This window comes from Ornithinibacillus xuwenensis, assembly GCF_039614845.1.
Taxonomy (GTDB): domain Bacteria; phylum Bacillota; class Bacilli; order Bacillales; family Amphibacillaceae; genus Ornithinibacillus; species Ornithinibacillus xuwenensis.
The window spans coordinates 629,732-687,402 of record NZ_JBDIML010000001.1 but is presented as its reverse complement, the minus strand read 5'-3'; the positions used below and the strand labels follow the sequence as shown (position 1 = coordinate 687,402).

Annotated in this window: 67 protein-coding genes and 2 pseudogenes (2 of these 69 running past the window's edge); 54 read left to right on the top strand and 15 right to left on the bottom strand. The window is 34.9% G+C overall.

Going from position 1 to position 57,671, the window contains the following annotated elements; all coding sequences use genetic code 11:
• Both glnA and ABC228_RS04105 read left to right on the top strand, forming a co-directional pair.
• Positions 1–1,171, top strand: partial view of a type I glutamate--ammonia ligase gene (glnA, locus tag ABC228_RS04110; RefSeq protein WP_345823812.1) — the 3' portion only. Its footprint begins 161 nt before the window's first position; only the last 1,171 of its 1,332 coding nucleotides appear in the window; the start codon falls outside the window, past its left edge; the stop codon is at positions 1,169–1,171.
• 642 nt (positions 1,172–1,813) lie between these two features.
• Positions 1,814–2,269 carry a DUF4279 domain-containing protein gene (locus ABC228_RS04105; protein ID WP_345823811.1) on the top strand — a complete coding sequence of 152 codons (456 nt, stop codon included), beginning with the start codon at positions 1,814–1,816 and terminating at the stop codon, positions 2,267–2,269.
• Positions 2,270–2,544: 275 nt separating this feature from the next.
• On the opposite strand, the gene ABC228_RS04100 is transcribed toward ABC228_RS04105, so the two are convergent.
• Together ABC228_RS04100 and ABC228_RS04095 are read right to left on the bottom strand one after the other, a co-directional pair.
• Complete coding sequence (locus ABC228_RS04100; RefSeq protein ID WP_345823810.1) at positions 2,545–3,060, bottom strand: CBO0543 family protein; 516 nt, start codon at positions 3,058–3,060, stop codon at positions 2,545–2,547.
• Between the two features lie 671 nt (positions 3,061–3,731).
• A complete protein-coding gene (locus tag ABC228_RS04095) occupies positions 3,732–4,190 on the bottom strand; it encodes a hypothetical protein (protein ID WP_345823809.1) in 459 nt (152 codons plus the stop codon).
• A 199-nt stretch (positions 4,191–4,389) separates the two neighbouring features.
• Between ABC228_RS04095 and ABC228_RS04090 the strand changes: the two genes are divergently transcribed.
• The gene (locus tag ABC228_RS04090; RefSeq protein WP_345823808.1) at positions 4,390–4,812 is read left to right on the top strand and encodes a hypothetical protein; all 423 of its coding nucleotides are present in this window, start codon (positions 4,390–4,392) and stop codon (positions 4,810–4,812) included.
• A 254-nt stretch (positions 4,813–5,066) separates the two neighbouring features.
• Here ABC228_RS04090 and lexA read toward each other — a convergent pair whose 3' ends face one another.
• Positions 5,067–5,690 carry a transcriptional repressor LexA gene (gene lexA, locus ABC228_RS04085; RefSeq protein ID WP_345823807.1) on the bottom strand — a complete coding sequence of 208 codons (624 nt, stop codon included), beginning with the start codon at positions 5,688–5,690 and terminating at the stop codon, positions 5,067–5,069.
• Positions 5,691–5,960: 270 nt separating this feature from the next.
• Between lexA and ABC228_RS04080 the strand changes: the two genes are divergently transcribed.
• From ABC228_RS04080 to ABC228_RS04040, 9 genes are all read left to right on the top strand, one after another.
• On the top strand, positions 5,961–6,620 hold the full coding sequence (locus ABC228_RS04080; RefSeq protein WP_345823806.1) for a YneB family resolvase-like protein: 660 nt from the start codon (positions 5,961–5,963) through the stop codon (positions 6,618–6,620).
• Between the two features lie 97 nt (positions 6,621–6,717).
• Positions 6,718–6,954: a DUF896 domain-containing protein gene (locus tag ABC228_RS04075; protein ID WP_345823805.1), complete on the top strand. Its 237-nt coding sequence runs from the start codon at positions 6,718–6,720 to the stop codon at positions 6,952–6,954.
• Positions 6,955–7,073: 119 nt separating this feature from the next.
• On the top strand, positions 7,074–9,071 hold the full coding sequence (gene tkt / locus ABC228_RS04070; protein ID WP_345823804.1) for a transketolase: 1,998 nt from the start codon (positions 7,074–7,076) through the stop codon (positions 9,069–9,071).
• A gap of 246 nt (positions 9,072–9,317) precedes the next feature.
• Positions 9,318–9,770: a sporulation inhibitor of replication protein SirA gene (sirA, locus tag ABC228_RS04065; RefSeq protein WP_345823803.1), complete on the top strand. Its 453-nt coding sequence runs from the start codon at positions 9,318–9,320 to the stop codon at positions 9,768–9,770.
• A gap of 51 nt (positions 9,771–9,821) precedes the next feature.
• Positions 9,822–10,043 (top strand): YneF family protein, encoded by a 222-nt coding sequence (locus ABC228_RS04060; RefSeq protein ID WP_345823802.1) that lies wholly within the window; start codon positions 9,822–9,824, stop codon positions 10,041–10,043.
• 206 nt (positions 10,044–10,249) lie between these two features.
• On the top strand, positions 10,250–10,954 hold the full coding sequence (locus ABC228_RS04055) for a cytochrome c biogenesis CcdA family protein (protein ID WP_345823801.1): 705 nt from the start codon (positions 10,250–10,252) through the stop codon (positions 10,952–10,954).
• Between the two features lie 53 nt (positions 10,955–11,007).
• Positions 11,008–11,442, top strand: a complete 435-nt coding sequence (locus ABC228_RS04050; RefSeq protein WP_345823800.1) for a Na(+)/H(+) antiporter subunit B — start codon at positions 11,008–11,010, stop codon at positions 11,440–11,442.
• Positions 11,443–11,468: 26 nt separating this feature from the next.
• Positions 11,469–11,828: a response regulator gene (locus tag ABC228_RS04045; RefSeq protein ID WP_345823799.1), complete on the top strand. Its 360-nt coding sequence runs from the start codon at positions 11,469–11,471 to the stop codon at positions 11,826–11,828.
• Positions 11,829–11,867: 39 nt separating this feature from the next.
• Entirely contained in the window at positions 11,868–12,350 is a 483-nt protein-coding gene (locus tag ABC228_RS04040; RefSeq protein WP_345823798.1) for a CcdC family protein, read from the top strand.
• A gap of 18 nt (positions 12,351–12,368) precedes the next feature.
• Here ABC228_RS04040 and ABC228_RS04035 read toward each other — a convergent pair whose 3' ends face one another.
• The gene (locus ABC228_RS04035) at positions 12,369–12,848 is read right to left on the bottom strand and encodes a DUF2621 family protein (protein WP_345823797.1); all 480 of its coding nucleotides are present in this window, start codon (positions 12,846–12,848) and stop codon (positions 12,369–12,371) included.
• A 265-nt stretch (positions 12,849–13,113) separates the two neighbouring features.
• Here ABC228_RS04035 and ABC228_RS04030 point away from each other — a divergent pair, with 265 nt between their 5' ends.
• From ABC228_RS04030 to ABC228_RS03995, 8 genes are all read left to right on the top strand, one after another.
• Positions 13,114–14,229 carry an ATP-binding protein gene (locus ABC228_RS04030; protein WP_345823796.1) on the top strand — a complete coding sequence of 372 codons (1,116 nt, stop codon included), beginning with the start codon at positions 13,114–13,116 and terminating at the stop codon, positions 14,227–14,229.
• A 247-nt stretch (positions 14,230–14,476) separates the two neighbouring features.
• On the top strand, positions 14,477–17,182 hold the full coding sequence (gene acnA / locus ABC228_RS04025; RefSeq protein WP_345823795.1) for an aconitate hydratase AcnA: 2,706 nt from the start codon (positions 14,477–14,479) through the stop codon (positions 17,180–17,182).
• 159 nt (positions 17,183–17,341) lie between these two features.
• The gene (locus ABC228_RS04020; RefSeq protein ID WP_345823794.1) at positions 17,342–17,938 is read left to right on the top strand and encodes a TlpA family protein disulfide reductase; all 597 of its coding nucleotides are present in this window, start codon (positions 17,342–17,344) and stop codon (positions 17,936–17,938) included.
• Positions 17,939–18,040: 102 nt separating this feature from the next.
• Positions 18,041–18,196: an FbpB family small basic protein gene (locus tag ABC228_RS04015; RefSeq protein WP_427902207.1), complete on the top strand. Its 156-nt coding sequence runs from the start codon at positions 18,041–18,043 to the stop codon at positions 18,194–18,196.
• 169 nt (positions 18,197–18,365) lie between these two features.
• Complete coding sequence (gene tlp, locus ABC228_RS04010; protein WP_345823793.1) at positions 18,366–18,596, top strand: small acid-soluble spore protein Tlp; 231 nt, start codon at positions 18,366–18,368, stop codon at positions 18,594–18,596.
• Positions 18,597–18,698: 102 nt separating this feature from the next.
• Positions 18,699–19,124: an acyl-CoA thioesterase gene (locus ABC228_RS04005; RefSeq protein WP_345823792.1), complete on the top strand. Its 426-nt coding sequence runs from the start codon at positions 18,699–18,701 to the stop codon at positions 19,122–19,124.
• A complete protein-coding gene (locus ABC228_RS04000; protein ID WP_345823791.1) occupies positions 19,124–19,423 on the top strand; it encodes a hypothetical protein in 300 nt (99 codons plus the stop codon). The genes ABC228_RS04005 and ABC228_RS04000 overlap by 1 nt, the downstream gene beginning before the upstream one ends.
• A gap of 22 nt (positions 19,424–19,445) precedes the next feature.
• Positions 19,446–19,895 carry a GNAT family N-acetyltransferase gene (locus ABC228_RS03995; RefSeq protein ID WP_345823790.1) on the top strand — a complete coding sequence of 150 codons (450 nt, stop codon included), beginning with the start codon at positions 19,446–19,448 and terminating at the stop codon, positions 19,893–19,895.
• Positions 19,896–19,961: 66 nt separating this feature from the next.
• On the opposite strand, the gene yidD is transcribed toward ABC228_RS03995, so the two are convergent.
• From yidD to plsY, 3 genes are all read right to left on the bottom strand, one after another.
• Entirely contained in the window at positions 19,962–20,204 is a 243-nt protein-coding gene (yidD, locus tag ABC228_RS03990; protein WP_345823789.1) for a membrane protein insertion efficiency factor YidD, read from the bottom strand.
• Positions 20,205–20,231: 27 nt separating this feature from the next.
• Complete coding sequence (gene folE2 / locus ABC228_RS03985; protein WP_345823788.1) at positions 20,232–21,149, bottom strand: GTP cyclohydrolase FolE2; 918 nt, start codon at positions 21,147–21,149, stop codon at positions 20,232–20,234.
• A 96-nt stretch (positions 21,150–21,245) separates the two neighbouring features.
• Positions 21,246–21,827 (bottom strand): glycerol-3-phosphate 1-O-acyltransferase PlsY, encoded by a 582-nt coding sequence (plsY, locus tag ABC228_RS03980; RefSeq protein ID WP_345823787.1) that lies wholly within the window; start codon positions 21,825–21,827, stop codon positions 21,246–21,248.
• Between the two features lie 195 nt (positions 21,828–22,022).
• On the opposite strand from plsY, the gene ABC228_RS03975 reads away from it, so the two are divergent.
• From ABC228_RS03975 to ABC228_RS03910, 14 genes and pseudogenes are all read left to right on the top strand, one after another.
• Positions 22,023–22,436, top strand: coding sequence for a CoA-binding protein (locus ABC228_RS03975; RefSeq protein WP_345823786.1), 414 nt, complete (start codon positions 22,023–22,025; stop codon positions 22,434–22,436).
• A 277-nt stretch (positions 22,437–22,713) separates the two neighbouring features.
• Complete coding sequence (gene parE, locus ABC228_RS03970) at positions 22,714–24,666, top strand: DNA topoisomerase IV subunit B (protein WP_345823785.1); 1,953 nt, start codon at positions 22,714–22,716, stop codon at positions 24,664–24,666.
• Positions 24,667–24,707: 41 nt separating this feature from the next.
• Positions 24,708–27,158 carry a DNA topoisomerase IV subunit A gene (gene parC / locus ABC228_RS03965; protein ID WP_345823784.1) on the top strand — a complete coding sequence of 817 codons (2,451 nt, stop codon included), beginning with the start codon at positions 24,708–24,710 and terminating at the stop codon, positions 27,156–27,158.
• Positions 27,159–27,331: 173 nt separating this feature from the next.
• Positions 27,332–27,454, top strand: a pseudogene (locus ABC228_RS03960) (TetR/AcrR family transcriptional regulator); the annotation flags it as partial.
• A 42-nt stretch (positions 27,455–27,496) separates the two neighbouring features.
• The gene (locus ABC228_RS03955) at positions 27,497–27,904 is read left to right on the top strand and encodes a TetR-type transcription factor C-terminal domain-containing protein (protein WP_345823783.1); all 408 of its coding nucleotides are present in this window, start codon (positions 27,497–27,499) and stop codon (positions 27,902–27,904) included.
• A gap of 94 nt (positions 27,905–27,998) precedes the next feature.
• Positions 27,999–29,141 (top strand): acyl-CoA dehydrogenase, encoded by a 1,143-nt coding sequence (locus ABC228_RS03950; protein WP_345823782.1) that lies wholly within the window; start codon positions 27,999–28,001, stop codon positions 29,139–29,141.
• A gap of 43 nt (positions 29,142–29,184) precedes the next feature.
• A complete protein-coding gene (locus ABC228_RS03945) occupies positions 29,185–30,534 on the top strand; it encodes an acetyl-CoA carboxylase biotin carboxylase subunit (RefSeq protein WP_345823781.1) in 1,350 nt (449 codons plus the stop codon).
• 18 nt (positions 30,535–30,552) lie between these two features.
• Positions 30,553–30,768, top strand: coding sequence for an acetyl-CoA carboxylase biotin carboxyl carrier protein subunit (locus tag ABC228_RS03940; RefSeq protein WP_345823780.1), 216 nt, complete (start codon positions 30,553–30,555; stop codon positions 30,766–30,768).
• A 50-nt stretch (positions 30,769–30,818) separates the two neighbouring features.
• A complete protein-coding gene (locus ABC228_RS03935) occupies positions 30,819–31,601 on the top strand; it encodes an enoyl-CoA hydratase (RefSeq protein WP_345823779.1) in 783 nt (260 codons plus the stop codon).
• Between the two features lie 16 nt (positions 31,602–31,617).
• Complete coding sequence (locus ABC228_RS03930) at positions 31,618–33,147, top strand: acyl-CoA carboxylase subunit beta (RefSeq protein WP_345823778.1); 1,530 nt, start codon at positions 31,618–31,620, stop codon at positions 33,145–33,147.
• A 286-nt stretch (positions 33,148–33,433) separates the two neighbouring features.
• A complete protein-coding gene (locus ABC228_RS03925; protein WP_345823777.1) occupies positions 33,434–33,895 on the top strand; it encodes a flavin reductase family protein in 462 nt (153 codons plus the stop codon).
• Between the two features lie 34 nt (positions 33,896–33,929).
• Entirely contained in the window at positions 33,930–34,397 is a 468-nt protein-coding gene (locus ABC228_RS03920) for a CBS domain-containing protein (RefSeq protein ID WP_345823776.1), read from the top strand.
• Positions 34,398–34,519: 122 nt separating this feature from the next.
• Positions 34,520–38,146 (top strand): dynamin family protein, encoded by a 3,627-nt coding sequence (locus tag ABC228_RS03915; RefSeq protein WP_345823775.1) that lies wholly within the window; start codon positions 34,520–34,522, stop codon positions 38,144–38,146.
• Positions 38,147–38,159: 13 nt separating this feature from the next.
• Positions 38,160–39,026 carry a 5'-3' exonuclease gene (locus ABC228_RS03910; protein ID WP_345823774.1) on the top strand — a complete coding sequence of 289 codons (867 nt, stop codon included), beginning with the start codon at positions 38,160–38,162 and terminating at the stop codon, positions 39,024–39,026.
• Between the two features lie 50 nt (positions 39,027–39,076).
• Here the strand turns inward: ABC228_RS03910 and ABC228_RS03905 are convergent, their stop codons facing one another.
• Complete coding sequence (locus tag ABC228_RS03905; RefSeq protein WP_345823773.1) at positions 39,077–39,250, bottom strand: hypothetical protein; 174 nt, start codon at positions 39,248–39,250, stop codon at positions 39,077–39,079.
• Positions 39,251–39,501: 251 nt separating this feature from the next.
• Between ABC228_RS03905 and ABC228_RS03900 the strand changes: the two genes are divergently transcribed.
• From ABC228_RS03900 to ABC228_RS19080, 3 genes and pseudogenes are all read left to right on the top strand, one after another.
• On the top strand, positions 39,502–40,164 hold the full coding sequence (locus ABC228_RS03900) for a CPBP family intramembrane glutamic endopeptidase (RefSeq protein WP_345823772.1): 663 nt from the start codon (positions 39,502–39,504) through the stop codon (positions 40,162–40,164).
• Between the two features lie 121 nt (positions 40,165–40,285).
• Positions 40,286–40,906: a CAP domain-containing protein gene (locus ABC228_RS03895; protein WP_345823771.1), complete on the top strand. Its 621-nt coding sequence runs from the start codon at positions 40,286–40,288 to the stop codon at positions 40,904–40,906.
• Between the two features lie 177 nt (positions 40,907–41,083).
• Positions 41,084–41,682, top strand: a pseudogene (locus ABC228_RS19080) (DNA alkylation repair protein).
• 48 nt (positions 41,683–41,730) lie between these two features.
• On the opposite strand, the gene ABC228_RS03880 reads toward ABC228_RS19080, so the two are convergent.
• From ABC228_RS03880 to ABC228_RS03870, 3 genes are all read right to left on the bottom strand, one after another.
• Positions 41,731–41,898, bottom strand: a complete 168-nt coding sequence (locus tag ABC228_RS03880) for a hypothetical protein (protein ID WP_345823768.1) — start codon at positions 41,896–41,898, stop codon at positions 41,731–41,733.
• Between the two features lie 154 nt (positions 41,899–42,052).
• The gene (locus ABC228_RS03875) at positions 42,053–42,589 is read right to left on the bottom strand and encodes a ribonuclease H-like YkuK family protein (protein WP_345823767.1); all 537 of its coding nucleotides are present in this window, start codon (positions 42,587–42,589) and stop codon (positions 42,053–42,055) included.
• A 240-nt stretch (positions 42,590–42,829) separates the two neighbouring features.
• On the bottom strand, positions 42,830–43,324 hold the full coding sequence (locus ABC228_RS03870) for a L,D-transpeptidase family protein (RefSeq protein WP_345823766.1): 495 nt from the start codon (positions 43,322–43,324) through the stop codon (positions 42,830–42,832).
• A 335-nt stretch (positions 43,325–43,659) separates the two neighbouring features.
• Here ABC228_RS03870 and ABC228_RS03865 point away from each other — a divergent pair, with 335 nt between their 5' ends.
• Positions 43,660–45,069, top strand: coding sequence for a vWA domain-containing protein (locus ABC228_RS03865; RefSeq protein ID WP_345823765.1), 1,410 nt, complete (start codon positions 43,660–43,662; stop codon positions 45,067–45,069).
• A gap of 55 nt (positions 45,070–45,124) precedes the next feature.
• On the opposite strand, the gene ABC228_RS03860 is transcribed toward ABC228_RS03865, so the two are convergent.
• Entirely contained in the window at positions 45,125–45,397 is a 273-nt protein-coding gene (locus tag ABC228_RS03860) for a hypothetical protein (RefSeq protein ID WP_345823764.1), read from the bottom strand.
• Between the two features lie 294 nt (positions 45,398–45,691).
• Complete coding sequence (locus tag ABC228_RS03855; protein ID WP_345823763.1) at positions 45,692–46,012, bottom strand: hypothetical protein; 321 nt, start codon at positions 46,010–46,012, stop codon at positions 45,692–45,694.
• A 277-nt stretch (positions 46,013–46,289) separates the two neighbouring features.
• Between ABC228_RS03855 and ABC228_RS03850 the strand changes: the two genes are divergently transcribed.
• From ABC228_RS03850 to ABC228_RS03795, 12 genes are all read left to right on the top strand, one after another.
• Entirely contained in the window at positions 46,290–47,063 is a 774-nt protein-coding gene (locus ABC228_RS03850) for a tyrosine-protein phosphatase (RefSeq protein WP_345823762.1), read from the top strand.
• A 26-nt stretch (positions 47,064–47,089) separates the two neighbouring features.
• On the top strand, positions 47,090–47,545 hold the full coding sequence (locus ABC228_RS03845) for a GNAT family N-acetyltransferase (RefSeq protein WP_345823761.1): 456 nt from the start codon (positions 47,090–47,092) through the stop codon (positions 47,543–47,545).
• 162 nt (positions 47,546–47,707) lie between these two features.
• Positions 47,708–47,830 (top strand): hypothetical protein, encoded by a 123-nt coding sequence (locus ABC228_RS03840; protein ID WP_345823760.1) that lies wholly within the window; start codon positions 47,708–47,710, stop codon positions 47,828–47,830.
• A 111-nt stretch (positions 47,831–47,941) separates the two neighbouring features.
• Entirely contained in the window at positions 47,942–48,721 is a 780-nt protein-coding gene (locus ABC228_RS03835) for a class I SAM-dependent methyltransferase (RefSeq protein WP_345823759.1), read from the top strand.
• Between the two features lie 28 nt (positions 48,722–48,749).
• Positions 48,750–49,307, top strand: a complete 558-nt coding sequence (locus tag ABC228_RS03830; RefSeq protein WP_345823758.1) for a histidine phosphatase family protein — start codon at positions 48,750–48,752, stop codon at positions 49,305–49,307.
• A gap of 408 nt (positions 49,308–49,715) precedes the next feature.
• On the top strand, positions 49,716–50,177 hold the full coding sequence (locus ABC228_RS03825) for a hypothetical protein (RefSeq protein WP_345823757.1): 462 nt from the start codon (positions 49,716–49,718) through the stop codon (positions 50,175–50,177).
• Between the two features lie 292 nt (positions 50,178–50,469).
• Positions 50,470–50,715: a hypothetical protein gene (locus ABC228_RS03820; RefSeq protein WP_345823756.1), complete on the top strand. Its 246-nt coding sequence runs from the start codon at positions 50,470–50,472 to the stop codon at positions 50,713–50,715.
• 36 nt (positions 50,716–50,751) lie between these two features.
• On the top strand, positions 50,752–51,078 hold the full coding sequence (locus tag ABC228_RS03815) for a hypothetical protein (protein ID WP_345823755.1): 327 nt from the start codon (positions 50,752–50,754) through the stop codon (positions 51,076–51,078).
• 173 nt (positions 51,079–51,251) lie between these two features.
• Complete coding sequence (locus ABC228_RS03810) at positions 51,252–51,725, top strand: hypothetical protein (RefSeq protein WP_345823754.1); 474 nt, start codon at positions 51,252–51,254, stop codon at positions 51,723–51,725.
• Between the two features lie 26 nt (positions 51,726–51,751).
• Complete coding sequence (locus tag ABC228_RS03805) at positions 51,752–52,135, top strand: VOC family protein (RefSeq protein WP_345823753.1); 384 nt, start codon at positions 51,752–51,754, stop codon at positions 52,133–52,135.
• A 112-nt stretch (positions 52,136–52,247) separates the two neighbouring features.
• Positions 52,248–52,703 (top strand): DinB family protein, encoded by a 456-nt coding sequence (locus tag ABC228_RS03800; protein ID WP_345823752.1) that lies wholly within the window; start codon positions 52,248–52,250, stop codon positions 52,701–52,703.
• Between the two features lie 255 nt (positions 52,704–52,958).
• A complete protein-coding gene (locus tag ABC228_RS03795; protein WP_345823751.1) occupies positions 52,959–53,186 on the top strand; it encodes a hypothetical protein in 228 nt (75 codons plus the stop codon).
• 185 nt (positions 53,187–53,371) lie between these two features.
• Here the strand turns inward: ABC228_RS03795 and ABC228_RS03790 are convergent, their stop codons facing one another.
• Positions 53,372–53,569, bottom strand: coding sequence for a hypothetical protein (locus ABC228_RS03790; RefSeq protein ID WP_345823750.1), 198 nt, complete (start codon positions 53,567–53,569; stop codon positions 53,372–53,374).
• Positions 53,570–53,730: 161 nt separating this feature from the next.
• On the opposite strand from ABC228_RS03790, the gene ABC228_RS03785 reads away from it, so the two are divergent.
• On the top strand, positions 53,731–54,393 hold the full coding sequence (locus ABC228_RS03785; protein ID WP_345823749.1) for a hypothetical protein: 663 nt from the start codon (positions 53,731–53,733) through the stop codon (positions 54,391–54,393).
• Positions 54,394–54,479: 86 nt separating this feature from the next.
• Here the strand turns inward: ABC228_RS03785 and ABC228_RS03780 are convergent, their stop codons facing one another.
• On the bottom strand, positions 54,480–54,974 hold the full coding sequence (locus ABC228_RS03780) for a CBO0543 family protein (RefSeq protein WP_345823748.1): 495 nt from the start codon (positions 54,972–54,974) through the stop codon (positions 54,480–54,482).
• A gap of 153 nt (positions 54,975–55,127) precedes the next feature.
• On the opposite strand from ABC228_RS03780, the gene ABC228_RS03775 reads away from it, so the two are divergent.
• The 3 genes from ABC228_RS03775 to ABC228_RS03765 form a co-directional block, all read left to right on the top strand.
• On the top strand, positions 55,128–55,544 hold the full coding sequence (locus ABC228_RS03775; RefSeq protein WP_345823747.1) for a hypothetical protein: 417 nt from the start codon (positions 55,128–55,130) through the stop codon (positions 55,542–55,544).
• Between the two features lie 222 nt (positions 55,545–55,766).
• Positions 55,767–56,702, top strand: coding sequence for an L-lactate dehydrogenase (locus tag ABC228_RS03770; RefSeq protein ID WP_345823746.1), 936 nt, complete (start codon positions 55,767–55,769; stop codon positions 56,700–56,702).
• A 375-nt stretch (positions 56,703–57,077) separates the two neighbouring features.
• On the top strand, positions 57,078–57,671 hold the 5' portion of the coding sequence (locus tag ABC228_RS03765; protein ID WP_345823745.1) for a DinB family protein. The gene runs 102 nt beyond the window's last position; only the first 594 of its 696 coding nucleotides appear in the window; the start codon lies at positions 57,078–57,080; the stop codon falls past the right edge of the window.

Sequence of the window (57,671 nt, the reverse complement as noted above, 5' to 3'; positions counted from 1 at the left end):
TTCCATTGAAGGGTTTGTTCGTATTGAAGAGTCGGATATGTACTTATACCCAGATCTTGATACGTTTGTTGTATTCCCATGGACTTCTGAAAAAGGCAAAGTAGCACGATTTATCTGTGATATTTATCGTCCTGATGGTAAACCATTTGAAGGTTGTCCAAGATATAACTTGAAGCGTAACCTTAAGAAAATGGAAGAACTTGGTTTCGATGCATTTAATATTGGAACAGAGCCCGAGTTCTTCTTATTCAAATTGGATGAAAAAGGAGACCCTTCTTTAGAATTAAATGACCATGGTGGTTATTTTGACTTAGCACCAACAGACCTAGGTGAAAATTGTCGTCGTGATATTGTTCTGGAGCTTGAAGAAATGGGCTTCGAAATTGAAGCTTCACACCATGAGGTTGCTCCAGGTCAACATGAAATTGATTTCAAATATTCAGATGCATTAAAGCATGCAGATGATATTCAAACCTTTAAGTTAGTTGTAAAAACAATTGCTAGGAAGCATAACTTACATGCCACGTTTATGCCAAAACCACTATTTGGTGTGAATGGTTCTGGAATGCATGTTAATATGTCGCTATTTAAAAATGGTGAAAACTCATTCTATAATCCAAGTGGTGATCTAGAGTTAAGTGAAACAGCATATCAATTTATTGCTGGTATTGTTAATCATGCAACTGGATTTACAGCAGTTACGAACCCAACAGTTAACTCTTATAAGCGATTAGTTCCTGGATATGAAGCTCCAAGCTATGTGGCATGGTCCGCAGCAAACAGAAGCTGTCTAATGCGTATCCCGAATTCTCGAGGACTAAGCACTCGTGTTGAGGCGAGAAGTGTTGACCCAGCAGCTAACCCATACATGGCACTTGCTGTATTACTTGCGGCTGGATTAGATGGTATTGCTAACAGTGTAACACCACCACCAGCAGTAGATCGCAATATTTATGTTATGAATAAAGAAGAGCGTGACGAAGCAGGAGTAAAAGACCTTCCAGCCTCATTAATTGATGCATTACAAGAGCTTAAGAAAGATGAAGTAATTGTGAATGCATTAGGGGAGCATTTATTTGAACACTATATTGAAGCGAAAGAAATTGAGTGGGATATGTTTAGAACAACTGTCCACCCTTGGGAGAGAGAACAATATTTAACAATGTATTAAAATTGATATCATAAGGTTTTATGTTAGATGAAATCGATTTTTGTCTTGTTCATGTCCAGCACCCAATAAATGCAAATATCATATTAATTAAAAATATCGTCCATTTATGAATAATGGGCGGTATTTTTTTTGCTCCAATTTCTTGGAGAGATGAGAATAGACGCCGAAAGTAATTTGATAAATGCCATGGAATACTCTTTTCTGGACATATTTCAAATATGCACTAGCTACTAGTAGTATAAACCATGTGTAAGTCGTAACGAATGGATAGTTAATTGAACAGAGTAGAAAGAAAGTATGGACCTATTGATTTACAGCATGATTAATATTTCCTGCAGAACTACGGATATTTATGTTAGGAAAGTAGGAAAGTTTATAGGTGGTTAAATGCAATAAATATTCATTACTTTCCCAAGTTGAAAAAAGAGGGAAAATGGAAAAATCTGACGAATAATTGTATTACCTACAAGAGGAGGGAAGAAAAATAAGAAATAAGTACTTGAATTCAAATATTGTTGGAGGATATAAAAAAATGTAAACTTTTGACATAATTCAACTAGAGTATCTTATAAAACTACGCTTGATTGATATACACCAAACCAAATTCGCCCTCTTCAATAGGAAAAATAAGAAGGAGTAATGATGACTAATAGAACATCAGTTGAAGTATTTTTATCTTTTATTGGTAAGGAACCAAATTATGATTTTTCACTTTCAACGGTAACAGATAAGTTAAGGGTAACGCCAACTAGCACTTCCAAAAAGGGAGAACAGATCGGTACATCTTCTCTGCCAGAAAGACAATATAGTAATACAATTTGGATGTATAGTACAGGGAGAATTGAAACATATGATTTTGAAATGGTAACTCAGATGATTGTTCGTACTTTTAAAGATAAAGTACGAACAATCAAGGAGTTAATTAGAGAATTGGAAATTGAACCCTGGTTCTGTGCCATCACTTCTGTGGAGGATGGAATATCACCTGGCTATTCATTATCCTTGGAAGTAATGGATTTTGCGATTAGTATAGGGGCAGAATTTGAAATTGATCAATATGTTTCCGGATTTGTTGAAGATGATTTAGAAGAAGTATAATAAAGCCCACTCCCCAAAATTCCACCAGGCATATCACGTTACTATTGCAATAGAAGGAACTGTCCTTTCCGGGGAGAGATCAATATTTAACGATGTATGAAGGTTGTTCTGATAGAATTGGATTAAAGCTATCTGGACCAAAATAATAGAATGTATTATTAAAAAATATCGCCCTTATATGTTACAAATAGGTCGGTATTTTTTGATTCGTCTTTTAGATACAAGAATCGAATAACGAAAGTTACTACCTACATTACCGAGGGACGATGTAGTGACTATTTCGGTATCGGAACATGGAAATATAGAAAAATAAAAAAGACAACTGGTATGGCTAATAGCCATGCTAGCCAATGTTTCCATTTATGAATAGCGAGTAAGGAAAAGGTTATAAGGTTAAAAATATAGGACCAGACAAGTGTCCAGCCATGGTGATGCATGATACTTTGATTAAAATACGCTAGTACTTCTACGCCTTGAAAAATAGAAGCCCAAAGTAATATCCACAATAGTTTTACATAATTTTTTCTAGGAAATCGACCTAAGTAAACAACAATAACAAATGGATAGATTAATAAGGCAATTGCAGCCGAAATAATAGTATGGGTGGGAAGAAAAATTTTGTCAATCCAAACTGGGATAAATTCCCATAATCTATAATCATGAAATAGAGAATCATATAACAGGTTAGCGATAATCCAAAATAATAAGGTTGGATAAAATTCTTTCCATCTAGTCCAAACACCAAAAATTATCCCTATAAATATAAAAAACAATACAAATAAAGTTTGCATATAATTCTCCTTTGAAACATTTAGCGGTATTTTATGTTTGAAAATGTTTATTTGGCTTATTCAAAACAGGACAGTTTGTAAACAAATATAAAATATATTATTAATGGTGTACACAAATTGGGATGAACGGAAGAATCAATTACACTACTGAGGATATTGATTAGCTGTTTTTTACGAGATGTTTATAATATCGTTGGATCAGTTTTAAATAGTAAAAAGCTACTATTAAAACGGATAAATAAACAAGAAAGGAATACATTAGGTTCCATCTAATGTAAACAAATACGTTGAATATCGAAGCAACCCATTCCAGGAATACAAGTGTGAAAGCCCAAAGTACGATATATAAAGTTGTATAAAAGCCTTTTAACTTCCATTTAACTAAGAAATACACAAAAAAATAACCGAATAGTGGGTATGCTACGCCTAAACATAGCCAGTCAAATAAATCTTGTTTGAAGGTGTCTAAAGCAAGGTATCGTTGAAGCTTAATGCCTATAATGTAATCAGTCCATTTGCCAATTGAAGCGAAATAAAGAATTACGGCAACTGTAATCGCGGAGGGTAATACTTTACGACAGAAAATAATTCCCAAAATAAGAGGGAAGAGGGCTATTATTACGAACCACTCATTCTCGTCAAAATGGATTGGTAATAAAAACATATAATTGTTATACCCCTTTCAAAAGTTTTGAATAAAAACGTTGAAAGATTAATACAGCAAGAAGAACTAGAAACCAAAATATCAATAAACCAGGAATTGATAGTTGATGGTGTTCTATCATTCCGCCCCATTCTGCTGCAAATTCAACTACAACTAAAACAAAAGACGCTAATATTATAGTGACGCTTTTCCAAAGGAAAGTATGAAGTGATAACGTCATCCCAATCATCCAAGTCATGATTGCTGGTATTAGTGCAGCGCACCATATTATAAATGATAAAAATGAACCCATATTATCTGAAGTTTTTATTTGGCCAAGATTTAAGCCTCCCATACTAAATGCCTCATTTAAAAGATTAGAGATAAATACAATTAGTGTAATAACTTCTATCTTATGAAGACTCTTTGTACGAAAAGCAAGGATGATAAAGAGTATGGTTAGTGATAGGGTAACTGAGAGTAGCATGAATAAACTCCTTAGATGAATTAATACAATTATTATTCCACTGTGAGAGTGTATTATGTTGCTAAAGTCCATTAATAATTAGAATTTTCACGTTGAAAGTATAGAATTATATCTACAAAATCCGATATTTAGAAAAAAGTTAACCAACAAATTTTTAGTGATTTATTATATAGTTATACCAAAGGGGGCGTATGAAACGATGAAGATTATAAAGGGATTACTTATTACCGTCATTGTATTAGCTATTCTCGGCTATGGGGTTTATCATTTTGGAACAAAATTAGCATCCGATAAGTTAATGGAAGTTCTTTCTACTGAATTGGAAAACAGTGGTGAACTTGAGAAAATCAAACAGACAATTGAAAGTGATCCAGAGTTAATGGCCTTTTTAGAAGATGCCGAATCAGTTGACGAACAATCATTACCATTTACAACAAAAGAAGAAGCTACTAGAATGCTAGTGAAGAAAGTAGGAATAACAGGACTTCAAAATATACAATCGAAAGTTCAAGAAGGTCAAATTTCTAAAGAAGAACTCCTTCAAGAAATTGAAGGCAAATTATCCGAAGAGGAAATTACCGCATTGAAAGTGATTGCTTACAAGGAACTTTATCATAAGTAGCATTTAACAGTTTTGTTCCAAATTTGCTTAATAGATATACTTAACATGGTTAAGTGGTGCTTATTATATGACAAACTACTGACTTGATAAGCCTCGGTTAAAATATTTTGCTAACTCCAAAAGCTGATACTTATCATAGAAATAGAAAGAGCTAATTAACAATCAGGGAATTCCTGACCATAATCAGCTCTTTTGTTATGTATTTTTACATAAAAACAACGTCTTAACTAATAGACGTTGTCGTATGAATAATATTAGTGAATGTGTCGGTACAATCCAACTACTTTCCCTAGAATAGAAACGCTTGGATAAATTAATGGCTCCATTGTAGGATTTTCTGGTTGAAGTCTAATATGATCTTTTTCTTTAAAGAAACGTTTTACAGTTGCTTCATTATCCTCCGTCATGGCAACAACAATATCTCCGTTTTGTGCGGTGTTTTGTTGTTTGACAATGACCATATCACCATCTAAAATTCCTGCTTCAATCATACTTTCTCCATCGATAACGAGAACAAATAGGTTCTCATCGGGCCCAGCTGATGAGCTAGGGATTGGAACAAACTCCTCAATATTTTCGACAGCAGTAATTGGAACACCAGCAGTTACTTTACCAATGACTGGAGCATAACGCGCTTCGTCCCTTGGAATAGTAAGCTCTTCCTCAAAATCTAGTATTTCAATTGCCCTTGGTTTAGTAGGATCCCTGCGAATAAAGCCTTTACTTTCAAGTCTTGAGAGATGTCCATGCACAGTAGAGCTTGAAGCAAGACCAACAGCCTCTGCAATCTCTCTTACGGAAGGTGGATATCCTTTAATTTTCACTTGTTCTTTTATATAGTCAAGAATTGCTTGTTGTCTATTGGATAATTTAGTCATCTATTAAACCCCTCGCACATAAGATTTATTAATGATAGTTTACCACCCATTATCTAAAAATGCAAACATTCGTTCGAAAAAACGTTGACAAGACCATATGTTCTGTTATAATGAATTTAGCGAACAAAGGTTCTTATATTGAAAAGGAAGGAATGATGTAAAATGTTCGGAAGAGTAAACAAAACAGATTTGTTTTACATTGCTGCATTTGCGTTAACATTAGGATTCTTATACCTTTCATTAATTAGTGCATAAATAGGGGTTTTGAAAGTGAATGGCATCATATACTGCAGAGTGAGTACAGATAAAAAAGCACAAGAAACATCATTATCAAGACAGAAGGAAGAGTTATATCAACTAGCCAATCGTTATGGATTTAACATCGTTAAATGTATAGAAGAACAAGCTAGTGGTTATGAAATCGAACGTGAAGGTATATTTGAGATGCTCGAGACATTTGAAGCTGGAAAAGCGAATTGTCTATTTATTCAAGATGAGACGAGACTTGGTAGAGGCAACACGAAGATTGCACTATTTCATCAATTAGCAAAACGAAAGATACCTATTTATACGGTGTTACATAATGGAGAGTTAGAGCTATCAGAGTCAGATTCAATGGTATTGCAGATAGTCGGTATTGTAGAAGAATATCAACGGAAAATCCATAACGCTAAAATAAAGCGAGGTATGAAAAAGGCTATTGCGAATGGCTATAATCCATCAAACAATTTATCAAATCGGAACAAAGCGGCTGGTAGAGAAAAAATTGAAGTCCCAATAGAAGAAATTGTTCATTTACGAAATAAGGAATTAACTTTTGGGGAGATTGCAAACACGTTAAATGGATTAGGATACCAAGTTTCAAAGGCTACTGTTCATCGTAGGTATCAGGAGTATAAATTAATTGATTCAAATACATGGAACAGGTAATATTAAAAAGCAAGGACAGTATTTAGTCCTTGCTTTTTTCCATTTACTTAACAGTGACAGGATAAGATAAATAGATAGAATTTGGGAGGTTTTTTGATTGTTATCGAAGGAAAAACTGGAACGGATAAATGCATTAGCTAAGAAAGCTAAAAGTAAGGATGGTTTAACAGAAACAGAAAAGAAGGAACAGGTAGAGCTTCGTGAGGAATATTTGAAAAACGTTCGAAAGTCCTTTAAAAATCAATTAAAAACAATGACAGTTATTGACCCGGCGGGAAATGATGTTACACCGAAAAAGCTAAAAGATATGCAAGATAGAAATAGCAAGCATTGATAGTGTACCAACTACTAAATAATATCTATAATGCGTAAAATAACTTGTTATACGGCATCTTTCATTATAAGATAAACATGGAATTAAATTAAATGCTTGAAGTAGAAAGGAGTATCATTATGTCAACTAATGTTGAACAATTATCAGTTAATACAATTCGTACGCTTTCAATTGATGCGATTGAAAAAGCCAACTCTGGTCATCCAGGATTACCAATGGGGGCTGCTCCAATGGCTTATACACTTTGGACGGATTTCATGAACCACAGCCCAAAAAACTCAAAATGGTTTAATCGTGATCGTTTTGTTTTGTCAGCAGGCCACGGATCTATGCTTCTCTATAGCTTATTACATCTTTCTGGTTATGATGTAACGATTGATGATTTAAAATCGTTTCGCCAATGGGGTTCCAGAACACCAGGACATCCAGAGGTGCATCATACAGATGGAGTAGAAGCTACTACTGGCCCGCTTGGACAAGGAATTGCTATGTCTGTTGGGATGGCAATGGCAGAGGCTCATCTAGCAGGTAAATATAATAGAGAAGACTTGAACATTATTGACCATTATACATATGCCTTAATCAGTGATGGTGATTTGATGGAAGGGATCTCTCATGAAGCAGCATCACTTGCAGGACATTTGAAATTAGGTAAACTAATTGCTTTATATGATTCAAACGATATTTCTTTAGATGGTGAATTAAACCGAGCATTTTCCGATAATTCGGAGGAACGCTTTAAAGCATATGGATGGCAAGTTATCCGTGTTGAAGACGGAACTGATTTAAATGAGATTCGTGCTGCAATCAAAGCTGCACAAGAAAATACAGAACAGCCAACTCTAATTGAGATTAAAACCGTTATTGGCTATGGCTCTCCTAATAAATCTGCATCCGCAGCTTCTCATGGTGCACCTTTAGGGAAAGACGAAGTAGTCTTAACGAAGGAATTCTATGAATGGGGTCATGATGACTTCCATGTTCCAGAGGAGGTTTATGCTGATTTCAATGAAAAAATCGTTGTAAAAGGGCAAAAACTAGAAGGAGATTGGAATTCCTTATATAAAACCTATCAAGAAAAATACCCTGAAGCGGCGAAGGAATTAGAGGCAGCTATTCATGGGAATTTACCGGAAGGCTGGGTAAAAGAACTCCCTGTTTATGAAACTGGTAAATCAGTAGCGACAAGGTCTTCTTCAGGTGAGGTTTTAAATGCGATTGCTAAATCTGTTCCTAATTTCTTAGGAGGAAGTGCTGACTTAGCCGGCTCAAATAAAACCACAATTAATGGGGAAGAAGATTTAACTAGAAACAATTATGCGGGCAGAAACATATGGTTTGGTGTTCGTGAACACGCGATGGGTGCTGCATTAAATGGTATGGCACTGCACGGTGGACTAAAAGTATTCGGAGGAACTTTCTTCGTGTTTAGTGACTACCTACGTCCAGCGGTTCGTCTATCTGCGATTATGAAAACACCTGTAACTTATGTGTTTACACATGATTCGATTGCTGTTGGAGAAGATGGTCCAACACATGAACCTGTTGAACAGCTCTCTTCTTTCAGAGGTGTACCAAACCTTTCTGTTATACGTCCTGCTGATGGGAACGAAACACAAGCAGCATGGAGATTAGCAGTTGAATCGACTGACAAGCCAACCGTACTTGTTCTTACCAGACAAAATCTGCCAACGTTAGAGGGTACAAGCGAAAAAGCATACGAAGGTGTTAAACGTGGTGCTTATGTTCTAAGTGATTCTGAAAAAGAGACACCGGATGCTATTCTAATTGCGTCTGGATCAGAGGTTCAATTAGCTGTTGAAGCTCAAAAGGTTTTACGACAAGAAGGTACTGATGTGCGTGTAGTTAGTATTCCATCATGGGATCGTTTTGAAGAGCAGGATCAAAGCTATAAGGAACAAGTACTTCCTAGATCTGTTAAGAGCCGTGTAGCAATTGAAATGGGCTCTCCACTAGGATGGGAGCGTTATGTTGGTCTAGATGGAATTGTGATGGGAATCAACACATTCGGAGCATCTGCGAACGGTGAAAAACTTATTGAAGAGTATGGTTTTACAGTTGAAAATGTTGTTAAAAATGTTAAATCGCTCATGTAAAATAAATATATCTGAAAAAAGCCAATCAATTGTAGTTGATTGGCTTTTTCTCTTATCTACTAGAACTGCTTCAGTCGTATTGTTAATAAAAAACTTTCACAAACCTTATTAAGCCTTAATTGTTCTATAGTTGTTAATTTTTCAATTAGTTAATATCTTCGACAAAACTAGTGAAATTACGCTTCACAGTATGACATTATTTTCTACTAGATTGCGTATAATAGAGGATAAGGGAGGGTTATGACTATGAAGGTGTATACGGTTTACTGGATCAAAAATGAATTCGCAGAACATTACTATTATAAAAGTGATATATTATATCGATTTTTAAGAGAGTTTCATGCTAAATACAATCGTAACGACTTAGTTACGCAATTTAATTTCATTACGGAAAGCTTCCCTAAGGAACAATTGAGTTCGCAATTAACGAGACTTCAACAAAATACATTTCGCAATCAAGCAAAGAGGAATCCCATAGAACTTGGAAATACAATTAACTATATTACTTTACATATTAATGAAAAACATTTAAAATTTCGTTGTGAAACATTAGAGGATGCTGAAGCATTATTATTTCCAATCTTAAGACGTTTCCATCCATATCTATTTATTATGGATGAAGAGAATGAGAATTATGGTTGGATATCGCCTGTAAGGACAAGTATCGCGTATAATAATGAAGAAGTATTGTATTCTTAGGCCTGTTTTACTATACTGAATAAGAGACAACACGAAGGAGGAAAACGATAGATGGGAACACTTTGGGTCGTATTAATTGCTATAGCAGCTTTAATTGTCGGTGTTGCTCTTGGATTTTTTGTCGCTAGAAAATACATGATGAGTTATCTGAAAAAGAATCCACCAATTAATGAGCAAATGCTTCGTACATTAATGATGCAAATGGGTCAAAAACCTTCTCAGAAGAAAATCAATCAAATGATGCGTGCAATGAATAATCAAATGGACAAATAAATTCCTGGAATAATGAATTACTAACATACGTATACATTGCACAATGCCCCGTACTAATTGAAGTAGGGGGTATTTTTGTACGGTGATGTATGCATAAATCTGATTCGTGTAAACAAGATTTTCGACTAATTGTCATATTCATACCATAAGATAGAGATAACTAATTGTTATACTAGATAGTAGAAAAAGTTTTCAGGAGGCTAATAATGTCCGAAATAAATATTTTTCTTGCTTTTGGTGCAGGATTTCTTTCTTTCGTTTCACCATGCGTTCTCCCATTGTTCCCGGCGTTTTTATCCTATTTAACCGGGATGAGTGTTAGTGAAATAAAAGAAGAGAATAAAATGTTAAATCGAAAGAGCATCTTACATACCATTTCTTTCTTAATAGGGTTTTCCAGTATTTTCATTATGATTGGATTTACCGCATCAGCAGTTTCTGAATTCCTATTGACCTATAAGGATATTATAAGACAGATAGGTGCAATACTTATTATCTTCTTCGGCCTAGTAATTGTAGGAATCTTTAATTTTACTTGGTTAATGAAAGATAAAAAAATTACATTTAAACATAGACCATCTGGTTATTTTGGTTCAATTCTCATTGGGATGGCATTTTCTATGGGGTGGACACCTTGTACTGGACCAATATTAGCTGTTGTGCTTTCTTTGGCAGCAACAGACCCAAGTTCCGGGATGGTTATGATGATTAGCTATGTATTAGGTTTTTCAATACCATTTTTTATTCTGTCTTTTTTTGTAGGAAAGCTAAACTGGATCAAGCGTAATAGTCAAAAAATAGTCAAAATTGGTGGTTACATCATGATCTTTATGGGAGTAGCACTATTCTTTGATTGGATGACAAAGCTTACTGCGTTTCTAGCAGGGTGGATAGGTTTCTATGGATTTTAATGGTAAACTATATTATGATATTAACTATAGCAAGTACATAAGGAAGTGTTTTTATGAACAAACCCAATAACTTGATACTACAGACAGCTACAGCTTTGATTGCCTTTATTTTGTTAGGGTTTTCTATATACTTATTTATGGCTGGACATAATTCTCCAGGAGGAGGGTTTGTTGGTGGCTTGGTAACAGCTGCTGCAATTGTATTACTCTATATGGCATATGGTATTAAATTTGTTAATAAAATTTTGCCAATAAACTTTCGAGTATTAATTCCAGTTGGTTTACTAGTAGCTTTATTAACTAGCATGGGATCATTTTTGTTTAATGTTCCATTTCTATCACACACTTTTGGATATTTTGAATTTCCTGTTTTTGGAGAAGTGGAGTTGGCAACAGCAATGCTGTTTGATTTAGGGGTATATCTTACAGTTGTTGGCGTTACCGTTACAATTATCATTAATATAGCAAATGACAGAGTGGAGAGTTGATTTTAAACATATTGGGGGAACTATAAATGGCGAGAATTCTAGTTGTTGATGATGCAAAGTTTATGCGTGCTACATTAACTGCCATCTTAACAAAGGACAACCATGAGATCGTAGGAGAAGCAGAAAATGGAGAAGAGGCAGTTTCTCTTTATAAAAAAACACAACCCGAGCTAGTGATTATGGACATCACTATGCCAGTCATGAATGGTATTGACGCGATTAAAGCAATCAGAGAGTATGACTCTAATGCTCAAGTTGTTGTATGTTCTGCTATGGGTCATCAAAAAATTGTAGTAGATGCAATTGAAATTGGCGCAAAAGACTTTATTGTAAAACCATTTGATGAACATCGTGTCTTAGAAACAGTTGGCCGGGTGTTATCCTAACAACTTAGTATATCCGTACACGAGAAAGAGTGTGTTAGTATGTTTTGGATTGTAGCAAGTACAATTGTAGCGTTTTTAATGGCTTCTATGATGATTGTAATCCGATTAAAAGCATCCAAAAGACCTTCATCAGTAAAAGCGATTATTTTACCACCATTATTTATGAGTACTGGGGCGCTTATGTTTCTTTTCCCAGAGTTTCAATTAAAGTGGCAGCAAGTAGTTGAAGCACTTACAGTAGGGGTAGTTTTCTCTATATTTTTAATCAAGACATCTAAGTTTGAAATTCGTAAGGAGAAGATTTATTTAATCCCGTCAAAGGCCTTTATTTTTGTATTAGTTGGGTTACTTATTTTAAGAATCGTATTAAAATTAATTATAGGGAGTACGATTTCACTGGGTGAAACAAGTGGTATGTTCTTCTTATTGGCTTTTGGTATGATTGGAACTTGGAGAATGGCTATGCTTTATAAATACAAGCAATTAGAAAAGAAGCTTAAAGAAAAAGGTGTCCTTTATTAGAGACACCTTTTTTCATCGTTATGAATTTTTCTTGTATTGCGATTGCCAATCGGAACGGTAGTCCTCTTTTGCTAATTGGAACAAATGCTCATATGGCTTAATATCAATTTGCTTTTCTTTTAACTTCTTCTTTAAAAATTTATGATCTCGTTTCGGTGTAGCTAATATATATCCTTCAATTACAATATCTTGGTTAATTTGATTCATATTCTTCCTTAAGGCTACTTCTCCAATTTTACTTGCAATTTTTTGTCTTGCAACATCTCGAAAAAGCTCTGGTACTGGAGATACTAATTCCTCGAGTAAGTTTTTTTCAGGTTTCTCCCACATGTGTTTTGATTTCTCGAGATAATGTAATTCCCAATCCATCATGGATTTACCATCTTCTTTTGGTAATTGCTTCAAGAATTTACGAAACATAAAATAACCACCGATAGTCATAAACCCAATCATGAACAATCCCCAGAACACGACGAGGAAATCATCAAATATTGACATAATATCACCTTTTTCTTTGTCTACCTATTCTATCGTTCCATCTTCTGTATGTATAATTAGTTGAATTTATCCTGATATTACGGTAATTTTACTATTAGATAGTTGAAATAATTCTGATAAACTTGTTACTTTTCGTTATTATCTATGCTAATATAATTATAATTATAGGTAATTTTTTTCACAACTATCATATTCGTATATATCATAACATATAATACTTAAAAGTACCGAATTTGTATAATAATGTAGTAAAGGGGCGAATGCGATGAACAAAGAAACAAATAATAATCATAACCATCACGTTTCAACAAATACAATCACCCCTTTGGAATCATCAATAGACCGTTCGAATAGTCTTTTAGAACTACCGGAGTATATCTTAACTTGGATTGAAATGAACTCTAGTGAGGTTTTTGCAATATGGGATGAAAAAGGATTTGCACAGTTCTTTTCAAGCGCTGTAGAACAGGTTCTCGGATTCAAAGCGCAAGATGTTTTAGGTAAATCCTTTCGCGATTTAGTTCTAACCGAAGATATCAATTATATGCGCAAAGAGTTTAGTCAGGAAACATTTACAAATCAAACATTTAATATACATATTAAAAATTGTGACCAACGATATATTTGGTGTGAATGTAAGATTGCTAGAATAAAAGACCCATCAAGTGAAAAACATTATTATGTTTCTATTATCCGAGATATAACAGATAAAAAAGAAACGGAAGAGATGATGATTCGTTCAGAGAAGATGTCTGTGGCTGGACAATTAGCTGCTGGTATTGCGCATGAAATAAGAAATCCCTTAACTTCTATTAAAGGGTTTCTGCAATTATTGCAGGCCGGGGTAAATCGTAAGGATGTCTATTATAAGATTATGATTGATGAAATTGAGAAAATGGAGACCATTACTTCCGAGTTGTTATTTATTTCGAAACCCCTTACAGACAAAAAGCAGGAAGAATCGCTTTTAGAAATGCTAGAAGATGTAATGGAGCTTCTTAAGCCACAAGCAAAATTAAAGAACATTCTGCTTGAGGTGGATGGGGAAGATCGATTAATTTATTGTGATCGTTCACAATTAAAACAAGTATTTATTAATATAATAAAAAATGCAATTGAGGCAATGGAAGAGGCAGGGAAAATTACTGTACTCATCCAGAATGTCGATACATATGTACAAATCGATATTTCAGATGAAGGACCTGGTATAGATGAAGAGGTTATTCATAAACTTGGTGAACCCTTTTTCACTACGAAGCAACAAGGTACAGGACTTGGATTAATGATTACCAAGCAATTATTGGAAAGGCATAATGCTAAGCTAGATATATTGCAGAATGAAATAAAGGGAAGTACCTTTCGTATTGTATTTCCGACATAACATCTATATTGATTATTAGCAATAATTAATTCTGAAAACTGTAATTATTTTTGTATAACTAAAAATTATCACCTTACATAAGATTTTAATATAGTAAAATCGAGTATGAAACGATTGTTTTATACTCGATTTTCATTTAAGATGAATAATGTGCAAAACTATAGAATTTGGAAAAGCTCTATTCAATTATTATCATTCTAGCAGACACAAATTCTTATGAAAAACAGATTGAAAGGGGTTTAGAGCAATGGGAGAAAATGTCTTCAATGCAAAACAGGCATTCGAACTAAATGGTAAAACGTATAACTTTTACCAATTGAAAGCATTAGAAAATGCTGGCTTAGGAAACATTGATAGATTACCGTTTTCTATTCGTGTTTTATTGGAATCTCTTGTTCGCCAGTATGATGGCCGCGTAATTAATGATGAACATGTAAAAGCGTTAGTGAAATGGGGAACAAAAGAAGGTAAAGGGGTAGATGTACCGTTTAAGCCTTCACGCGTAATCCTTCAGGACTTTACTGGAGTACCTGCCGTAGTAGACCTTGCATCTTTACGTAAAGCAATGGTTGACCTTGGTGGCGAACCAAATGAAATTAATCCTGAAGTACCAGTTGATCTTGTAATCGACCACTCTGTTCAAGTTGATAAATATGGTACTCCAAGCGCGTTACAAGCAAATATGGATCTTGAATTCGAACGAAATGGTGAGCGTTATGAATTCTTACACTGGGCACAAAAAGCATTTGAAAACTATCGTGCTGTGCCACCTGCAACAGGTATTGTTCACCAAGTAAATCTAGAGTATATTGCCAATGTGGTACATGCTCTAGAAAATGATAATGGTGAATATGATGCATTTCCGGATACATTATTCGGTACGGACTCTCATACAACGATGATCAATGGTCTAGGAGTTCTTGGTTGGGGTGTTGGTGGTATTGAAGCTGAAGCAGGTATGCTTGGTCAACCATCATATTTCCCAGCACCTGAGGTAATTGGTGTTAAATTTACTGGTAGCTTCCCACAAGGAACAACAGCTACTGACTTAGCACTAAAAGTAACACAAGTACTTCGTGAGAAAAATGTAGTAGGTAAATTTGTGGAGTATTTTGGACCTGGTCTAAAGGATATGCCACTTGCAGACCGTGCGACAATTTCTAACATGGCTCCAGAATATGGTGCTACTTGTGGATTCTTCCCAGTTGATGAGGAAGCGCTAAACTATCTTCGTTTAACTGGACGTAGTGAAGAACAAATTAGCTTAGTGGAAAATTATTGTAAAGAAAATAATCTTTGGTATGCACCGGATGTTAAAGATCCTGAGTACACCCAAGTTGTTGAAATCAATCTTTCAGAATTAGAACCAAATCTATCTGGACCTAAACGTCCACAAGATTTGATTCCTCTATCAAAAATGAAAAAAGAGTTCAACAAAGCAATTACAGCTCCATCTGGAAACCAAGGATTTGGATTAGACAAATCTGAATTCGATAAAGAAGTGACAGTTGAGCTATCAAACGGAACAAAGACATCAATGAAAACAGGTGCAATTGCTATTGCTGCAATCACATCTTGTACAAATACTTCCAACCCTTATGTAATGCTTGGGGCAGGACTTCTAGCGAAGAAAGCTGTTGAAAAGGGACTACAAGTACCAGAATACGTTAAAACATCATTAGCACCTGGTTCAAAAGTAGTAACTCGCTACCTAGAGGACTCTGGTTTGATGCCTTACCTAGATAAATTAGGATTTAGTCTTGTTGGATATGGATGTACAACATGTATCGGAAACTCTGGTCCACTACTTCCAGAAATTGAGGAAGCAATTGCAAACAGTGACCTAACCGTTTCATCTGTACTTTCTGGTAACCGTAACTTTGAAGGGCGTATCCATCCATTAGTAAAAGCTAACTATCTTGCATCACCACCATTGGTTGTAGCATATGCACTTGCTGGAACAGTTGACTTTGATTTAGATACAGAAGCATTAGGCACAGATGCAGATGGGGAGCCAATTTACTTAAAAGATATCTGGCCATCAATGGAAGAAATTAAAGCAGAAGTACAAAGCGTTGTAAATCCTGAAATCTTCCGCAAAGAGTATGAAAATGTATTCAGCTCTAATGAAAAATGGAATGAAATCAATACGACAGATGAACCATTATTTGAATGGGATACAGAATCTACTTACATTCAAAATCCTCCATTCTTTGAAGGTTTATCAAAAGAAGCAGGTAAGGTAGAATCCTTAAATAATTTACGAGTAGTTGGTAAGTTTGGTGATTCTGTAACAACTGACCATATTTCACCTGCTGGAGCAATCGCGAAAGATATGCCAGCTGGTAAATATCTACAAGAAAAAGGAGTTTCTCCAAGAAACTTTAACTCTTATGGATCTCGTCGTGGTAACCATGAGATTATGATGCGTGGTACGTTTGCAAATATTCGTATCCGTAACCAAATTGCACCTGGTACAGAGGGTGGATATACAACTTATTGGCCTACTGGTGAAGTAATGCCTATCTATGATGCAGCTATGAAGTATCAGCAAGATGGTACTGGACTTGTGGTTCTAGCTGGTAAAGATTACGGTATGGGATCATCTCGTGACTGGGCGGCAAAAGGTACGAATCTACTAGGTATTAAAATGGTAATTGCAGAGAGCTTTGAGCGTATTCACCGTTCTAACTTAGTTATGATGGGTGTATTACCATTACAATTTGAAAAAGGTCAAAGTTCTGAAACACTTGGTTTAACAGGTAAAGAGACATTTAACCTAGAAATTGGTGAAGATGTTAAACCACATGATCTTGTGAAGGTAACTGCTACTGATGAAGATGGTAAAACAACTGAATTCAAAGCAGTTGTACGCTTCGATAGTGAAGTAGAAATTGATTACTATCGCCATGGTGGTATTCTACAAATGGTTTTACGTAATAAATTAGCTTAATACCTTGAAAACGAGTCCTAGTAAATAGGGCTCGTTTTTATATTATGTGACATCTCTTTGAATTTTCCTTTAACCGCTTTATATTTAGTATTAATTTGTATACTATTAAAGTAGATAGACCATGATAGTGGGAGAATGACTGACATAGGAGTAATGAACATGATAAAGAAAATCTTAGGAATTGCGATATTATTGACATTCGGTACAATTATCATCATCAATATTCTTGAAATCAATAAAGAAGAAAAGACGACTGGTCCAAATTTAGTTGATGTAACGGGAGATACCTCTGTAGAAGGAGTATCGATAGTATCGCCTTCGTCATCAGGAATAAATAAGGGTGACGCTGCACCTGATTTTGAGCTAGAAATGATAAATGGTAAGAAGGTAAAGCTATCAGAATTGAAAGGTAAAAAGGTGTTAGTTAACTTTTGGGCTACCTGGTGCCCACCTTGTAAGGAAGAAATGCCGGAATTACAACAATTTTATGAGGATCATGGTGATGAGATTACCATTATTGCAATAAATGCTACAGGCTCGGAACGAAACGAAAATGCTGTCCGGAAATTTATTAATAAGTATGACTATACATTCCCAGTAGCTTTTGATAAGAGCATGGATGTAACAGATGAATATATGGCAGTAACTATTCCTACTTCGTATTTTATCGGAACCGATGGTATTATTCAGGTTCCAAGAAAGGTTGGTCCGATGACATATGAATTCATGGTGGAAATGATGAATTCACTAGAGTAATCTAGAAGCTGGAAATTCTGGTTTATGTTTCATTATTTAAAGTATCGTTAACAAAATTATTATAAAATTTCTCAGGGATGGGAATACTTCTTTAAAAAGGGAGTGATTACCATTTCTTTAAAGAAGAGGCTTACATTTGAAGAGTTGGTTCAAGCTAATCGTCAACAAATACTTGAGGATCGTATCATTTTGGACCGAATTGAAGAAAATCTAGAAAGAAAAGCAAGAGAAGTTCTCGCGAAACGTCGAGAAGCTTAAATTACGTAACTTTAATATTCAAAAGTTGCCTCTTTTAATGTATCCATATTATGTTACTTAAAAGAGGTTTTTCCATGATGAACTCGAGTTGTTTTTTGAATAGATGATTGCCTATAAAGTAAAAATAACAATGCCTTGGCAAATAATCTTTCAAAAAGGAGAATCTCACATGACCCATAAGAATCACAATAAACCAAAACCAGATGATCGTAGCGACAATATTGACAAGCTACAGCATATGATTCATGATACGATTGAGAATATTGAAGCATCTCATGAAACGATGCAATTCGCTTCTGGAGAAGAGAAAGAAAGAATTGAAGAAAAAAACAAGCGACGTGAAGAATCAATTCAAGGAATGCGTGAAGAAATTAAAGACGAATATCGTGATCAACATTAGTTTAACGAAAACCTCAAATCATCTTGATTTGAGGTTTTTTCATTTCTGCAACACAAATAGGGTGTGCTAAAATAATGAGTAAGAGAATTAGGAGGAATCGCATTGAATAAAGTACAGACACCAATCGAGGTAAGATATCAAGAAACAGATCAAATGGGAGTTGTTTACCATGCAAATTATTTAGTATGGTTTGAAATAGGACGAACAAAGTTTATTGAGCATTTAGGGCTAAGCTACATCGAAATGGAAAAAAATAATGTAGTCTCTCCAGTTGTAGACGCACAAATTTCCTTTAAGAAACCAGTTCAGTATGGAGAAAGGGTGTTTGTCGAAACATGGCTAGAAAGCTATGATGGTTTGAAAACAGTTTATGGTTATCAGATCGTTGATGAGAATGACGATATACGTGTTTCTGGTAGCTCGAGGCATGTCATCGTGAAAAAGGACACATTTAGACCATTATCCTTGCGAAAGGCATTCCCTGATTGGCATGACGTATATATGCAAAACCTAGAAGGTGAGAAGTAATGGCCTTTGGATTAAAAAGGGAAGAAGTTAAAAATTGGAAAGAAAGTGTAGCGAAAGGAGAAATTGCATTTCTTACTCATTATTGGTTAGATGAACGATTTCCTTCCTGTACTACGGTAACAAAAGTAGGGTGTGCTAACGTTGAAAAATTAATTGCTTGGGGAAAGCAATATGATTTAAGTTCTGAGTGGATACATAATGATGCGAGGTATCCCCATTTTGATTTGTTCGGTGATACGCAGAGAAAAATATTAGAGCGCGAAGGAATGGAAGCACATATTAAGAAGTTTGAGCTATAACGATGTGATGGAGGTGTTCGGATTGGAATTTCGTAAAGCAAACCAAAAGGATATTCATAATTTAGTAACGCTTAGAAAAACACAATTAATTGATGAGGGAATTGAACCGAATCAAGATATTGACGAAGAATTATATCAATTCTTTAATAAGAAATTACAGGATGGTTCATTAATACAATGGATCGTAGTGGAAAAGGATAGTATTATTGCAACTGGTGCAATCATCTTTTATGACTTTCCGCCTTCATTTACCAATAAGAGTGGACGAAAAGGGTATCTCTCAAATATGTATACAAAAGCGGAATACAGAGGGCAAGGAATTGCTACCAAGCTATTAGATACTTTAGTTAAAGAAGCACAGGATGCTGATGTCTCTAAGTTGTGGCTAGGTGCTTCTACACTCGGAAAACCGGTATATAAAAAATTTGGGTTTAACGAATCGAATGAATGGATGGAATTGTCGCTTACATAGCTAAAAAAATAAGATGCTCTCTTAGGGAATCAATAATATCGATTCATTACTAGAGAAGCATCTTGTTTAATCTTCAGAATGCTTATTTTTATCTTTTTTTTCTGGTACTAAATCCACACCACCTGGATGGAATGGATGACATTTAGTTATTCGCTTAATCGTTAAATATCCGCCCTTTATAGCTCCAAATCTTCTGACCGCTTCTAAACCGTATTGCGAACAGGTAGGGTAGAAGCGACAGGTTGAAGGTGTATATGGACTAATGGCACTTCGATAAAATTTAATTAGTCCAATTAATATATATTTCATTAAAATACCTTCTTCTTTACGACAGTGTTAATGTTTTTGATAACTTAACGTCGCTATTGCGTCATGCATATGGATGGACTCTTCATTTTGGCATGTAACGGTAAAGCTTGTTACAAAAGGCATTTCGTATAAATCAGCAGCAACTAATCGGGCCATATCTTCCACAAACCTTGGATTTTCATAAGCGGTTTCTGTGACCGTCTTTTCATCAGGTCGTTTTAGAATAGGATGTAATCTCGCACTTGCATTGCTTTCAGCAGCCTCTAACAAAGCTAGCTTCCAATCGCCTTCATTTTCATCAAATGATTGATCCAACTCTACCTCAATTGATACGTCTCCACGCTGATTATGGGCACTATATTCACTAATTTCTTTAGAGCAAGGGCATAACGTTGTAATTAATACAGACAGTCCTACTTTTATTTGATAGCCTGTTTCACGATGATAAGAAATACGAATCATTAAATCAGTATGATTTAGACCAGATAAATTCGTATTCGGACTTTGACGTTCATAGAACCAAGGGAATTTTAACTCAATGGTGGCATCTCTTTGTCCTAATCGTTCAGCAAGTTCTTTAACAAATTGCTTCAGAGTAACCAAGTCAGTAGTAAATCCTTGCTCGTTATAAGTAGCGAGTTGCTCCATAAAACGACTCATATTCGTACCTTTACTCATCTGGTTAATGCTAGATGTAAAGGTGATCGTTGCAATACTTGTTTGGGTATTTGGGCTTGTATCACTATTAACTATGATTGGATGTTTTATATTCGTAACGCCAACAGCATTAAGCTCAAATAGAAAATCCTTTTGCATGTTCTGTAAATCTTTCATATTCTCTTTGTCAACTGGTTTTGTTTTTGGTCCAGGTTTTACAGAACCAAATAGTTTATGTCGTTCTTGTTTATTTGGCAATGTTTTTTGCGGTGTATTATTCGAATTCATGATAAATTCCCCTCTGCTCTGCAAGACTTGTCTCATCCCAAATTATAAGCCAAATAAGTCTAATTTTTCAATGATATCGCTTATTGATCATAGCGATTACATCCATTTAATTTTTGGTTCTGTTTTATTAATAATTCGTTTGATATTTGCAGTATGACGGTAGATAACAAATAGGGTTAATGCTGCTGTTACGATAATCAATCCAATATTTCCTAAAAACACTGATGCAATAACTGCTACAACTCCTGTTATCATTGAAGATAACGATACATACTTACTAATATATAACGATAGTAAGAAGGTAAGTATCATAATGATGAATAAAATTGGACTAACACCGAGAATAATACCACCAGAGGTCGCAACTGCTTTACCACCTTTAAATTTTGCAAATAATGGATAGGTATGGCCAATTACCGCAAAAATACCAATTGCTAGTCGGTACACATCGGCTTCAGCAAATAAAGGAATTAAAGTTGCTAAAGTTCCTTTTAAAATATCTGCAAGCGTTACAATGATACCAGCTTTAATTCCGAGGACACGAAAGGTGTTTGTACCTCCCAGGTTACCACTGCCATGCTCACGTATATCAATGTTATAGCCGATTTTTCCTACAATTAGCCCTGAAGGAATTGAGCCTAATAAATAAGCGATAACCGCAAAAATAATGTACTCCATGCTATTCCTACTTTCATTAATTATTCCTTATGTATAGTTTCATTTTATCATGAACTCTTAATAGAAGGTACTATATCATATGAATTTATGAAACAATTTGAATTTGTAAATACTATGAATCCTAAAAGCTGATTGATTTGTTTGTACATGCTAAACTACTAATTAGTATACATTAGTTGAAGGGAGCTAAAAAGGATGCAGAACCCATCGAATGAACATATTAGACAAATATTGGAAGGCACTAAGACAATCGCCGTTGTTGGATTATCGAATAATCCCGAGAAAACATCTTATCAAATTTCAAAAATAATGCAAGAAAATGGCTATAGGATAATTCCAGTTAATCCTACAGTAGATGAAGTGTTGGGGGAAAGGGCATACGATTCGTTAGTAGATATAAAAGAATCTGTTGATATTATTAATGTCTTCCGGAGACCAGAATATTTACCGGAAATTGCCAAAGAAGCAACACAGCTTGACTGTAAGGTGTTTTGGGCTCAACAAGGAATTACAAATGAAGAAGCGTATCATTTCCTTGATGATAAAGGGTTCACTGTAATTATGGATTTATGTATTAAGGTTGCTCATGCAGTCCTTGTAAAGAAATAAATGTTGTAAAATGGATGGCTAAGGTCATCCATTTTGTGTGTCTAATGGAGTCAATTCTTGCGACTTATTTCGCTTCAAAATACAGTCATGCTTGATTCAACTTTCTAGAACATCTATACATTTACAAAAAAATTGTAGTATACTTAAAGATATTGCATTAATTCCGATATATTGATTATGCTGTTTTAGTACAAGTAAATCTTTACAATGACAAACACTTGTTCTACGATGATTAATATAATGATAATGATTTCTTGGTGAAGGGAGCAAATCTGAATTGGACAAGACAACATTACATTACTCCGATGATTCGATCCAGGTACTAGAAGGATTAGAAGCTGTTCGAAAACGACCTGGTATGTATATTGGTAGTACAGACCACCGTGGTTTACATCACTTAGTTTTTGAAATAGTGGATAATGCTGTCGATGAGGCACTGGCGGGTTATGGAAATGATATAAATGTGACGATACATAATGATAATAGTATCTCAGTAGAAGATAGTGGGAGGGGTATCCCAACTGGAAAGCATAGTACAGGTAAGTCTACGATGGAAGTAATATTTACAGTATTACACGCTGGAGGAAAGTTTGGTCAAGGTGGTTATAAAACCAGTGGTGGACTACATGGTGTTGGGGCATCCGTTGTGAATGCTTTATCGGAGTGGCTTGAAGTAACATCATATCGTGATGGTGAGGTTTATTCCCAGCGTTTTGAACATGGCGGGAATCCTGCAGGCGGTATTAAAAAAGTAGGAACGACAAGAAAATCTGGTTCCTTAATTCACTTTAAACCTGACCCTAAAATCTTCTCGACTACTGTTTTTGATTTTGAGACGATATCAGAACGTTTGCGTGAAGCTGCCTTTCTAATGAAGGGGCTAAAGATAACGCTAACAGATGAACGAACAGAGGATAAAGACATTTATGAATATCCAGATGGATTAAAATCATTTGCACACTATGTTAATGAAGATAAAGACACATTACATGAGGTGGTCTTCTTTGAGGGAGATCATCAGGATATAGAAGTTGAATTTGCTTTTCAATTCAATGATGCATATGCAGAAAACATGTTATCCTTTGTTAACCATGTCCGTACAAAGGATGGTGGCACACATGAATCAGGTGCTAGGTCGGCCATTACAAGAACGTTTAATGATTACGCAAGAAGAAATAGTTTATTAAAGGAAAAAGATAAGAATCTTGAGGGTACTGATATACGAGAAGGATTGACGGCAATTGTTTCTGTCCGTATTCCAGAGGAGAAATTACAATTTGAGGGACAGACAAAAGGAAAGCTTGGTACATCTGAGGCACGTTCGGCTGTAGATGCTGTTGTTTCTGAAAAGCTAATTTTCTTCTTGGAAGAGAATCCAGACATTTCTGGTACGTTAATTAGGAAGGCCATTAAAGCAAAAGAAGCGAGAGAAGCGGCACGTAAAGCACGTGAGGATGCAAGAAGTGGTAAAAAGAAAAGAAGAAAAGATACTATTCTTAGCGGTAAGCTAACTCCTGCTCAATCGAAAAACCCAAGTAAGAATGAGCTTTATCTAGTAGAGGGTGATTCTGCAGGTGGCTCTGCAAAGCAAGGAAGAGATCGTAAATTCCAGGCGGTACTTCCGCTTAGAGGTAAAGTCATTAACACCGAAAAGGCTAAATTACAAGATGTGTTTAAAAATGAAGAGATTTCTACCATTATTCATACCATTGGAGCTGGAATAGGTGGGGACTTTACATTAGAGGACGTAAATTACGATAAGATTATCATTATGACAGATGCTGATACAGATGGAGCACATATCCAAGTTCTGTTGTTAACGTTCTTTTATCGTTATATGAGGCCATTAGTTGAGGCTGGAAAGGTTTATATCGCATTACCTCCTTTATATAAAGTTTCAAAAGGTGCTGGTAAGAAAGAAAAGATTACCTACGCTTGGGATGAAGATGAAATGCGAAAAGCGGTTAATCAATTTAAGAATGGTTATATCATTCAACGTTATAAGGGTCTTGGTGAGATGAATGCAGACCAATTATGGGAAACAACCATGAATCCAGAAACTAGAACATTGATTCGTGTTACGATTGATGATATTGCTCGTGCAGAACGTCGTGTTACTACCTTAATGGGTGACAAAGTTGAGCCTAGAAGAAAATGGATTGAATCTAATGTTGCGTTTGGACTTGAGGATGATCCAAACATACTAGAGAACGATAAAATACACTCTTAAAAATGATGAAAGACCTAAAGGTAAGATAAGGGGGGAATGACTTGACACAGTCAGAAAAATTTCTCGATCTTCCATTAGAAGAAGTAATTGGTGATCGATTTGGAAGATATAGTAAATATATAATTCAAGATCGTGCATTACCAGATGCACGAGATGGATTAAAGCCTGTACAACGAAGAATTCTCTATGCAATGTATAGAGAAAAGAACACACATGATAAGCATTTTCGTAAATCGGCTAAAACAGTCGGAACGGTAATTGGTAATTACCATCCTCATGGTGATTCTTCTGTATACGATGCAATGGTCCGCCTAAGTCAGGATTGGAAAATGCGTAACGTATTAATAGAAATGCATGGTAACAATGGTAGTGTTGATGGCGATCCACCGGCTGCTATGCGTTATACCGAAGCAAGACTTTCTAGTATTGCTTCAGAGTTACTTCGAGACCTAAATAAGGAAACGGTTGATTTTATTCCTAACTTTGATGATACCGATCAAGAACCGGTCGTGTTACCAGCTAAGTTTCCAAACCTATTAGTTAATGGCTCTACGGGTATCTCAGCTGGATATGCTACTGATATCCCTCCACATAATCTTGGAGAAGTTATTGATGCTGTTATCAAACGAATTGATAATCCAGAAGTAACGACGGAACAATTAATGAAGGTTCTGAAAGGACCAGACTTTCCTACAGGTGGTATTATTCAAGGTGTTGATGGGATTCGTAAAGCTTATGAAACCGGTAAAGGAAAGATCGTATTACGCGGTAAAGCTGTTGTAGAGCCAATTCGTGGTAATCGTGAACAAATCGTAATTGATGAAATTCCGTATGAGGTTAATAAAGCAAATCTAGTAAAGAAAATAGATGAGCTACGTATTGATCGAAAAGTAGAAGGTATAGCTGAAGTTAGAGATGAAACAGATCGTACTGGTTTAAGAATTGTGATCGAGTTGAAAAAAGAAGTGAACAGTGAAGGGGTTCTTAATTATCTGTATAAAAATACAGACCTACAAGTAACCTATCATTTCAATATGGTTGCAATTCAGGATAAGACACCAACTCTACTCTCCTTACCACAAATGCTTGATGCCTATATTCAGCATCAGAGAGATGTTGTGACACGATCTACAAATTATGATTTGAAACATGCTAAAGACAGAGCGCATATTGTGGAGGGCTTAATTAAAGCAATCTCGATTTTAGATGAACTAATTGCCACAATTCGTGCTTCGAAAGATAAACAAGATGCTAAGAAACAAATTATGGAAATGTACGAGTTCACAGATAGACAAGCGGAAGCAATTGTCATGCTACAGCTATATCGTTTAACAAATACAGATATTACGGCGTTAGAAGCAGAAGCAGAGGAACTCCGTAAGCAAATAGCTGAATTAGAATCAATCTTGGCAAGTGAACAAAAACTATTTGAAACGATTAAAAATGATTTAAAAAAACTGAAAAAGCAGTTTGCAGACAGAAGAAAAACACAAATTGAAGACGAGATTGAAGAGCTTACCATTGATATTGAAGTAACCGTAGCCAGCGAGGATGTTTTAATATCTGCTACGAAAGAAGGCTATATCAAACGGACAAGTATCCGATCTTATGCAGCATCGAATGGGGAAGACCTTGCAATTAAAGATGATGACCATCTGGTTGGATTAATTGAGGCTAATACAACGGATAAGATTCTTCTATTTACAAATAAAGGTAAATACCTCTATATACCAGTTCATGAATTACCAGATATTCGTTGGAAAGATATTGGACAGCATATCTCCAATATCGTTTCGATAGAGAAAGATGAATATGTTATTCAGTGCTTACCTATAAGAGAATTTAAAGATGAAGAATATCTAATATTCTTTACAAAAAATGGTATGGTAAAAAGAAGTGAGCTAAAAACCTATGAGGCACAGCGTTACTCAAAAGCACTAATTGCTCTTAATTTAAAGAAGGGTGATGAGGTTGTAAGCGTGTGCCAAACAAAAGGCTATTCCGATGTATTTATAGCATCCAATAAAGGATACGGGTTATGGTATCATGAGTCCGAAATACCGGTTGTCGGTCAGCGCGCTGCTGGTGTTAAAGCTATTCAACTGAAAGATGGCGAATATGTAGTTGGTGGACAAGTATTTGATGATCTATCAGAGCCGTCGTTAGTGCTGGTAACCCAACGTGGTGCTTGCAAGCGAATGAAGTTACGCGAATTTGAAAAGACAAGCCGAGCAAAACGGGGATTAATTATGCTCCGCGAACTAAAAAGTAAGCCACATCGAATCGTAGGATTCTTTGTCACACATGAGAATGATACGATTTCATTTACAACAACTAAAGGTGAAAACCATCAAATATTCCCACTGGAATTATCTACAAGTGATCGATATAGTAACGGTTCATTTGTAATTGATTCTGATACGCAAGGGGAAGTCGTGGAAGCATGGAAAGAGGCTACTTACGAAAAGCCATTTGATTCTACTGAGAAATAATGCTTTGATGAATCGGATAGCGAGAAAACACTTTGTATAAGCAAAGTGTTTTCTTTTTTGTATCTAGACAGAATAAACGTTTGTTTTATTATTTAAACTTTTTATATTCAGAAAAATATGATAAGCTATTAGGGTAAAAGAGAGGAGGGCTTCTAACGGATTTACGAAATAAAATCATTCAGTCTGCTCTACATCTGTTTGAAAAGCATGGGTTTCATGGAGTTACAGTAAATCAAATTGTTGAAAGCATTGGTACCTCTAAGGGAGGATTTTATCATCATTTCACATCGAAGGATGAACTTCTCTTTGTCATCCATGATACGTTTATCACGTATGTTTTGGAAAAAGGAAACACAGCGAAGAACACCTATGTTTCTCCAACAGAGAAATTACATGCAATCATAAAAAGCTTTGTCCAAGTATTTGATCTCTATAAGCCACATATTTCCGTATTTTATCAAGAAAATGTGTACCTCAAGTCCAATTATGAAGAATTAATAAAAACTAAGCGAGATCAATTTAAAGAAATCATTATCGATACAATTCGCGAGGGAAAAGAATCAGGAGAGTTTAGGCAAGACTTATCGGAAGTTATTACTGGTATGGCAATACTTGGAATGGTAAACTGGACCTATAAGTGGTATAAAACATCTGGTGAAAATACAATAGATGAAATTGGTGACATATACGTCGACTTCATCATGCGAGGGATTATTAACCAAGAAAATGTAAGCGCTCTATTTTAATCTGGTAGTCTAATAGCTTATTCTAGTAAGCTATCATTTTATTTAATAGACAGACCAACCAGTCGGTCTATTTATTATTTGGAGGAGGGTTTTTATGGATTTTAATTTAACAAAAGAACAATCAATGATTCGAAAAATGGTTCGTGATTTTGCTGAAGAGGTTATTAAACCAAGAACAATCGAAATTGACAAAGAGGCTAAGTTTCCATTAGATATCTTTAAACAAATGGGTGAACTAGGCCTATTGGGTATTCCTTTCCCAGAAGAGTATGGTGGGTCTGGAGGAGATACCTTGTCTTATGCAATTGCTGTGGAAGAAATTGGTCGTGTTTGTGGTAGCACAGGATTAAGCTATGCTGCTGCAGTTTCATTGGGTGCGAGTCCAATCTATTATTTTGGTACGGAAGAACAGAAAGAAAAGTACTTAACACCATTAGCGGAAGGGAGCGCATTAGGAGCTTTTGGACTGACTGAGCCAAATGCGGGCTCTGATGCAGGCGGAACTAAAACAACAGCAATTGAAGATGGTGATGATTATGTCATTAATGGTGAAAAATGCTTTATTACAAATGCTAGCTTTGCCAAGACCATAATTGTAACTGCTGTGACTGGAAAAAATGAAAATGGAAAAAATATTATTTCTGCCATTATTGTTCCAACCGATACAGAAGGCGTTACAATATCAAGTAACTATGACAAAATGGGAGTGCGAGGTTCTGACACAGCTGAAATTGTGCTCGAGAATGTACGTGTTCCAAAATCAAATTTATTAGGAGATCCTCAAAAAGGATTTAGTCAATTTTTATATACATTAGATGGTGGTAGAATTTCTATTGCTGCACTTGGTTTAGGTATAGCCCAGGCCTCCTTAGAAAAAGCGTTACAATACGCCAAAGAAAGAAAGCAATTTGGTAAATCAATTTCTAATTTCCAAGCAATTCAATTTAAGCTTGCAGACATATCGATGGAAGTAGAGCTAGCTCGAAATATGGTATATAAGACTGCATGGCTGAAGGATAACGATAAACCATTTACGAAGGAATCAGCTTATGCCAAATTATTTGCTACTGAAACAGCATTTCGAGCAGCTAATCAAGCAATACAAATTCACGGTGGATATGGTTATATGCGTGAATATGAGGTAGAACGTTACTTACGTGATGCGAAGCTACTAGAGATTGGCGAAGGTACCTCTGAGGTTCAACGTCTTGTAATCGCAAGACAACTAGGTTGCTAGGTAGCTATCTATCTTTAATTCTTTATCTGGAAGGAGAGAAGTTATGATTACAAAAATACTTATAGCGAATCGTGGCGAAATTGCCTCTCGCATAATTAAAACCTGTAAAAAAATGGGTATCCAAACCGTTGCGGTCTTCTCAGAGGCAGATCAATCTGCTCCTTTTGTGAAAATGGCAGATGAAAGCTTTCTATTAGGTCCTCCTCGTGTTAATGAGAGTTATTTAAATGTTGATAAAATCCTTTCTATTGCCAAGAAAGCAGGCGCAGATGCCATTCATCCTGGATATGGATTTTTAAGTGAGAGTGGTAGCTTTGCAGAGAAGTGTGAGAAGGCAGGTATAACATTTATCGGTCCTACAAGTCATGTCATGGACATGATGGGTAGTAAGATTGAAGCTCGAAAAGCGATGAAAAAAGCAAATGTACCAATCGTACCTGGTACCGAGGAAGCTGTACCATCAGCTGAGGAAGCAGTTGAAATTGCAAATGATATAGGTTATCCAATCATGCTAAAGGCCTCTGCAGGTGGTGGAGGAATAGGGATGCAGGTTGTCCATCACGATGATGAGTTACTAAAAGCATTCCAAAACAATGCAAAACGAGCAGAAAGCTTCTTTGGTGATGGGTCCATGTTTTTGGAGAAGAAGATAGACGATGCTCGCCATATCGAAATTCAAATTTTAGCAGATAAATACGGTGAGGTTGTTCACTTATTTGAGCGAGAGTGCTCCATTCAACGTCGTAACCAGAAAGTAATTGAAGAAGCCCCTTCACCGTTTATCTCAGAAAGCACAAGAAAGAGAATGGGAGAAGCGGCTGTTACCGCTGCTAAATCACTTGGGTATACGAATGCTGGAACGATTGAGTTTTTAGTAGATAAAGATGAGAACTTTTATTTCCTAGAAATGAATACTCGAATTCAAGTAGAGCATCCAATTACGGAAGAAATAACGGGAATTGATATCGTGGAAGCGCAAATTAATATTGCCAATGGGAAAGAATTAGGATTCCAACAAGAAGACCTAACTATTAACGGTCATGCAATTGAGGCACGAATATATGCAGAGGATCCAAAAACCTTCTTTCCATCTCCTGGACATATCACAACTTTTGATATTCCAACTGGAGATTATATCCGCTTAGAATCAGCTGTTACAAGCAACTATGATGTCACACCATTCTATGATCCGATGATTTGTAAATTAATCGTTACAGGTAATTCAAGAGAAACTGCGATAAATAAATTATCGGAAACACTAGAATACATTAAAATAGAAGGAATAAAAACGAATACGCCACTATTAATTGATATCGTTAAACATGAAGCATTTCAGACAGGTGAAACAACAACACGTTTTATCGAAGAACATTTTACGAAACCGAAAAGCTAATAATTAGGAGGAATAATAATGGAAGAAGTAAGAGCAATGATGGCAGGAAACGTATGGAAGGTTCTCGTATCTCCAGGTGATCAAGTAGAGGCAGATCAAGATATCGTTATCTTGGAATCTATGAAAATGGAAATCCCTATTGCGGCTGAGGAAGCAGGTATTGTAAAGGAAGTAAGTGTAGACGAAGGTGATTTTGTGAACGAAGGAGATTTAATTGCGATAATCGAGCCGTAAAGCATTCTATTTGAATGGGAGTATCATTAAGAATTTTTTAGGAGGTACATATGTCCTTACTTGTAGATTTAGAGGTAATTGATAATCATGTTGCATTAATCAAACTCAACCGACCTGATGCTGCGAACGCCATGTCAAAAGCACTCTTGGATGAGCTTAATCATGCGATAGAAAAAATAAACCAAGATAAATCTATCCGTTGTACAGTCCTAACCGGTAGTGGGGAAAAAGCATTCTGTGCGGGTGCTGATTTAAAAGAAAGAAGAGGATTGTCTGAAGAACAAGTTATTGAAGCGGTTCGTTATATTGGTCAAACAGTAAAGGCGATTGAGGAAATGAAAATGCCTGTTATTGCTGCATTAAATGGTGTTGCGTTTGGTGGCGGACTTGAGATTGCGCTAGCTTGTGATATACGAATTTCCTCGGAGCATGCTAAGATGGGGTTAACAGAAACATCTCTTGCCATTATTCCTGGAGCGGGAGGAACCCAACGGTTAACAAGATTAGTCGGAATTGGTCGGGCAAAGCAGCTAATTTTTACTGCCAAAGCAATAACAGCTGATGAGGCATTTACTATTGGTCTAGTAGAACAGATCACAAGTAAGGATGCCTTGCAAACCATTGCATTGGAGACAGCAGGTATTATTGCCAAGAATGGTCCCATTGCTTTACAAGCTGCAAAAACAGCAATCAATCAAGGAAGTCAAGCCGACTTAACTACTGGATTAGCAATAGAGCATGCTTGCTACAAAGAAACCATTCCGACAAAAGACCGGATAGAAGGACTTCAAGCATTCAAAGAAAAGAGGGCCCCATTATACCAAGGAAAATAAGACAGGAGGTTAAGCAATGTCCTATATAGAAGAGCTACAAAAAAGAATTGAGCATATCGAAAAAGGTGGAAAAGAAAAGTACCACCAAAAAAATGAAGAACAAGGGAAATTATTTGTACGTAAGCGATTAGAATTATTATTCGATGATGGTATTGATATAGAGGATGCATTCTTTGCTAACTGTATGGATGATTCGCTTCCATCAGACGGTGTCGTGACTGGTATTGGGAAAGTGAATGGTCAGGATGTTTGTGTGATGGCAAATGATTCGACAGTAAAGGCAGGTTCATGGGGAAAGCGAACCGTAGAAAAAATTATACGTATTCAAGAGACTGCAATGTCGTTAGAGCTTCCAATGCTATATTTGGTGGATTCTGCAGGAGCTAGAATTACAGACCAAATTGAAATGTTTCCAGGCAGAAGGGGTGCTGGTCGAATTTTTCATAATCAAATTAAACTATCTGGCCGTGTTCCACAAGTATGCTTATTATTTGGACCTTCTGCTGCAGGAGGAGCGTATATACCAGCATTTTGTGATATTGTTGTCATGGTAGACGGAAATGCATCCATGTATCTTGGCTCTCCTAGAATGGCTGAAAAGGTCATTGGTGAAAAGGTCACACTTGAAGAAATGGGTGGAGCAAGAATGCACTGCAGTGTTTCGGGAGTAGGCGATGTACTGGTGAAAACTGAACCAGAGGCAATCGAATACGCTCGTAACTATCTAACGTATTTCCCGAAAAGCTTTAGAGAAAAGCCAAGTGCTTTCAAACCAAAAAATGCTAAAGAATTTGAAAAATCAATTGAAGAGTTAATTCCCGAGAATCAAAATGCACCATTTAATATGTATGATCTAATTAATCGTCTAATTGATGAAGATAGCTTCTGTGAGATTAAAAAGAAATTTGCCCCTGAACTTATTACAGGGCTGGCGAGAATAGACGGTAAATCAGTTGGAATTATTGCGAATCAGCCTAGAATGAAGGGAGGCGTGTTATTCCCGGATTCTGCGGATAAGGCAGCTAAGTTCATTCAACTCTGTGATGCATTCAATATTTCGTTGTTATTCCTTATGGATGTTCCTGGGTTTATGATTGGTACAAAGGTTGAACGTGCCGGAATCATACGTCATGGTGCCAAGATGCTAGCTTCCATGAGTGAAGCAACGGTACCGAAGATTTCAGTCATTGTACGCAAGGCATATGGCGCAGGATTATATGCGATGGCTGGCCCAGCATTTGAACCAGATTGCTGTATTGCACTACCAAGTGCACAAATAGCAGTAATGGGACCTGAGGCTGCAGTAAATGCAGTTTATGCCAATAAAATTGCAGAGCTACCAGAGGAAGAACGAGCTGAATTTATTAAACAAAAGCAAGATGAGTATCGTGATGATATTGATATTTATCGATTAGCTAGTGAGTTAGTTATCGATGCAGTTATAGAACCAAACAAGCTAAGAGATGAGCTAACTCACCGCTTCCGTATATACGAAGCAAAAAATGTAACCTTTACAGAACGAAAGCATGGCGTATATCCAGTATAAAGAGAAAAGAGTCTTGAATATTCAAGACTCTTTTTCTTGTGGTCAATAGCCTAACAAATTGAAGAAAAATACATATACTAGTGGTAGACAATGAGGTATGTATATCTAAAATCAAACAACTTTAGCAGTTTTTTGTACATCTTTAGCATTTCTTAGCCAAACTTTAGCATAATACTACTAAACTTTAGCTTTTATCAGTTAATCATTAGCTTTTCAATAATTCAGTTAACCATAACAATATTATGTTAACTGAATGCGCGGCCAAATAGGGAAAGAGGGGAAAGTAATGGACGATCGACTTTATCGTGATGCACTGGGACGATTTGCGACTGGTGTAACAGTCGTTACAACTGAATATAACCATCACATAATGGCAATGACTGTAAATGCGTTTATGTCTGTATCTTTATCCCCAAAGCTAATTGCAATTTCCATAGATCAAAAAGCAAGAATGTATCATCCTTTGCAGCAAACTGGTCAATTTGGTATTAGTATTTTAACAGAAGACCAAGAACTTCATTCTAGACATTTCGCGAAACAATTAAAGGATGAGCAATTAATTTCGTTTAAAATGTTGAAAGGAGTTCCAATACTTGAGGATTCATTAGCTTCGCTTGCCTGTCGAGTAACAGAAAAGGTAAAGGCTGGAGACCACTTACTATTTATTGCAGAAGTAAGTGACTTTAACGTTAGCAATGGAGAACCAATAATTTTTTATGGCGGTAAATACAGAAAAATTGAAACGTGATGTACTTCAATATTAAATTTAGTTAGCTGGTGAAATGATGAAAGTAAAAGAATTCATGATAACAGATGTAATTTCTATAAGAGAAAATACAACGGTTCGAGAACTTCTACAAATTCTTGTATCTAATAAAATTGGTGGCGTACCAGTTGTTAATATGGATGATGTATTAGTTGGCATCATTAGTGATGGGGATGTCATTCGATATTTAAAGCCATCCAGTAGAACAGTGTATGATATGTTCGCAATCGTGATGGTTAGCGAGCGGGAGAAATTATCCGAGAAACTTCGTTATTCTCTTAATAAGTCAGTAGCAGAGATGATGATAACGAAGGACATAAAAACATTAAGTACAGAAAATGATATAGATGATGCATTACACATCTTTTCGCAGCATCACTTTAAAAAGATACCAGTAATAGGTCGAGATAAACGCGTTGTTGGGGTTGTTAGCCGTGGAGACCTGTTACGTCATATAACAACGGAAATAATTAAAAAAGAATAAAACTTCTTTTTTACGAAGAAGTTTTTTTGCTATGTTGAAAATGTCTTAATGGGTGGTAGTAATAAGTCCTTAGATTACGATATAATGAAATATATATAGTGGAATAAAGGGGTAAATAAAACGTGAAAGCAATCCATCAGAATACTTCCATCATTGGAAATGAAAATTTAAATGGAATCTATCATACTATGTTGGAGCATGGCGATACGAAAAATGCCGATAAAATACTTGAACTCTACCAAAAAAAAGAAGCAGATGAATTCATTATCAGCTTTGCAGGTCATTTTTCTGCAGGAAAATCATCGATGATTAACGCATTATTAGGTAGTGAATTATTACCAAAAAGTCCAATTCCAACAAGTGCTAACATTGTTAAACTGACATCTGGTGAAGGGGTAGCTCGGATATTCTTCCATCAAGAACAGCCAATGGAATATGACGAACCATATGATCTAGATATGATTAAAGAATATTGTAAAGATAAAGATACAATAAAACAAATTCAGATCAGCTCTAGCCAGGACATTATTCCTAAAAACAGTGCGATTGTTGATACACCAGGGATTGATGCTGCTGATGACACTGACCGGTTAATTACGGAATCATCCTTACATCTTGTGGATGTGCTTTTTTATGTCATGGACTATAATCATGTGCAATCAGAAGTGAATTTATTGTTTTTGAAAAAAATACAGGCAATGAATATACCGTATTTTATTATTATCAATCAGATAGATAAACATAATGAGAATGAATTATCATTTGCAGCATTTGATAGTAGTGTTAAACAAACGTTTGACCAATGGGGGTTGACACCAGAATCTATTTATTATTCTTCCTTGGTAGAGGAGAATGCAAGTCACAATCAATTAAAAGAAATAAAACAAACTGTTGACAATCTCTTTCGCGAAGAACACATTCTCCGATTAGATGCTTCTGTGAGGAATTTGTTGGAGGAACACAAAACCTTTTTAAAAGAACAGATGGACGAAGAGATTACGATGCTATCGGTAGATGGTATTGAAAATGTAGAAGCTATTTCGAAAGTTGAATCGATAAAAGATGCAATTGAAACCTTAGAAAATAAGACAAAGGACCTTCAACATGACTTTATATACGATATGGAGCAAACATTAAAGAATGCTTATTTAATGCCAGCAGAGGTGCGCGATAAAGCGATGCGTTTTTTAGAATCACAGCAAAAGGATTTTAAAGTAGGTTTTCTTGGAGCGAAAAGGAAAACGGAAGAAGAAAAAGAGAATCGTATGCATGAGTTTTTAACAGCAATTAATGAAAGCATGCAGGTGAATATTGAATGGCGGCTCCGTGAGAAATTTGGTGATGTGTTAAAAGCATACTCTATTGCGGAACCACAATTACTAGAAAAGGCGCAACAATTAGCTATCTCCTTTAATGAAGATGACATAACTGGACTTATAAAAAAAGGTGCAATCGTTAATGGTGATTCAGTGTTACATTATACGAATGATGTGAGCCATGCAATTAAAACGAAATACCGAAAGTCATCTCGCGCTTTATTAGCAACCATCATTGAGTTCCAGTCCAAGGATTCAAAAGCCAAAATAGATGAATTTTATACAGAGCTCAGGACCTATCAAGAATTACTTGATGCCAAGGAAGAATACAAGCAAATAAAGGAGAATTTCCATAACCAAGTAAAACACATGGAGGAGCAGCTGTATGATCCGGAACACTCCAATAAACTCGCTATAGCAATGATGCAAAAATTAAATAATCAAGTATTTCGTAAGGGTACCGTTATTCTTGAGAAAAAGAAAATGGATTCCAAAGAAAACACAGCGAAAATAGTTCCAATCGATGATCTAACAAATAGCTCTGCGTTACCAACGCCCCATCAAATAGTGAAAGCGATAGGTGAAACGATAAACACGATTGAGGGTCTTCCAGGCTTCGAGTCCATTATAAGGGAATTGCTGGAGAAAAAAGAAAGACTAGATAATCGAAAGCTTACAATCGCTCTTTTTGGTGCATTTAGTGCTGGAAAATCATCACTTGCTAATGCACTGATTGGAGAAGGATTATTGCCATCTTCTCCTAATCCAACAACTGCAGTTATTAATCGCATTAGTCCTGTAACAGAAGAGCATAAGCATGGTACAGTATTAATTCATGTAAAGGACTTTAAGACTCTAAAGCAGGATTTATTAGGAATATTAAAGCATTTCTCTCCACCAGAATTTGATAAGCTTTCATCGTTTATTGAATGGATTAAGACAAATAACATCGATCAAAGCCAGGAATTAAGTAATATGTATCAGGCATATTTACAAGCAGTGTTAAGAGGATATGAAAAGCATAAGGAACTTATTGGCCACACTCGTGTCATCTCATTAGAGGATTTTACTGAATATGTCACAGACGAAGCCAAAGCATGTTATATCGAATCAATTGACCTTTTTTATGACTGCTCGATAACAAGAAAAGGAATTACCTTAGTAGATACGCCTGGAGCAGATTCGGTTAATGCAAGGCATACAAATGTAGCCTTTGATTATATAAAGAATGCAGATGCTATTCTTTATGTCACTTATTATAATCATGCACTAACTAAAGCTGATCGCGATTTTGTCATGCAGTTAGGGAGAGTTAAGGAATCATTTCAACTTGATAAAATGTTTTTCTTAATCAATGCGTCTGACCTTGCACAGGATGATACAGAGCTACATCTGGTAAAGGACTATGTAGAAGACCAATTATTAAAATTGGGTATACGCAACCCAAGATTATATCCTGTTTCCAGTAAGCAAGCCTTAACAGACAAAATGGCTACTCGAGAGCTTAATAAGCAAATGGCTGATTTTGAAGAGGAATTTTATTCATTCTTAGAAAATGAGTTATCGCAAATCGTCATAAAATCATCGATTTATGATTTAGATAGAACGAAGAATTTATTCGACCATTTTATTCAAAAGATGAATCTGGATGAACAAGAAAAGGAAACGTATAAGGCAGATTTAAAAGCAAGGCATCAGGAATTACTCGCTACCATTACGAAGTCTGAAGAAGGTAGTTTATTCATAGAACGAATTCAACAAAAAATAACAAAGCAACTTCATTATGTAGTGGAGCGACTTGGCATTCGTTTTCATGATATGTTCAAGGATAAATTCAATCCAACTACTGTATCTGAATCAGGAAGAAAAGCCATTCGTCAACTGGAAAGAAATATGGTTGACTTACTGGACTATATGGGCTATGAACTCTTACAAGAAGCACGTGCTGTATCACTTCGAATTGAATCGTATATGAAGGAGCAAAGTGCAACTCTGTATACTAGCTTTTCTAATAAGCTTCAAGTGGTAGATGGAGAGCTTTCATTGCCAGCTGCAAAATCAGCTGAATTCGAAACACCAGATTATCATCAACCATTGACAGACATTGATATAGTGAAATTCCAAAAGGCATTTTCTCTATATAAAGGAACAAAAGCCTTCTTTGAGAAAAATGAAAAAGAAGCAATGAAGGAAGCTATCTACAATACGCTAATCTCTGACATCGAAGAATACATCAAGGAAACGAACGGATTAATGGACGAACATTATGTGATACAATGGAATGCATGGGTTGATACAATGAAAAATGATTTAATGGAGGAAATAAATCGTTACGTAGAATCTAATTTTGAGCTGCTGGATAGAACACAGGATATGTCCATGCTAGTACAAAAACAAAGGGATCTTTCGAATATAATGGAAGATATTAAATAAAGGGCGTGTACAAATGAAGGAAAAAATATTATTAGTTGATGGAATGGCTTTATTATTCAGAGGATTTTTTGCAACTGCATATCGTGGAAACTTTATGAAAAATCCAAAAGGTATTCCGACAAATGGAATTTATCAATTCTTGCGCTATTTATTAGATGCGGTTGACACATTCCAACCTTCACATGTAATTTGCTGTTGGGATATGGGTAGTAAAACGTTTCGAACGACTATGTATGAAGAATATAAAGCAAATCGTTCACAGCCACCAGAAGAGCTTATCCCTCAATTTGATTTAGTGAAAGAAGTTGTCGAGGCGTTTAATATGCCAAATGTTGGAATTGAAAATTTTGAAGCGGATGATTGTATTGGAACATTTGCAAAACAATTTGCTGCTAATTATCATGTCATGATCCTTACTGGTGATCAAGATATTCTACAGCTAGTTGAACCTGGTGTAGAAGTTGCTATCATGAGAAAAGGGCAAGGTAATTACGAAGTATTTAATACCGATAATTTCTATGAAAAGAAGGGTCTACATCCTAAGCAAATTATTGATCTAAAGGGATTAATGGGTGACACGTCTGATAATTATCCAGGAGTTAAAGGAATTGGAGAAAAAACGGCATTAAAGCTCTTACAGGAGCATGAATCCATTGATAGGTTATTGGAAAATATCGATAATTTGCCAAAGGGAGTACAGACAAAAATTAAGGCAGATATTGAGATGTTACAATTATCAAGAACACTTGCTGAGATTCGATGTGATGTCCCAATTGAAATTCAACTAGATACTGCGAAATGGAATGTCGATATTGAAAAAGTAAAAGAAAAATTTGTTGAGCTTGAATTCAATAACTTAACAAAGCTATTGTCATCCTAATAAGAACAAAAACCTGTATTTTTCAATACAGGTTTTTGTTTTACGTAAAACTATTTACGGTTGTTGTTTTTGCGATTGTTATTGCGATTGTTGTTATTATTGTTGTTGTTGTTGTTGTCTAAATTGTCATTTAGAAACTCATTCGCAAATTCAACGTTATCATTGTTATTGTTGTTGTTGTTGTTGTTGTTATTGTTGTTATTGCGATTCTTATTATTCGCCATGTTATTGACCCTCCTATAATTTTTTAAGTGAATGAACTATTTTGTTTATTTAAGCTTTAAACAGGCTAGTTCATATCACTTACAAAAAGTAGGATACCCTGTAATTTTATTTTCATTCACCAATCTTACAAATTTATCCTTTATACAACAAAAATTTTTACGGTTGTTTTGCCTAAGATAAGTATGTAATAATCAGAGTACTATTTGTATATTATAAAAAATTCACATTGATCTTTAATTAGGGGAATAATATGAGACAGAAAACGTTATATATTGTACTAAGCACAATCGTTACCTGTGGCTTGTTAGCATTTATAGAACATGGGATTGAAATCAATTATTTAATTAAAACGGGTTTAAAAATTTTACTTTTCTTTATAACAATTTGGATCTACAAAAGGGTGTTTCAAGATTTTCAGTTTAAGAATCCGATCAATTTAGCTAAAATGACTAAACACGAATGGAGAAGAGTAATACTACTTGGAATAGCTTCTGCAAGTATTGTCTTAATCGCTTATTTGATATTTTTACCGTTCATTGATTTGAATGCAATTAAAACAGATTTAACGGATCGATTAGGAATTACAACAGCCACTTATATTATTGTCGGTTTATACATTACCTTTGGAAATTCATTATTAGAAGAATATTTCTTTAGAGGATTTATTTTTTTTAATTTACCAAAGAAAGTAGGATACATCTATAGTCCTCTTTTATTTGCTTCATATCATATACCGATGATTATGCTGTGGTTTGATCCATTAATTATTGGACTGTGTTTTATCGGACTATGGGTTATTGGACTTGTTTTCCATAAAGTAAATGAACGTAATCAAACGATATGGGCATCTTGGATGATTCATATCTGCGCAGATATCATGATTATCATCATTGGTCTAACGCTTTTTTATTAGTGAGCAGCATATTTATGCTGCTACTTTTTATGTGCCAAGATTAACCATGCATTACAATGATGCTAAAAGAAACAATAGTATCAGGGGATAACAATTTATATAATTTGAGGTGACAAAGTATATGATAAAAAGATTCATTCCCTTGCTACTTGCGCTCTTCTTAGCATTTCCAATAGGAGCAAGTGCACAAATAAAGATGTTTAACGAACCTCCGTTCGATTTTTATAAAGTTTCAAAAGGGGACTCTTTTTGGTTTATTGCAAAGCGTTATGGCTTGGACTATCGAGAGTTAATGCGCCTAAACCCAAATGTTGTTCCAACAAATATGCAAGTTGGTTCGGTCATCCGACTAAGAGCAACCGCTACTTCTCCAAGCTCATTTGAAGAACAAGTAGCTCAATTGGTGAACCAAGAACGAGCAAAGCAAGGTCTTTCAGCATTACAGCATAGAGCTGATATAAAAAATGTAGCAGAGAAGAAAGCGATGGATATGATTAATTCCAATTACTTCTCTCACACAAGCCCGAACTATGGATCTCCATTTGATATGTTAAAAACATTCGGTATCAATTACCGTACAGCTGGGGAAAATATTGCAAAAGGGCAGAAAACACCTCAAGAGGTTATGAATGCATGGATGAATTCTTCTGGTCACCGTGCAAATATATTAAACCCTAATTTTGATTCCATTGGAGTTGGCTACTACAATGGGGCTTGGGTTCAGATGTTCACAGGTTCTTAAGAAGCTAGTTAAGGTCCCAATTAGACTCTGCTAATTGGGACTTTCTTTTCTTTCATACGTATACGAAATGAAGATTACTTTATGTTAAAATAAAAGAAAGGAAAGGGGAGATTAGTCTTGTTTCAGAAGCTAACTGATGAACTTGAAGCAAATAGAAATTCAGACAATGCTTATCAAATGGAAAAGTATATGAAAAATCAGTTTCCCTTTTTTGGAATCAAAGCACCAGAAAGAAAGAAAATTTCCAATAGGTTTTTTCAAGAAACCAATCTTTTGAAAAAACCGTTTGATTCTGCCTTTGTATTAGCGCTATGGGATAAAAATGAACGAGAATATCAGAATATTGCACTTGATTATATAGATAAATCATTACGTAATATATCGATAAAACACCTCACACTAATGGAAAGTTTAATTACTACAAAATCTTGGTGGGATACCGTTGATATGCTCGCACAAAAACCTATCGGAAAATTGCCATGGAACATCCTGAGGTCATTCAAGAAAAAATAGAAAAATGGTCAACGGATTCGAATATGTGGTTAAGAAGAACATCCATATTGTTTCAGCTTAAATATAAAAAGTATACGAATGAACAGCTATTGTATACATACATAAGAAGAAATGCCAATAGTCGGGAATTCTTTATTCAAAAAGCTATTGGTTGGGCTCTACGAGAATATTCCAAAACTAATCCTGAATCGGTGAAGAATTTTATTGCTGAGAATGAATTAGCAAAACTTAGTGTCCGTGAAGGGAGTAAATATTTAACCTAATTCAAAAGGAATCGAGCAGTTTATTATGTAAGCTGCTCGTTGATGATATTAAGCAATTCTTTTATTTATATTGTCATCATCATCGCTGTTGATACTCGAGAGTCCCTCCTTCTTCATTTCATAGTAATAAATCCGTGGCAAGCCCCAATAAATCCAATAATCATGCAGTGTTGATACACCGACAAAGAGTATCAGTTGCCAATCGATTGATTTCACAATTTTTTTACCTCCTAAAATCATCGTATTGTAAGATGAGCTTGGCATAGAACACAAAATAATTAGAAAATAACTTATACATATAATGAAGGACCTGAAGTTGTCAACGTGAATATGGACGTTAACATGTTGGAGAGATAGAGGTATCAAACAATTATTTCGTAAACCGATTGGCATAAGAACTTGCCACAAAGGAATCAGGTTTTATTTTTGGTTCAATACCTAATGACTCCATTCTTCCAACCATTTCATTTACAAAAATTCTTGTTTTATTTTTTGAAGTACTACCAATGTCAACATGCCCCTCAATCGTAAAAGAGGCACCCTTGTATATATTGGGTAGAACAATATTGATAAGCTGTTCTTTTTTTTCCTCTGAAAACATGGAGAAAACTTCCTCTGTTAAAGTTGTTTCATACGAAATTCTTTCATGCAAATTTTTCATTTTTCTAGGTACGATTACTTTTCGAATACATGCCCAAGCACCCTTAGATTCACATTGAATAACAATACCAGTTATGAATCTGGTGTAGGTTGTGTGCACTTGTGAATCAGTACCGAATATTAATCGGTACCTACCGTTCGGATCTTTTTTCATGAAGTGAAGAATATTACTAAATACCTCTTCAAAAGTCATGCTCTTTTGGCTTAAATTTTGAAAAGTGAAATCTAACACTCTTAGGTTTGTCATATTTATACCTCCTAGGAGGAAAATGAGAGCTTATAGTCTTATTATAAGAAATCTACTGATTACTATTCTTTAAATTCATGTAAAAGTTTTTTATTTATGGAGGAGGATGACTATCACTATCAAGGCTACGGCAGGAGTTAGAAAGGCAATTACGTGATCCACGGTGAAGAGGTTCTCTATTAATACTAAGGGGAAGATATAGAAGCTTTATGGGTATTATGTTTCATAGCTATAAAGATGTTAAGGTCTAATGGAAACACGTGTGCCAATTGGAACCAGAGTGGAGAGCGCTTCTACATCCTGATTATACATTCGAATGCAACCTCTTGAAACTGCTTTTCCGATAGAGCTTGGAGCGTTAGTACCATGTATACCATAATGCTCTTTCGATAAACTCATCCACATCGTTCCAAATGGTCCACCCGGATTAGGGGCTTTATTAATAATAATGTAATCACCAATAGGTGTATCATGAAGAATTCTTCCAACTGCAATGGGATATTCTCTTTGTATAATATTATTATGATAAAGCATGAGCAATCGCTTAGAAACTGAAACTTCTATATGAAAAGGTATTGTGCTAGGTGAAGGAAGGCCTGGTATGATAATTGATTGACCAGGATAAATAACATTAGGGTTTATGATTGTATTAGCTGTGATGATAGCAGGTAATGGCGTACGATAATCTCGTGCGATTTGGTTTAAAGTTTCTCCTTGCTTTACGATATGGATCATCCTACACCTCCAAGTGTTTTTTCTTACTTCATTGTATGTGTGTGTTTCAACTTGTTACATAAATATATTGGCAAACTCGTCAATCTTGATTAGTTGTACTGCTCAGTATTAGAAAAGGTTAGTTGCATCTAACTAGTAGAATTTGGTAGTAAAGTATGATTGACTGATATTTATTTTACAGACAAGCTAGATTTATAGATTTTTTCTGAACGAAAGCTATTAGCTTCACTCTAACTAATTGGAGAAAATACGATAAATACGAAACATACATGAACTGGGGAAGAAGTAAATCTAGATGAAACTTTACTCAAATGTACTAGTAAGGAGTGTTTTCATTGCGTATTTTAATCATAATAATAATGATTAGTCTGCTATTCATCATTACTTCTTGCAGTGATGGGGATGGTAAGAAAGATATAAATGATCCACCCATTGAATCAACAGTGGAGAATAAAACAGACAATAATGAAGGAAACGGTTCAATACTGAAAGAAGTGAGTTCTATAACATTAGCAGCTTCTACTGAAGATTTAAAAAATCAAGTTGGTGGTATATTAATGACTGATATTTCACTTAATAAAGAAATCGAAATGGATACAAATCAATTGATGACTAGTATAGAAGCTGAATTAGCGGAACATTTAACGAGTATAACAGGTCAAACTGAAAGTCCTGAAGAGCTAGTAAAATTGATTACTTACTTGGTAGGAAGTTCAAACTACAAAGAAGCCATTGAGATGGCTGAAGCATTCAAGCCGAATTTCGAGGATCCTTATCTACCAGACCCACAAAGGATCAGTTCAACAGCAGAGAATGGTCAGGAAATTGGTCAAGCTATTATTTTATTGGACGCAAGCTCGAGTATGCTTCAGAGTATTGATAATGAAGTGAAAATGAATATTGCAAAAGATGCTGTCAAACGATTTGCAGATGCAATAGGTCAAGAAAGTGAATTATCGTTAGTTGTCTATGGTCATAAAGGGTCAGAGTCAGAAAACCATAAGGCATTATCCTGTCAAGGTATTCAAGAAATATATCCAATGGGAGCATATAATGAAGACGAATTTGATAGGTCCTTATCATCCTTTGTGAGTAAAGGGTGGACACCACTTGCTGGAGCCATTAATAAGGCAACTGAAATGAGCGGTGATGTAAATAGTCCTATTACTGTATACGTTGTGAGTGACGGGGTTGAAACTTGTGATGGAAATCCAGTTCAAGCTGCAGAAAATTTTGTGAAGGAGAACGAAAATCGCTCAGTAAATATTATTGGCTTTAATGTTGATCAACAAGCAGAGGATCAATTAGTGGCTGTTTCAGAAGCTGGTAATGGTAAGTATTTTGCAGCCAATAATGCAGATGAAATCCAAGAGACCATCGAATATGAATGGTTACCATCATTAGGAGAGCTAGCGTGGGCTCACACAAAAGCCCCAGGACCATGGGCTGTATTAGACGAAAGGGATCGTTATCAGGCTTATCATGAAAAAGTTCGTGCCATTATTGAAAAAGAAAGGGAACGATATGATAGGGTGATAGAAGTAATATCGAAGAATGATCTTGTCCCATTAAAAGTAGCTACAGAGATTTCAACTATTACTTCAAATTATTATAGTATAAGGCTAGAGACAATTAGGGAGTTGCAAACGAGTAAGCTAAATGAGATAGACAATGTGGCGGATGACATTAAAGCACGAGTGAACAAATGGGTAGATGAAATGGAACAGATTGTCAAAAAAGAATAGTGTATTATCTAAAGAAATGCTATCAGATGATAGCATTTCTCCATGAGGAATCCTTTTACCAATAAAACCCACCATAGTACGGGGGATATCCATAACCGCCGTAACCATACCCATACGGAGGATAAAATAGTGTACTTCCTAATAGGCCGCCTAAAACTCCGCCAAGGAATGGTCCACCAAAGCCGCCATAAAATGGTCTATTGTAACCGTAAAATGGTCGATATCCCCAATAGGGTCGCCTTCCATAAAAAGGTCTTCCAAATACTCTCTCATCTACATATTGAACATTTCCTTCTTGAGTCGAAATGTTTTGCAACTGGTTATTCATACGCACAATCCTTTCTAAAATAATAAATTTTTCGTTTACAATATTTAGTTTATTAGTGTATGAATAATAATGTAGCCTGTTTATCTATAGAAATCCCAAAAAAAGTGTAAGGTCACTGTATAACCTTACACTTTTCATAAAAAGTACTATGATTTATTTTTAAAGTAATCACTAAAGGCTTGAAAAATTTCTACTCCCTGATACGACATTAATAATATTGCCGTAACAGAAAACAAACCCATCATAATAAATCGAACCCACATCATCTTGAATATCCTCCTTTGAATGAAACATTTAATTGTTTTGATTCAAAAGAGAATGGATAACATAATTTGATTGATAAAATACCGGCAGTAGTTGTTTCCTTCGCATTTGTATTCTTGCAGTAAAAGGAATACTCTGATAAATGTAAAGCGTTACAATACTAATTCCTGCTAAAATAGTACCAAAGACAAATTTATCACTATCGCTATTCTCAACAGAACTAAAATCGATTGATGCCTGGTATTCTATAATACTATCTTGCTGCATGGCTAAATCGTTATGATGATTAATAAACAGATTATTGATAAATAAACAAAATAAAAAGGTTACTAGAATAAGATATCGACTCATGTTATTCACTACCTTTAAAAGGGATACTGCTACAATATGCCCTTGAAAACTTTTTTATACAGTGGACAGGATAATTTTTTTTAATAATTATACCTGTCACTATAGCATTTAATTTTATGATTATAACATGTAAAGAATCCATAAAGCCACACATTAATTTTCAAAAGTTAATTTTTCTGTAGTTAGGATAGCTTAACTTAGATATAAAATTTTGTATAATGTATAATTTTATTGATTTATATACTCATTGTTATTTTGTTGTAGAGGATGATGCTGGATGGAAAAATTAATTCAAGAATATGTGCTAGAAGGTAGTTTTAACTTCCGTGATATGGGTGGTTATCCAACAGAGAATGGTAGAAGCGTTAAAAGTGGCATGCTATATCGTTCAGGAAATATAAACAAATTAACCGAAAAGGACCTAGAGCTTGTAAAAAATCTTGGAATTAAAAAAATATTAGACTTACGTGGACTTGATGAGATTGATCGATTTCCTGATCCGTCTATTGAACATGCAGTTTGGTATCACACACCAATTATTTCTGACGACATGTTAATCGATCAGGTAGGAGAACAAACAGCTTTTGGAGACCTTTTAAGAAATACGAAGCCCGGAGAACTATTACTGACATTAAATCGAAATATGGTGTCTTATAAGAAATCTTTCCAGAAGGTATTCCAGTTATTACTTGATGAACCAGATAAGCCATCTCTATTCCACTGTATGGCTGGAAAAGATAGAACTGGTGTCGTTTCAGCCCTAATTCTTAGTGTTCTAGGAGTTTCTCGAGAGCTAATTATAAAGGATTATCTTTATACCAATCAAACGTTGGAAAAAATGGCAGAAAACTTTAATGAAATTGGCTATAATAATTTACCAGATATAGAGCAGGATGTTCTGGATGCTCTGTTTGAGGCGCGGGTGGAATATCTTCAAGCGTTTTTTGAAGAAATGGAAATGAATTATGGTAGTATGGATCAATATTCAAAGGAAGTGCTTGGTCTAACGAATGAGGATATCCATAAATTAAAGACTCATTTATTAGTATAATAGATAAATTGTAATAAGGTGATGAGATGGAAATACGAATCTTACAAAAGCATGAAGAACCTCCAATGGACTTACTATTATTAGCGGATCCATCAACTAGCTTGATTGAGAAATATATCAAGGAATCAGAATGTGTGGTTGCGTTAGTTGAAAACAAAATAATTGGAATTTGTGTACTACTACAGAAAGATGCTAGTACAGTTGAGATTGTGAATATTGCAGTTGCTGCTTATATGCAGGACCAAGGAATTGGGAAACAATTAGTTATCCATGCAAAACAGAGAGCACAGAAAAATGGATTTAAAAGGTTAGAAGTTGGAACTGGAAATTCAAGTATTAGCCAGTTAGCTTTTTATCAAAAATGTGGATTTCGGATTACAAGTATAGAGTTTGACTATTTTATAAACCATTACGCAGAAGAAATCTATGAAAATGGTATCCAGTGTAAGGATATGATTCGATTATCTCTAGAGTTAGAGTAAAAGGAAAATCCGATATTATTAAGCGGATAAGGGAGCGGATTTCATCACCATTCCCTATTTTTACTCAATTCTGAAATATGGGACAACATTATTGGGATTTTATGTTAATATGTATAATTAGAACAGAAACTATTCTTTAAATGGAATGGATGGGGGTATTCAATGGGGATATTAATTATTATTATAATTGGCTATGCACCACTGTTTTATCGTATACATAAACGGTTAAATGAACTGGAGGCAGAAAATCAATTGCTGCGAAGTGAAATTGACAACTTAAAATAACCCTATTTCTCATTTATGGTGATGAGGGTTAGGCTATTATAGAAGCGGAAATATTATTTAATAAGCGAATAGATTATTTATCAATCTAACTGGGAATAGGAACGAAGAAGCATGATTATAACAACAGCAGGTCGTACATCAATTGACTTGATATCGAAAGCAAAGAGACTGGCTTCCAGTTTTGGGTTATCATATAAGGATAGAAAAGGCGTTTCGGTGGATCGTTTAAAGGAAATATATCATGATGACATTGCGATTGTCGGCAAGGATCGTCTCGTAATATCGACTTTAGCAAATGAGACGAATTTGTTTTTTCATCCAAATTTAGCCATGATTCGAGCAAAGCGTATCTTTAAAGGTGAGGAAGAGCCATTTATAAAATCAGCGAGGTTAACGGAAGGAATGTCTGTTCTAGATTGTACGCTAGGTCTTGCCTCTGATAGTATTATTGCAAGTATAGCGGTTGGAGAGAGTGGAAGTGTTACTGGAATTGAAGGAAATCATACGTTATATTTCTTAGCAAAAGAAGGATTATCATCATTTTCAAGCGGTCATAAATTGTTTGATGAAGCGATGCGGAAAGTTAAAGTTATTCATCAAGAACATTTCACATATTTACAGCAAGCAAAATCCGATTCGATTGATGTGATTTACTTTGATCCAATGTTTGAGTCGGCTATCGAGAACTCAGACGGGATTAATGCCATTAGAAAGCAAGTGCTCACAACAGAAATTACTCCTGCTGTTATAGCGGAAGCAAAACGAGTGGCAAAGCAACGAATCATTTTAAAGGACCATTGGAAGAGTGAAAGGTTCGATAAGTTAGGATTTATACAACATAAACGAAAGACTTCGCTATTTCATTATGGAACAATTGAAATAAACGTTTGATTACAGTAATTGAAGGAATATGGGTGGAATGATGGTTAAGCGAATATATGTAGTCAGGCATTGTCAAGCGGAAGGACAGTCACCTGAAGCAAAACTAACAAAAACAGGAAAAGAACAAGCGTTTGAATTAGCTAGACTATTTGATAATCTTAGAATTGACCGTATCATATCAAGCCCATATAAACGTGCTATTCAATCTATTGATCCAATAGTTACTAAAAGAAACATAAACATTGAAACAAATAGTAATTTAACAGAACGAATATTAAGTAATAAACCCCTAGAGGATTGGTTAGTGAAACTAAAACAAACATTTGAAAACATGGCTTTAAAGCTTGAAGGTGGGGAGTCAAGCCAGGAGGCAATGAACCGAATTGTTCGGGTAGTAGAAGATGTGTTTCAAAGCACAAGTGATACTACGATAATTGTGACTCATGGAAACCTAATGGCATTATTATTAAAGTACTATGATGAAAATTTCGGATTTGAGGATTGGAGAAGCCTCAGTAATCCAGATGTATACCTCCTAAAGATGACCAGCGATGAAGTCACTTATGAACAAGTATGGATACAAACGAGATTGTAAGAATGATGCATTTTGTGACTCAGCTAGTTACATCGCTTCAAAGTAAACATATGGGATTGGCTACAAAGGGGAATAGCTTATGAATTACAACTGTAAACGATGTTTTTATTAACTCATTCCAATTCCCCGTATCCAATTGAAATTAGTTCCCTCCATGAAGATCATTTACTAAACTGGCAGCATCCTTGTCCATTTAATTTTTATTATAGTAAATACTGGCGTAAACAATATGAAGAAAATGTGTTAAACGATTCAAGTACTTTTAATCACGAAATGTTAACAGAAATAGAGGATATATAATCTGATGGACGAATAACTGGAAACACATCAGAAATCTCACGGTCCTCAAAACAAATACCACGATGATTTATAATAGTGATATGGGCAGCTAAATCAGGATAATAAAGGATGATAGATAAAATGGTCTATACGATACGACCTCAAAGGCTTATGATTATTGGTTATGTCGCAATAATTATTTTCTGGCAGATGATTACTGACTTTTTCGGTATATCGATTCTAACGATTTTATCAACTTTGCTATTGGCAATTATACTCGGTTCTTTCCGCTTTAAATTTATTATTTATGATGAGAAACTTGTACACCAAATCTTATTGTTCAACAAGTCTATTGTAAATAAAAATATTCTACCCAATCAAATCATTTCTATGAAATTACTACGAGTTGGCTGGGCTAAAAAGGGAGCAGTTATCAAAACAAAGAAAGGGTTTAATCTTAGATTAGCTGTTCTTGAACCTCTGACTGGTTATCAACAATTAGTTGGATTCGCTAATCACCATCGTATTACGATTATTAAAACGAAAGATTATCATACTCTGGAAAAAATGGATGAATCATCATCCCGATAAACCTTCAACTTTTATCCATAGCACATCCAAAGATTGGAAATCCTCAACTTCTTTGACCACCAATTAAATATTTAGCCCCAAACCTCTAGTTCATGCGTTTTCATACCCCATTACCTAGTCACAACAAGAATAATAAATAGATATCGGTCTTTTTTACTAAAGAAGGAAATTAGTAATCCAATTTATCTAAATTATGTTAACATTATATATATTAGAAAATAATCCCAATTACTAACTTCTTCTTGTGAAAAACGCTTAATTAAGTTGAAAGAAATGAGATGGGGGAAATGTATTGGATAATATTAACAAAAGGAATCGTTTGGAAGATGCTCCTTTTAGCTATCGAGTTAATAAGGATAATACGGTTTTCATAGACTATCATGGAAAACAAGTGAAAATCCTAAAAGGAAAAGAAGCAGAAAGGCTTCTTCGGAGGATTAGCTCTGCTCAGAATGATAAATCCATTCAATTACTATTGGCAAAAGTAACGGGGAACTTCAAACGTGGAAATGAGATTAAATTTAAGAATAAAAGATAGTGAGAATAACGTATTCAGAATGTAAGGAGAATGAATATGGAAATAAAAGGGGTTTCCATTAACAGAGATATTTTGAATGATTGGATTCAAAAAGCAGTTCCTAAGTATGACTTGTATTTCTTTACAGAAGAGAATAAATCACTAATAGATGCATTTGGATCTAACGCATTGGTTATGCCAGCAGATAATTTTTATCAAAATCCTTATTTTAATGAGTTTGACACTGTAAATAGTTATCGGCAATGGCAGATAACAAAAGATGTTACCATGGTGTGCATTCTACCTCCTAATCATATTTTAACGTTAAATGAAAAGATGCGCAGAGAGATTTTTGAAATACAAAAAACAGTTAACAGCGTTTAGTTTATAAATGGGATATTCTTCAATCGATTATAGATAGAATGGAATCCGAACAAATTAATGATGTACTATAGTCATTAGAATTCTATTCATTTTCAATTGAGTCTAATAGATTTATAGTACTACAATATTCATTGTGGCTAATTTTACCAACATATCTTAAATGTGAATTGCTAATGGAGATAACAAAAATATACCTTGATGAAATTGAATTAAGTAATCAAAAAATGATTGAGTTAAAGAAAATTTATCCTCATTTAGCTTCCTATTTTAATACTTTTTGGAATGCTAATGGTGCAAATTGTTTAGCTTCTACACTTGCAGCACTATCAGAGAGTGATGTTCAGATAAACTGGATTATTACAAAATGGGTTACGCAAGATAGCTTTTTTCACGGGCTAGTAAATTATCATTACGATGCTTTAGATTCTAGTTCTATTCGCAGTTTGAATCCAAAAGACGTATTGGTATGGAAGGGCGAAGAGAATGCATTACTTCACGCCACTTTCTATTTGGGAGATGGATACTTCTTTAATAAAGATGGCCAGTCGTTTATAAATCCATGGCAAATTGTAACATTAGAAAAATTGATTTCTACTTGGGGGAACGAAAACATTAGCGTATATAGAAAAACACAATTATATATATAACCTTTATTAAAATGGAGTGAGTTTGTATGACAATAGCAATCGAGAAGAGAGTAGACACAATTTTTATTCATGTTACTAACCTAAAGAAGTCTGTAAAATGGTACAGCCAATTATTTGGGTTTGAAGTATCTGAGACTGAAATAATAAGCCCCATTTATACTTTTAATATGGGGGAAGGGAGACCAGGATTAACGCTTGATGATCATAGTCTGGATGATTCGTGTAAACTGGTACCATCCAATCAACCGTTGTTTAATCTTAGCACGAGCAATATTAATGCTGCATACGAACATGTGAAAGAACTAGGTGGAGAAATAGTTACAGAGATTCAAACGTATCCTGATCTATCAGACTTTAGTTTCAAGGATCCAGATGGGAATATCTTAATGGTATGCTCATGTTTTAGTTAAACACGTTTACCATATCTTTAGCAGTAATGTCTATCCGTAATGAAAGCGTAAGGGTTATCCTGCAACAAAGTTTTTCCTTATAATTATTATCTCATCAAAGGGAGTTGAAATCGTGAATAGTAAAGAAATTTTGTTAGCACAGTTAGATGCTTGTCACGAAAATACGTGGTTTGTTTCCTTGCTAAACGCAATTGATGGTGTTAGTAAAGAACAAGCAAGTTGGAAACCAAACGGTACTTCTAACTCGATTTTCGAAATCGTAAATCACTTAATATTTTATAATGAGCGCTACTTAAATTGGTTTAAAGGAATGAAGAATGAAAGTTCTGCTGAAACAAATACCTTTGAAAACAAAGGTGCATTATCATGGTCTGAAACCGTTAAACGAATAACCCATATTATGAATGAATGGAAGCGTGTAGTTGAGCAGTCTGATCTAACTGAATCTGATAGTAAAGCAATCGAACTAGCACACCTTACAATTCATACGACATATCATACCGGTCAAATTATTTACATTAGGAAATTACATGATTCATGGGACCCAAAAAATGGTGTAAAAGGGTAAGTACAGACAACAATATCTTTAAATGGTTAAGTCGGAACACATCATAACAATTTTTTCTCAGGAGGGATACAGATTATTATACGTTTCTTAGGCTATTTGGTCTGCACAGTAACTATTGGGGGTATCATATACTGGGGAATTCAGTATCAAAATAAATTAAGAATCGAAGGAACAATGGATTTTCATTTACTTCCTTCCATTTTGTTCCTAGCTATATTCCCAGTTGTAATCGGCATATTGTTAAGGTTGCCTAAATTGATAATAGAAATTATTGAGAAAAACCCGTGGACATTTGATTGGATCAAGTTCGCAGTTGTAGGATTACCTTCCTTCTATATTGTTATCATGTCTATATTACCTTACACACCACTGGGGCAAGAGGGTATGCTTATTCCAGAAATTATCCTAATTGGCAGTCCAACAATTACGACGATAGCCGGTATCATATTTGGTTATGTCGTTTTGGATGTATTAAAAAAGTAATAAAGATGGCTTTGAAGATTTAATATGCTTTTAGAAGAAGGAGAACTTGGAATGTTAATAGAGGCTTTCAGGATGTTCAAGGGAACTGAAAAAAATAGCAAAAGGCCAATAATCAGCTGAAATACGATTAGTCGATATTATTAGACAGGAAGTACAAAAAAACAATGCATTGATACATGCATTGTTTATAAATTTGGGTCATTAATATCGTTTATTGTTTGTTTTAGGTGCTGTTCTTTATAGATTTGTTCTGATTGACTTGTGGATTTAATGCCTTGTTCTGGGTCAAAGTAACGCTTCTTCTTTTTGGCAATATAATCGAAGGTAATCGCTACTATTAATAATATCCCGAAGTTAATTAGTATGAGCATCCAAACTTGCATACATAAAACCTCCTATGCATTTATTATACACTCTTCACAGGTTCATTTGTCAAATTATTTAAAATATACAAACACATTTGAGGGTTCTTAGGATTGACACGTCTCTTTTAACGTTTCGGATATGAAAATGTTAGAGAGAGCGATGAAATAAAGGAGGAAAGATGGAAAAACGAACGGTTTTATTTTGGATATTTATTATGATACTGCTCGTGATAAATTCGTCTATTTATTCGTTTATTTTCAACTATTTTATACCATGGAGTAGCTTCAGCTCTATACTAACACTATTACTTTATTTCATAGTAATTATTCCGTTAACTGCAATTTTATCTGATAAACTAACAAAATATTTACTAATGAAGGGGCTGAAACATCATAACAATTTTAGAACCTTTATCATTACACTACTCACCATTGTTTTGATTTATTTGTGTATACATAGTATAAGCTACTATAGTGAAAAGAATTTGGAAGATGTGATCAGATATACAGCAATAGACTTTGACTTTCTAGGATTTACTGAAAATCATAATCAAGTATCCGAGAATGAAGCATATGAATGGATTACCAATGAGGGTCAAACAGTTGAGGAACTACTGAATTTCCTAGGGAGATATGATGTTAAACGGGTTAACACGGATGAAATACTAGGGAGAGATAGCTTTAGCTTTACTATTTATCATGATATTACAAATCCAACAATCGTAAGGGTTTTAAATGAGAAAGAGATTATAGTAGGTGAAGATTTTTATCAAGTAGTTAATGGAGAAATTGATATGAACTGGATAAAAGAATTTAATAAGAAATTCAAAGGCGAACTATAAACTCTCCACGCAGTTCGTTAGGTTGCAAAAAGCACAATAGCAAATTGTAAAAATTGCGTGGAGAACCCGTAAAACAATTTTAAGTACTACTTTACAGAAATCTTACCTTTATTAATGATACGAATACTAGCGATGATTGATCGACATAACAAAAGTTTTATGATAACACTGATTAATGAGTGGTACCAGGTCCATCCCTTTCGCCAAGTTATTAGCTTTGTATTTTTTTCCACTAGTGTTTCAATCAGTATTTGTGGGATGACGAAAGGAAAAAGCTTAAATAGTATTCCAAGTGGTTTACTGTTTAGAGTCCATTGATTATAGTAGAGCAGCATTAACGGATAATGTATGTAGTCAAAAGGCAAATGAATCTTTAACCGTTTAAATGGCTTCATTTTATATTTAATATATCCTTTGCTTACTAGATATTTATCAGCTCCATAGTTACCGATAGCACTAACCAAATATACAATTACCCAATCTTTAAATGACCGTTTTACAATTGCAAACGGTAATAATAATATTCCAGCTACCGTAGTTAGTATTAATAATTTATAAGGACCATAGCTCTTTTTTTTCATATTAACCACCTCCTCCTTATTTTGTATATTTTTATCTGTTTTATGTGGAGGCTTTATTAGAATTAGATAACCAGATGAATACATGTTTACTTTTAATGATTGAAATAAATATATAACGATGTGGCCATAGGGTCTGAAATGAGGAGATGTCAATTGCGTAAAAGAAAAAAGATACTGATAATATGTTTCACACTAGTTTTTATTTTTGCTGGGTTATATGCGACTACCTATATACCTAAGAACATAATTACCATTAAGTCGTCGGAGGTTACGAAGATAGAAATTTTTGATGGTAATCGTGGTGAATCCGTTACCATTACAGATGATACACAGAAGCAACATATTATTTCTAACCTTAACGAAATTAAATTTCAGAAAGGAAAACCAAGTATAGGGTACTTAGGCTATAGATTCAGATTAGAAATTTACAATGAAAACAGTGAAGTGTATAAAGAAATAATAATAAATAGTAAAAATAAAATACGGTATAAAGGGTTCTTTTATACAGATGAATTTCAACGTATTGATATTGACTATTTAGATAATCTCTTTGAGAGAACTAATGATTAAAGGTTAAGCTTATTGTGAGATAGTCATCGTTAATTTACTAAAAAAACGAAAATAGTATTGCAATTAATTACATTCTCTAGTATCTTTAAATTGTGAAATGATTCACATAAAGGTATGCGATAAGAGAATGTAAGACAATTAGTAATATTGAAACGTTATTTTTTAAAATTAATATGTGAAATTATTCACAAAATCTGATTACAGCTATTGGGGGTTCCAGTAATGAATTTAACATTAGGTAATAAAATTGTATTAGTGGGAAATGGAGCAGTTGGTTCAAGCTATTCCTATGCATTATTAAATCAAGGTATATGTGATGATTTAATAATTGTAGATCTAAATGAAGAAAAAGCAAAAGGGGACGTAATGGATTTAAACCATGGTATTGCCTATGCACCAACTGCCATGAAAATTAGCTATGGTTCATTTGAAGATTGTAAGGATGCAGCACTTGTTGTGATTTGTGCGGGCGCAGCACAAAAACCTGGAGAAACAAGACTAGATCTTGTCAATAAGAATATTCACATCTTCAAATCCATTGTTAATCGTATTATGGATTCTGGATTTAATGGTATTTTCATCGTTGCAACAAATCCTGTCGATATACTATCTTATGCAACTTGGAAATTCTCTGGCTTACCAAAAGAAAGAGTAATCGGTTCTGGAACCGTATTGGACTCTGCAAGATTCAAATATTTATTAGGTGAGGAATTTGATACTGCAGCGGTAAGTGTTCATGGGTATATTATTGGAGAACATGGTGACTCACAATTACCTGTTTGGAGTTCTGCAAATATCGCAGGTACACCAATATCAAATAGATTATCAGATGAGCGAAAAGAAGAAATAGCTTTCCATGTTCGTGATGCAGCATATGAAGTGATCAATGCAAAAGGTGCTACGTATTACGGTATTGCAATGGGGTTAGTAAGAATAACAAAAGCAATTTTACGAAATGAAAATGTTGTATTACCAGTAGGGACATTGTTAGAAGGTGAATACGGATATCATGATGTATATATTGGCATTCCAGCTGTAATAGATAGATCTGGAGTTAAGAGTATTGTTGAGTTAACATTAACTGATGAGGAGAAGAGCAAGCTAGCTAAATCTGTACAAACATTAAAAGACATTCAGGATTCTAACAAATTCATCTAAAGGAGCGGATATATTGCTAGTTTAAACATTAACCCATTTGATAATCTTGCTATTTCAGCATTAGTAGTAAAAGCCCTCATTTTTTATAGCCAGGGTACAATAGACAAATTCCTTATAAGCTCTGTCATACAAAGTATGATTACCGCATCAAACTTTTGCAAAAGTTCAAGGAAATTTATATTAATATGAAAGTAAAATACTACCAGTAGCAGCAATCCCTATATGTAGGGTATAAATTATAGGTATAATATTACTAAAGTGAAGTAAAATTTTTTAACCGTTAAGAATGTAATTGCTAATCTACTTCTAATAAAGAACATAGAAATAAATGGTCTTTGATTAATAGAAATACATTTTATAGGAGTGAATTATGAAATGGATATGAACGAACGCAGAACTTGGAATGATAATCATAAGAAATTAAAGCAAATACTCGTTAGACCAGAAGCTCATAATGAAGTTATTCAGTTATTTCTATCCCATCACTTATTACTGCATGCTTCGTCTATAAGTCAAACAAATTACACTACACTTGAGGATAAATTGCTTAAAGGCTTGCATGAAAGATTGTTTAGACAATACCCAGTACCCAATCCTGATACCAACAATTCAATTGCATGGCATTTATGGCATATAGCTCGTATTGAAGATATGACGATGAATGTTTTAGTGTCAGATAGAAATCAAGTATTATTTTCTGAAGACTGGCTTACGAAAATGAATGTTCCGCTTACTCATTCTGGAAATGACATGCAGGAAGAGGAAATTGCCGATTTAAGTAGAAATATTGATATTAATTCCTTATTAGCCTATAGAGCAGCAGTTGGGAGGAGAACAAGAGAAATCATCACTTCATTGAAGCCAGGTCAATTTATAATGAAGATTAATGCGGATAGGATTAGACGATTATTTGAAGAAAATGCTGTTATGGAAAAATCAAAGTGGTTGGCTGATTATTGGAGTAAAAAG

Bases quoted from the DNA above. Each gene is read 5' to 3' on its own strand.
- ABC228_RS04105 (WP_345823811.1), top strand. From the start codon at position 1,814: ATGACTAATAGAACATCAGTTGAAGTATTTTTATCTTTTATTGGTAAG.
- ABC228_RS04100 (WP_345823810.1), bottom strand. From the start codon at position 3,060: ATGCAAACTTTATTTGTATTGTTTTTTATATTTATAGGGATAATTTTT.
- ABC228_RS04095 (WP_345823809.1), bottom strand. From the start codon at position 4,190: ATGCTACTCTCAGTTACCCTATCACTAACCATACTCTTTATCATCCTT.
- ABC228_RS04090 (WP_345823808.1), top strand. From the start codon at position 4,390: ATGAAGATTATAAAGGGATTACTTATTACCGTCATTGTATTAGCTATT.
- lexA (WP_345823807.1), bottom strand. From the start codon at position 5,690: ATGACTAAATTATCCAATAGACAACAAGCAATTCTTGACTATATAAAA.
- tkt (WP_345823804.1), top strand. From the start codon at position 7,074: ATGTCAACTAATGTTGAACAATTATCAGTTAATACAATTCGTACGCTT.
- sirA (WP_345823803.1), top strand. From the start codon at position 9,318: ATGAAGGTGTATACGGTTTACTGGATCAAAAATGAATTCGCAGAACAT.
- ABC228_RS04060 (WP_345823802.1), top strand. From the start codon at position 9,822: ATGGGAACACTTTGGGTCGTATTAATTGCTATAGCAGCTTTAATTGTC.
- ABC228_RS04055 (WP_345823801.1), top strand. From the start codon at position 10,250: ATGTCCGAAATAAATATTTTTCTTGCTTTTGGTGCAGGATTTCTTTCT.
- ABC228_RS04050 (WP_345823800.1), top strand. From the start codon at position 11,008: ATGAACAAACCCAATAACTTGATACTACAGACAGCTACAGCTTTGATT.
- ABC228_RS04045 (WP_345823799.1), top strand. From the start codon at position 11,469: ATGGCGAGAATTCTAGTTGTTGATGATGCAAAGTTTATGCGTGCTACA.
- ABC228_RS04040 (WP_345823798.1), top strand. From the start codon at position 11,868: ATGTTTTGGATTGTAGCAAGTACAATTGTAGCGTTTTTAATGGCTTCT.
- ABC228_RS04035 (WP_345823797.1), bottom strand. From the start codon at position 12,848: ATGTCAATATTTGATGATTTCCTCGTCGTGTTCTGGGGATTGTTCATG.
- ABC228_RS04030 (WP_345823796.1), top strand. From the start codon at position 13,114: ATGAACAAAGAAACAAATAATAATCATAACCATCACGTTTCAACAAAT.
- acnA (WP_345823795.1), top strand. From the start codon at position 14,477: ATGGGAGAAAATGTCTTCAATGCAAAACAGGCATTCGAACTAAATGGT.
- ABC228_RS04020 (WP_345823794.1), top strand. From the start codon at position 17,342: ATGATAAAGAAAATCTTAGGAATTGCGATATTATTGACATTCGGTACA.
- tlp (WP_345823793.1), top strand. From the start codon at position 18,366: ATGACCCATAAGAATCACAATAAACCAAAACCAGATGATCGTAGCGAC.
- ABC228_RS04000 (WP_345823791.1), top strand. From the start codon at position 19,124: ATGGCCTTTGGATTAAAAAGGGAAGAAGTTAAAAATTGGAAAGAAAGT.
- yidD (WP_345823789.1), bottom strand. From the start codon at position 20,204: ATGAAATATATATTAATTGGACTAATTAAATTTTATCGAAGTGCCATT.
- folE2 (WP_345823788.1), bottom strand. From the start codon at position 21,149: ATGAATTCGAATAATACACCGCAAAAAACATTGCCAAATAAACAAGAA.
- plsY (WP_345823787.1), bottom strand. From the start codon at position 21,827: ATGGAGTACATTATTTTTGCGGTTATCGCTTATTTATTAGGCTCAATT.
- ABC228_RS03975 (WP_345823786.1), top strand. From the start codon at position 22,023: ATGCAGAACCCATCGAATGAACATATTAGACAAATATTGGAAGGCACT.
- ABC228_RS03950 (WP_345823782.1), top strand. From the start codon at position 27,999: ATGGATTTTAATTTAACAAAAGAACAATCAATGATTCGAAAAATGGTT.
- ABC228_RS03945 (WP_345823781.1), top strand. From the start codon at position 29,185: ATGATTACAAAAATACTTATAGCGAATCGTGGCGAAATTGCCTCTCGC.
- ABC228_RS03940 (WP_345823780.1), top strand. From the start codon at position 30,553: ATGGAAGAAGTAAGAGCAATGATGGCAGGAAACGTATGGAAGGTTCTC.
- ABC228_RS03935 (WP_345823779.1), top strand. From the start codon at position 30,819: ATGTCCTTACTTGTAGATTTAGAGGTAATTGATAATCATGTTGCATTA.
- ABC228_RS03930 (WP_345823778.1), top strand. From the start codon at position 31,618: ATGTCCTATATAGAAGAGCTACAAAAAAGAATTGAGCATATCGAAAAA.
- ABC228_RS03925 (WP_345823777.1), top strand. From the start codon at position 33,434: ATGGACGATCGACTTTATCGTGATGCACTGGGACGATTTGCGACTGGT.
- ABC228_RS03920 (WP_345823776.1), top strand. From the start codon at position 33,930: ATGATGAAAGTAAAAGAATTCATGATAACAGATGTAATTTCTATAAGA.
- ABC228_RS03910 (WP_345823774.1), top strand. From the start codon at position 38,160: ATGAAGGAAAAAATATTATTAGTTGATGGAATGGCTTTATTATTCAGA.
- ABC228_RS03905 (WP_345823773.1), bottom strand. From the start codon at position 39,250: ATGGCGAATAATAAGAATCGCAATAACAACAATAACAACAACAACAAC.
- ABC228_RS03900 (WP_345823772.1), top strand. From the start codon at position 39,502: ATGAGACAGAAAACGTTATATATTGTACTAAGCACAATCGTTACCTGT.
- ABC228_RS03895 (WP_345823771.1), top strand. From the start codon at position 40,286: ATGATAAAAAGATTCATTCCCTTGCTACTTGCGCTCTTCTTAGCATTT.
- ABC228_RS03875 (WP_345823767.1), bottom strand. From the start codon at position 42,589: ATGACAAACCTAAGAGTGTTAGATTTCACTTTTCAAAATTTAAGCCAA.
- ABC228_RS03870 (WP_345823766.1), bottom strand. From the start codon at position 43,324: ATGATCCATATCGTAAAGCAAGGAGAAACTTTAAACCAAATCGCACGA.
- ABC228_RS03860 (WP_345823764.1), bottom strand. From the start codon at position 45,397: ATGAATAACCAGTTGCAAAACATTTCGACTCAAGAAGGAAATGTTCAA.
- ABC228_RS03855 (WP_345823763.1), bottom strand. From the start codon at position 46,012: ATGAGTCGATATCTTATTCTAGTAACCTTTTTATTTTGTTTATTTATC.
- ABC228_RS03850 (WP_345823762.1), top strand. From the start codon at position 46,290: ATGGAAAAATTAATTCAAGAATATGTGCTAGAAGGTAGTTTTAACTTC.
- ABC228_RS03845 (WP_345823761.1), top strand. From the start codon at position 47,090: ATGGAAATACGAATCTTACAAAAGCATGAAGAACCTCCAATGGACTTA.
- ABC228_RS03840 (WP_345823760.1), top strand. From the start codon at position 47,708: ATGGGGATATTAATTATTATTATAATTGGCTATGCACCACTGTTTTAT.
- ABC228_RS03835 (WP_345823759.1), top strand. From the start codon at position 47,942: ATGATTATAACAACAGCAGGTCGTACATCAATTGACTTGATATCGAAA.
- ABC228_RS03830 (WP_345823758.1), top strand. From the start codon at position 48,750: ATGATGGTTAAGCGAATATATGTAGTCAGGCATTGTCAAGCGGAAGGA.
- ABC228_RS03825 (WP_345823757.1), top strand. From the start codon at position 49,716: ATGATAGATAAAATGGTCTATACGATACGACCTCAAAGGCTTATGATT.
- ABC228_RS03815 (WP_345823755.1), top strand. From the start codon at position 50,752: ATGGAAATAAAAGGGGTTTCCATTAACAGAGATATTTTGAATGATTGG.
- ABC228_RS03810 (WP_345823754.1), top strand. From the start codon at position 51,252: ATGGAGATAACAAAAATATACCTTGATGAAATTGAATTAAGTAATCAA.
- ABC228_RS03805 (WP_345823753.1), top strand. From the start codon at position 51,752: ATGACAATAGCAATCGAGAAGAGAGTAGACACAATTTTTATTCATGTT.
- ABC228_RS03790 (WP_345823750.1), bottom strand. From the start codon at position 53,569: ATGCAAGTTTGGATGCTCATACTAATTAACTTCGGGATATTATTAATA.
- ABC228_RS03785 (WP_345823749.1), top strand. From the start codon at position 53,731: ATGGAAAAACGAACGGTTTTATTTTGGATATTTATTATGATACTGCTC.
- ABC228_RS03780 (WP_345823748.1), bottom strand. From the start codon at position 54,974: ATGAAAAAAAAGAGCTATGGTCCTTATAAATTATTAATACTAACTACG.
- ABC228_RS03770 (WP_345823746.1), top strand. From the start codon at position 55,767: ATGAATTTAACATTAGGTAATAAAATTGTATTAGTGGGAAATGGAGCA.